Below are 56,089 nucleotides of genomic sequence, written 5' to 3'. Positions count from 1 at the left end.
GAACCCGACGAGCAACGGCGCGTCGGTTTGACTTTCGATCTCGAGTCGGGCTCGACCGTCCGGGAGGGGCTCGACCCCGTTCACGTACGCGTGGACCGGCCCTCCCACCCTCAGTCGAGCCTCTCCGTCGGACGTTTCGGCTGCGACGCGCAACGAATAAGAGAGATACGTCTCCCGTCGTTCCGGGAAGACGACCGGGAATCGAACGGTCGAACCGGGCCGTTCGACCGTCTCGTACTCCTCGTCGGTCCCGAGTTCGGTCAGGACTGCGCGTTCGGCGTCGACGTTCTCGCGGAACTGGACGACCAGTTCCGTCTCCTCGTACCGGTACTCCTCGAACACGTCCTCCGACTCGAGTCGTGTCGCCGTGGACGGAACCAGTTCCATACAGCCGGCCGAGAGGAGGGCACCTCCGGTCGCAATCACCTGAAGGAACGGGCGGCGTTTCATACACGTGACGGCTCGAGGCACCCGTATAGTCGTTTCGCTGACTCGACTGCTCGACCCTGGTCGCGTTCGTGTATAATACGGACTCGGAGAAAGAGCAACGTTTACAGGTTCGTGCGTTCCGCTATCGACCATGACAGAGACGGTGCTCCTGATCGGTGGCGGTGGCCGCGAACACGCCATTGCGCGTGCGCTCGAAGAAAGCGACGCCGACCTCTACGCCTGTGCCGGGAACCGGAACCCGGGCATCGCCCGGATCGCGACCGAGTTCGAGACGCTCGAGACGACAAACCCCAAGGCCGTCGCCGAGTACGCCGAGACGGTCGACGCGACGATCGCCGTCATCGGTCCCGAGGCACCGCTCGAGGCCGGCGTCGCGGACGAACTCGAGGCCGCGGGAATCTACGCCTTCGGCCCGAAGGAAGAGGACGCCCGAATCGAGACGGATAAAGCCTTCCAGCGGCGGTTCATGGCCGAACACGACATTCCCGGCTGTCCGGACTTCGAAACCTTCGACGACATGGAGGCCGCCTGTGACTTCATTGACGAGTACGACGGCGACCTCGCGATCAAGCCCGCGGGGCTGACCGGCGGCAAGGGCGTGAAGGTCATCGGAGATCAGGTGACGGCGGAGGAGGGCAAGGAGTATATCCGCGACTCCGACTACGACCGGATCGTCCTCGAGGAGCGACTGATCGGCGAGGAGTTCACCGTCCAGGCGTTCGTCGCCAACGACGAGGTCCGGACCGCTCCCGCGGTCCAGGACCACAAGCGCGCCTACGAGGGCGACGAGGGACCGAACACCGGGGGCATGGGGAGCTACTCCGACGCCACCTTCGAACTCCCATTTATGACCGAGGAGGACTACGCCGAGGCCGTCTCGATCATCAAGGGGACCGTCGACGCCCTCGAGGACTACCGCGGTATCCTCTACGGCCAGTTCATGCTCACCGCCGAGGGACCGAAGGTCATCGAATTCAACGCCCGGTTCGGTGACCCCGAGGCGATGAACACACTCCCCGTGCTCGAGACCGACTTCCTCGAGATCCTGACCGCCGCGCGGGACGGCGAGCGGCTGCCGGAGCTCGACTTCGCCGAGCAGGCGACGGTCTGCAAGTACGCCGTGCCGGAAGGGTATCCGACGGACCCCGAGGCGGGTGCGAAAGTAGAAGTGGATGAGGAGAGCGCAGGAGACGCGCTGTTGTACTACGCCAGCGTGGACGAGCGGGACGACGGCATCTACACGACCACCTCGCGGTCGTTTGCCGTCGTCGGCCTCGCTGACTCGATCACCGACGCCGAGGAAATCGCGGAGGATGCCCTCGCCGTCGCCGGCGAGGAGGGGCTTCACATGCGCCACGACATCGGGAAACCCGAACTCGTCCAGCAGCGCATCGATCACGTGAACGAGCTTCGCGGCGAGTAGCGGGCTGCGGGCTCAGAGGAGTCGAGCTACGGGGCACTCGCGCTCGAGTCCGGGCGACCGCGGCTCTCGAACGACGGCTTAGTCGTCGCTCGAGTCCGGATCGTCCTGCAGGTCGTCGGGAGAGAACTCGTCGATTCCATCCGACTCGAGGTCGTCCATCGCGATCGACGACCCCTGCCCCTCGGGCTCGATCGCCTCGCTCAGGACGTCCGGATCGCCGATCGCGTCTATTCCGTCGTCTTCGACGGCTGACTGGATCGTCTCCACGTCGACCACTTCGTTGATCCTGTCGGAGTCCGCGGCTGTTTTCAGTGCTCGTCGGACGGCGACGTATCCCACCAGCACGGCTCCACCGGCGGCGATCGCGCCCGGAACGCCGTATCGTTTGTACCCGAACTTCACTGCTTTCTGCCCCACGGTGAGTGCGCCGATCATAGTGGCTACTGTAGTGTCGGCGGTAGCAAGAACCTGCGGCCTTCGTTGGGAAGGGGGCGAACGCGGTCGAACGCGAACTTACGAGGAGGGCGCCTGGATCTCCGTGGCGACGTCGTCGATCGCCTCGAGGAAGAGGTCCGCGCCGAGGTCGATCTCCCGCTCGGTGACGTCGAGCGGCGGGAGTAGTCGAAGCGTCTTGTAGCCACAGCCGAGCGTGAGCAGCCCGCGGTTGAACGCGGCTTCGACGACGGCTTCTCGCCGGTCTTTGCTGTCGAACTCGACGGCGAGCATCAGCCCGCGACCGCGGACGTCGATCATCCCCGGCGCTTCGGACTCCTCGAGTCGATTCCGGAGTTGCTCGCCCCGTTCGCGGACGTTCTCGAGGAGGTTCGCCTCGTGGATGGCGTCGATCGTCAGCACGCCCTGCATCGCGGCCATCATGTCGCCGGCACCCCAGGTCGAGGAGATCCGCCCCGTCTCTTCAGGGAAGACGTCCGACCGGGAGATGGTCGCGCCGACGCGCAGTCCCTTGGCACTGGTGATGACGTCGGGGGTGAGATCGAGGTGGTCGACGCCCCAGAGTTCGCCCGTTCGGCCGAGCCCGGTCTGGATCTCGTCGGCGATGATCTGCAGGTCGTAGCGCTGGCGCAGCTCCTCGAGGTCCCGAGCGAACTCGGAGTGAGCGACGCGGTAGCCGCCTTCGCCCTGGATCGGCTCGAGGATGAGGTAGGCGACCTCCGCGGGATCGATGACGCCGCGCTCGGGGTGGAGCTTGTCGGCGACGACGTTCCCGCCGGCGCCGTCGGTCAGCCAGTCGTTCTCGTAGGCTTCCTGCGTCGAGGGATACGGGACGCTGACGACGCCAGGTACCTCGGGGTAGCCCGTCCGGTGGACGGCCTTCGAGCGGTTGAGCGAGAGCGCACCCAGGGAGCGGCCGTGGAACGCGCCGTCGAAAGTGAACGCCCGGTGGCCGCCGGAGGCGTAACAGATCTTGATGGCGTTCTCGACGGCTTCGGCGCCGGAGTTCGAGAGGAAGACCCGATCCATGTCGTAGTGATCGGTCATCGCGATCAGCCGATCCTGAAGCTGGGTCGGGCCGGGGAACTCGGGATCCTCCGGCGGCCCACCGCCGCTGACGTAGAAGTCCTGGCCGGCGATCTTCAACGGGTCGACGAGGTCGAACTCCTCGAGTTTCTCGCGAACGAGCGGGTTGTTGTAGCCGAGCGGGGCGGCGGCGACGTGGCTCGTGAAATCGAGCAGGACGTTGCCGTCGACGTCCGTACAGAACGGACCGATCGCTTCGGCCTGGGTGTCCCAGACGAACTCGTAGACGTACGTACTCGGGGCGGCGTACTGATGGTGGTACTCGGCCCACCGTTTCGCTCGCTCGCCGGGAATCGTCTCCACCTCTGGTTCGACCGTATCGCGGTCCATGCTGCCCTGTTTGTCTCCATCAATTAAAGATGTCCGACCTGTCCGTCGCGTTTATACTGTCGAACAGAAGTCAGTGAGAGTTCAGGCGACCGATCTTCGAATAGTTCTGTCCGACAGTATTAGATGACGACGAGTAACGTCGCCAGCGCGCCGCCGATCAGTAATAACACGCTGTACGCCGCGACCTGGTTGCGGAAGCTGTGGTTCGAGGATGTCGCCGCCAGCGCCGTCTTGACCAGGATGCTCGAGACCGTCGCCAGCAGGATCGCGATCGTCGCCTCCGGGGCGCCGAGCTGTCCCCCGCGGTAGAGGACGACGGCCGACGTGGTCGCACCCGCACTCGAGACGAAGCCGCTCGCAACCGCGGTCGCGTAGAAGCCGAGCGTCCCGAACCAGGTCTCCGCGAGCGACCCGAACACGAGTACGACGAGGAAGACGGCGCCGAACCCGAGCGCGTTCTTCATCGAGAAGGGGCTCTCGAGCTCCATCGCGCCGGACTCGCTCCAGTCGGCAGTGAGTCCGGCGATGGCGAACGCGACCAGAATGACGGCGCCGAGCGGGATGATGGCCTCGACGAGCACGGCGCTCCCGCTGCCGATCGTGAAGCCGACCGCGATCGCGAGGTTCCGCGCGGCCATCGCCGCGTTCGCCAGCAGGATCGCGGCGACGGCGTACGAGGCGGCCTCCGGTCGCTGGCGGACGTGATCGAGCATGGTCCCGACGACGGCCGTCGAGGAGGCGAGTCCGCCGAAGAAGCCGGTGACGGCGATGCCGCGACCGCCGTACGTCGAGACGATCGCGTAGTTGACGATCCCGATCCCGGCGACCGCGACGACCATCAGCCAGATAACCTGCGGCTCGAGCGGGATCGTCAGGACGCCGAGATCGAGGGTCGTCTCGGCCGGAAGCAGTGGATAGATGACGAACGCGAGGATGGCAAACTCGACCGTCGAGCGCATCTCCTCGCGGGAGAGTCCCCACGCGAACTCGTGGAGTTCGCGCTTCAACACGAGCAGCAGCGACGAGAGGACGGCGACGGTGACGCCCTCGATGATGAATCCCGCGGCGACGAGCGCACCGACGCCGTACGCGACGAGCATCGAGACCGATGTCGTCAGCGAGAGTCCAGCGTCTTCGTCGCCCGTGAGGCCTTGCACGGCGAGCAACACGCCCTGGACGATCACGAGCAGTCCGCCGAGGATCAGCAAACTCTCTCCGACGGCCGTTTCGAGGACGAGAATCGTGAAGACGGCGGCGAGGAGACTGATCAGTGAGAAGGTCCGGATCCCGGCGGACTTCTGTGACCACTCGCGCTCGAGACCCAGGAACATCCCGAGCGCACCGGCGAGCGCGATCCGAACGACGGTTTCGTCGAGCGGCCCCTCTGCGACCTGCAACGTGACCTCGTACACTCCATGTAATTCATTGTGGATATATATAAACGACGTGCCGGCCGGCGAGCGGAATCGGCATCGAAGGCAGCCACCAGCGACTTCACGTGATCCGCCTCGAACGTGACGTCATACGGACTGTTGTAAGCCATTGCCGGCGAAACCGAGACGGGTCTGCGGTTTCACCGGTAAATCGTTACAACAGACCGTATCAGGTTCCGCCGGACCGATCGCTCGCTCCCTGCCGGAGTCGCGAACCATCCCGGGGACAGTACTCGTACTCCGGGGTCGCCGTTTCAAAGCCGCAGCGCTGACAATGTCGGCGCTCGGGTTCGGGTCGCGCTGACCCACCCCGGCCCAGGAAGAGAAACGGAACGAACGGCAGGAACACGAAGAGCAGGAGTGTCTCGAGGTAGACCCAGGCAGCGACGCTCACCACGAGCCCGGCAGCCAGCCCGACGAGCGCCGAAACCGACCGTGTAGAGACCACCCCTTACAGATCGACGTACTGGGCTTCCCACTCTCTACGCGCCTCGAGTTCCCGGCGGCCGCGACGAGTCAGCGTGTAGAAGTTGGTTCGCCGGTCTCGGCTCCCCTTCTCGACGAGGCCCTTATCCACGAGCGTATCGAGGTTCGGATAGAGGCGGCCGTGGTGGATCTCCTTCTCGTAGTACTGTTCGAGTTCCTCCTTGATCGCCAGTCCGTGGGGCTCCTCCTCGCCAGCGATGACGTAGAGCAGATCACGCTGGAATCCTGTCAGGTCGTACATTGGGAAAGTACCACCTGTTCTTACTGTCGAATTTTAATAAGGCTATCGGGTTGTTTCGACCGAAACAGGGATATTACCATCGAAGATAGCTATTTCGGCCAGTTTCAAATGGTAACAACGGTGATGAATCGGCCGTCGGTGTATACATAACTCCAGATTCATGTTTACAGTTCGTCTCGTTCGCGCCGGTATTCGTACCACTGTTGTGTGACGTTAGTCGGAACTCTGTGAACGAGTCGCTAATCGCTCGAACGTGAATCAGCAACAGGAAACAGGAAAGCGAGTCGTGCGACGGAAAAATGTCGCACGACCGCTTGCCGCCCTGAATTGGTCCCCGCTGACGCTTCGGCCCTCCAAGCGAAGCGTCACTTGAAAGATTTCGCTCCCCATACTTAAATGTGTCGCAACCGGCTGACCTGATGATACGTCGCGCCGGACTGAGAGTCACTCAGATGTGCTCTTCCTCGAGCACCCAGCCGAGTGCACGTTTATAATAAGTGAACATCTCTTTGACACCGTCGTGTCGCATCTCCTCGCTCTCGAGTTGCTCCTCGAGGAACTCGTACTGCTCGCGGATTTCCTCCTCGTCGCGCATACTCGCCACTACCTCGGTGACACGCAAAAAAGCTCGCCGTGATCGATTGCTAGTGGGTCATTAGCACACCCTCGTTCGACTCGTGATCACCACTCGAGTTCGTTTCACGGGTAAGTGACATCTTTCGTTTTTATAAAAGGCCCCTTGCGACCGGCTCGCAAGGAGTGTCTGCGATGGCGCGACCTCGAGTTCGCCGACCTGCCCGATTCGATCTCGGCGCGACAGCGACGACTCTCGCTCTCGGTTCGACGAAAAAACGAGTGGGACACGTCGGCAACGTTGATTCGAAGTCGATTCGGGTGTGGCCGGCCGATCAGATACCGTCGTCGTCCTCCTCCTCGTCGTCCATCATCTCGTCGTCTTCTTCGTCGTCCATCATCTCGTCGTCTTCTTCGCCGAGCGTCAGCGTAACCTCTTCGTCGTCGCCGTCGATCTCGACGTCCTCTTCGGCTTCTTCGCCCTCGTGTTCGGCGGTCACGGTGTAGTCGCCGTCCTCGAGGTCCTCGAACTCGACTTCGCCGTCCTCGTCGGTTTCGTCTTCCCAATCGTCCTCTTCGTCGTCTTCCATCTCGTCGTCATCTTCGCCCATTTCGTCGTCGTCTTCACCCATTTCGTCGTCGTCTTCCATCTCGTCGTCGTCTTCGCCCATCTCCTCGTCATCTTCGCCCATCTCTTCATCATCTTCACCCATTTCGTCGTCTTCACCCATCTCCTCGTCGTCTTCCATCTCGTCGTCATCGTCCATCTCGTCGTCATCGTCCAGCATGTCCGCTTCCTCGAGGGTGACGGTCGCGCCCTCGGCGGGTTCGCCTTCCTCGTCTTCGACAGTTACCGTCAGCGTGTAGGTTTCGTCCTCGTCGTCTCCGTTCATCTCGTCGTCTTCTTCGTCGTCCATCATCTCGTCGTCTTCTTCGTCGTCCATCATCTCGTCGTCTTCTTCGTCGTCACCGGGGCCCTCGTCGGCACAGCCAGCGAGAACGAGTGCACTTGCGGTACCTGCTGCGGCAACGAACTTTCGTCGGTTGAGTTCTGGGCGGGACATATCTCCAGGTAGAACGCTCACATTGGTTTCGATGTGGCCTGCACCTGCCGTACGTTAATGACCTATTGAAAAGTAGACAAAATCCCATGACCCTCATCAGACTCGTATCGTTCGCCGAGTGAGAACGTCACGGAACGGGAATCGATCCGCGGAACGCTCGTCTCAGTGAACGGTGGATCGACAACAGACTGTTGATCGACGACATCCGTACTGCGCGAGCGAGCACGACACAGCGGGGAGTCTTCTCGGGCGACGGTCGTACGGAGATGACAACATAGTTGAACACCTAGCACGACGTTAGCGCCGTGAAACGACGGATCGCAGTCGGATTCACGTTCGCCGTTCTCCTCCTCGTGGTCCTGATAAGTGCCGTCGGCGGCCAGGACTTGCTTGCGGAACTCTCACAGGCGGATTACCGTATCCTCACACTCGGCGTTCTCTCCGGACTCCTCGCGCTAACGTTTCGCGGACTGGTCTGGGAGCAGTTTCTCTCGTTGATCGATGACGGCCTCTCCCGCGCCCAGATCGCGGGACTGTTTCTGACCGCGATGTTCGTCAAGTACGTCACGCCGTACGGCCAAATCGCGACGGAGCCGTTCGTCGCCTACCTGGTCTCTCGGGAGGAGGAGATGGCCTACGAGGACGGACTCGCAAGCGTTCTCTCCGCGGACCTCCTGAACTACGTTCCCTACTACACGTTCGGCTTCGCCGCGCTCGGGCTGATCGTCGCCGACGACGCGCTCGGTGATGGTCTGATCAACCAGTTCGTGGCCTTCGGCGTGCTGTTTCTGGTTATCGCCACCGTCGTCGTCCTCGTCGTGCGGCGACCCGAACTCGTCTACTCACTCGTGATCGGCGCGACGAGCGTCGTTCGCCGTCTCGTGGGACGGTTTACCACCCGGTTCGACGATCGTCTCGCCGCGGAATCCGTTCGGAGCCGTCTCGAGGGGTTCTACACCACCGTCGATACGATCACGGCCGATAGACGAACGGTAGTCGTCGCGGCCGCGTACGCTCACCTCGGGATGGTCTTTCTCATGCTCCCGGTGTATATCGGAGCGACGTCGCTCGGCTACCAGCTCCCGCTTTCGGTCGTCGCCCTCGCCGTCGCGTTCGGAAAGCTCGGCTCGGTCGTCCCCGCACCGGGCGGCACCGGCGGCGTCGAGGCGATGGTTACGGCCGTCCTCACGACCCTCGGGGGTCTCAGCCCGGCAGCCGCCCTGACCGTCGCACTCATCTACCGCGCCTGTACGTACTGGCTCACGATCGGTATCGGCGGGGCGGCCGGCGGTGTCCTGTTGCTCCGCGAGCAGTAGCGCGGGTCGATGGGTCTTTTGGGCGTTCCGACCGTAGCGTCGCACATGAAGATCCGGGGCGAGCGCGAGTGTCAGGACTGTGGGACGCGCTGGTCGTACTACGAGACCGGCAGCGTCGGCTGTCCGGCCTGTGGCAGTCTCCGCAGCGTTGGGCTCGACGACCGAACCGAACACACCGACCTCTCGGTCGAATTCGATCTTACAGAGGTACGAAACGCCATCGACGACGTCTCGACCGACGACCTCGCGAATCGTGCGCGCGAGCACGCGAAAGAGTACGTTCGCCGTCGCGGTTTCATCAGCGCCGGCGACCTCCGAGAGCTCGACGACACCTACCTGGCGGCGACCGAACTGCTTCACGTCGCCGACGTCGTCGGCCGCGAGATCCACCTCGAGGAGCGCGAGGAACTGTACTTCCTCTCGCTGTTGCGCGGCGCCGACGAGGGCGAACGGCCGTCGATCGCCGAGGTTCCGCCGACGCTCCAGGGCGCTCGCGGACTCGCGTACGCGAACGCAGTTCGCGAGTACCGCCGGGACGTCAGGACCTGGGTCGAGGACCGAGAGCTGACGCCGGCCGAACGCGGTGCCGTAGAGACCCTCGGCGAACACGTCAAGCGCGTCCGGATGCTCGACGGAGACGTCGAGTCGCGGACGGCCGAGCGGCTGGTCGAGGCGACCCGCGATCTCGCAAACGGGCTTCGCGGCGACGACCTCGCGTTCACGCAGGCGCAGGATCGACTCGAGGGCCTCGAGTTCGGCGTCGAGTAAGGAGAACGAGGACGAACTATGGAAGGTCGACGTCGACGTCTTCCTGCTGGCTCGCGGCTTTGACCGTATTGTAGAGCAACATCGCGCGGGTCATCGGGCCGACGCCGCCGGGGACCGGCGTGATCGCGCTCGCCCGCTCCTTCGCGCTCTCGAACTCGACGTCGCCGACGAGTTCGTACCCTTTCTCGGTGTCGGCGTCCACGCGATTGACGCCGACGTCGATCACGACCGCACCCTCGCCGATCATCGAGCCGTCGATCAGTTCGGGAGCGCCCGCGGCCGCGACGACGATATCTGCCCGCCGGGTCTTTTCGGCGAGATCCTCCGTCCGGGAGTGACAGACGGTGACCGTCGCGTTGCCGTCGTCGGCCTTCTGGATCAGCAGGTTCGCCAGCGGCTTGCCGACGATATCCGAACGGCCGACGATCGTGACGTCCGCGCCCTCGAGTTCGACCCCGGCGGACTCGAGCAGCTTCTGGACGCCGTGGGGGGTACACGGTCGGAACCGGGCGTCGCCGGCGACGAGTCGCCCGACGTTCTCGGGGTGGAAGCCGTCGACGTCCTTGCGGGGATCGACCCGGCGGATCACGTTGCGGTAGTCGACGTGGTCCGGAACGGGTGCCTGGACGATGTAGCCGTGGACGTCCGGATCCTCGTTGAGGTCGGCGATCGCGTCGTACAGCTCCTCGGGCGGGGCGTCGCCGTCGACGTCGACGTGGATGCTCTCGATCCCGACCTCCTCGCAGTCGCGTTGCTTCATGTTGACGTAGGTCTGGCTCGCGGGATCGTCACCCATCAACACCGTCGCCAGACCTGGCCGTGCGCCGGCGTCGGCCAGCGTCTCGATCGCGTCGGTCAGGTCGTCACGGATCTCGCTCGCGACGGCCTTGCCGTCGATGATCTCGGTCATCACTCGAGTGGGCGGCTGCGAGGCTAATTAACCCTCGGATCCGTGCCTATATACCCTCCTAGAGACTACAAAGTGTGCACGTTCGTGCAGTGGTAGTGTGTTCACCGTTCCACCCGATGACCCTCGAATTCAGCGTGGAAGCCGCTGATCCGTCTGGCGGACGAATCGGTACGGGAACGACGACAAACCCGAACTGTTTACGGCTCCGGGATGCCATTCTGCTCGTATGAATTCCTCGACGCTCAGGGACGTCCTCGAACGCTCCGGTCTCACACAGTACGAGGCCGACGCGTACCTGACGCTCGTCGAGCGCGGCTCCGCAACCGCCGTCGAAATCGCCGAGCGGTCCGACGTCCCGCAGGCGCGCATTTACGACATCCTCCGAGAGCTCGAGTCACGCGACTACGTCGAGCTCTACCAGGAAGGCACGCTCCGCGCGGAGGCGAGCGATCCTTCGGACGTCGTCGACGAAATCACCGAACAGGCGAAACTCATGACCGCGGCCGCCGATGAACTCGAGGAGCGCTGGCAGGAACCGAACGACCACGACCGTACCGTCGGCGTCGTCACGCGGTTCCGGACGGTTCTCGATCATGCCCGCGAAGCCATCGAGAGTGCCGAGTACGAGGTGGAGATCGCGACGCCGCTCGAACAGTACGAGCAGCTCCGCGACGTCCTCACAGCGGCGTTCGAACGTGGCGTCGTCGTGAAAGTGACGATTACGCCGGCGTCGTCGAACGCCTCCATCGACGATCTGGAAGAACACTTTGCAGGTACCACGACCGAAGTCAGGCACTGTCGACTCCCGACGCCCTTTCTCGTTCTCGCCGACCGGTCCGAGGTCTGTTTCGCACCCATGGAACGGCGTCCCAATGGACGCGAGTACGGCGTTCTCGTCGACGACTACTCCCTTTCGCAGATCTTCGACTGGTACTACCAGACGGCCATCTGGGAATCCTGGGAGGTGCTGTACTCCGCCCGCGAGGAAGGGTGGCCGGCGACGTACACCGATATGCGGAGCTGTCTCGTCGACATCGCGCCTCACGTCGACGCCGGTCGCGACGTCCGCGTGTACGTCGAGGGACGGGACCGGACGACCGGGTCGACCGTGACGCTCGCCGGCCGCGCTACCGACGTCACGTCCATCGATGTCGAGGATGGTCCGTCGCTCGCCGCCTTCGCACAGGAGGCCAACTTCGTGCTCGAGACCGACGACGACCGCTACGAGATCGGCGGTTGGGGCGCGCTGCTCGAGGACGTCGAGGCCTACCGAATCGTCGTCGAAGACGTTCGCGAGAACTGAACGACCGAGGATCGCCTGCGGTCGTCTTGTTACCCCGGTACTCGATTGTCGACACTCGACCGTCGTGACTTCGATGCGTCTCGTCGCTTCGTCGAAGTCCGGTTACCTTCACCGACTCGTTCCCGTCTCCGAAACCTCCCACTCGGCGGTGTCGCGCTCCCCCGTGACCGCGACATCGTACTCCGGCGCGGCGTCCCGGTACTCGGGCTCGTCCGCCGCCTCGATCAACTGCTCCGCCTGTCGTTCGTGTCCCTGGCGAGCGACCTCGAGCGCAGCCTCGCCGACGTCCACGCCGACTGCCTCGAGTCGGGGCGCGATCTCGCTCGTCCAGAACCCCTCCTCGAGGAGACAGAGAACCCGACTCTCGACGGCAAGCGGCGGATGCGCCGAGACGATGTCGTCCGGACCGACGACGTCGTGACGCTCGATCCCCTCGAGGATCCCGGCGACGTCCGACGCTAATTCCTCAGCGTCGGCGTCGATGTCGGCAAGGGCCGACTCGAGCAGGTCGGCGTCGATCGGCGCGGAGACCGTCTCTGGCCGCGGCGTCGGATCGCCGCCTCCCTCGCGCGCTATGGTCTCCTCCGCGACGGGGTCGCTGTCCTCGGCGACGTCCGGCAACGGGTCCGCTGCGAACGGCTCCCCGTCGCTGAACCGGACCGGAACGAACCCGATCGTCTCGTCGATCGTGATGACGTCGAACAGGAGCGCCCGGTTCTCGTCGTACGTGGAGAGATCGAGACCGAAGCCGTCTGGCGGGTCGGCCTCGAGGAGCGTGTCTGGTACAGGCGCGACGACGGCTTCGTCTTCCTCGCGAAGCTGGCGCGCGTACGGGGCCTCACCCGTCGCCTCCTCGTCGATCGCGCTGACGACGAGCATCGGCAGTTCCTCGCGCTCGTCGTCGACGGTCCAGTCGATCGGATCCCCGGGAGTCGCTCGCATTCGGTCGGCGAGCGCCGAGACGTCGATCGCGAGCGCCGATGCCGTCGTCTCGTCGGTTTCTCTAAGCTCGTGTAATCGATCGTCGTCCATCGTCGTGCCGGTCGGACGCTTCGACATGGGCGATCGTACAGCGAGCGATCAGATAAGGCGGGTGCCAGCGACTGACAGGCTTGGCGAGCGCGAGCAAAAAACGGTCGGAGAGACTCCCTACTCGTAGAGTGGGTTCTCGTCGCAGAGTTCCGAGACCTCGTCGCGAACCTCGGCGATGACGTCCTCGTCGTCGGGTGCGTCGACGACGCGGGCAATCAGGTCGGCGACGGTGCGACAGTCGTCCTCGTCGAAGCCGCGCGTCGTCAGCGCCGGGGTGCCGGCGCGGATGCCGGACGGGTCGAACGGCGAGCGGGTCTCGCCGGGGACCGTGTTCCCGTTGAGGACGATGCCGGCCTCCTCGAGGGCCTCCTCGGCGTCGCCGCCGCTGGTGTCCGGATGACTGTCGCGGAGGTCCACGAGCACGAGGTGGTTGTCGGTGCCGCCCGAAACCAGCGAGAAGCCGTGTTCGGAGAGCTGGTCGCCCAGGGCCTTCGCGTTCGCGACGGTCTGGGAGGCGTACGCTTCGAACTCCGGCTGGAGCGCCTCCTCGAAGCCGACGGCCTTGCCGGCGACGTTGTGCATGAGGGGACCGCCCTGACCGCCGGGGAAGACGGCCGCGTCGATATCGTCGGCGTGTTCCTCGTCACACATGACGATGCCGCCGCGTCCGGCCCGAATGGTCTTGTGTGTGCTCCCGGTGACGAAGTCGGCGACGCCGACCGGCGACTCGTGAGCGCCGGCGGCGACGAGCCCCGTGATGTGGGCGATGTCCGCGAGGTGGAGCGCACCGACGTCGTCGGCTGCCTCCTGGATACGTTCCCACTCGACCTCACGCGGATACGCCGAGTAGCCCGAGACGATGATATCGGGTTCGAACTCGGCGGCCTGCTCGGCGAGTCCCTCGTAGTCGAGGTAGCCCGTCTCGGGGTCGACCTCGTACTGTTCGACCTCGTACAGCTGTCCGACGAAGTTCGCGGGGTGGCCGTGGCTCAGGTGTCCGCCGTGGGTCAGATCGAGCGAGAGGATCTTGTCGCCGGGCTCGAGCATCGCGAAGTAGACGGCCTGGTTGGCTTGCGTGCCCGAGTGGGGCTGGACGTTGACGTGCTCGGCGCCGAACAGCTCCGTCGCGCGGTCGATCGCGAACTGTTCGACCTCGTCGGCGTGCTCACAGCCACCGTAGTACCGGGCGCCGGGGTAGCCCTCGGCGTACTTGTTCGTCAGCACGCTTCCCTGGGCGTCGACGACGGCGCGACTGACGTGGTTCTCGCTGGCGATCATCTGGAGCGAGTCTCGCTGACGGTCGACCTCCGCTTCGAGAGCATCGGCGACGGCGGGATCGACCTCCCGGACGTGCTCGTGTTCCATGTCTGGTGTGCGGTCTGGTGAGCGTATAAGTGTACCCGTCTTCGGCAAGTCGAGCCAGTATACGCACGGTCCGTTCCTCGAGAACCGATTCGAGGATATCGTCAATTTGGTCCGTCGACGCCGCGGAGCGGTTCCGTCCGATACACCTAACTTATCGGACGAACATTCAGCATACCGAATGATCGAGTGGGCGTCAGTAGGGGATACGCTCCACGTCATGGATACGGACAACGCGGAACTCTCGGTAGAGGGATCTCCGCTCGAGGTCTCCGGATCCGGTCGAGAGATTTCCCGTCCCGTCGACGAGACGGTCACCGTCACGACGGACGAACTCCGATTCCCGCACGCGGTCGTCTACGCCTTCGCGCTCGGCTCGGGCACTCGATACGAACTCGACCACAGCGGTGAACCGCTCTCCCTGCCGCCCAGCGAGTACGTCGTCGACGTCGACACGGAGATCAAGAGCTACCTCCGCTTTTCCGGGCCGGCCACTATCGAGAAGACCGACGACTTCGAGTCGATCGTGGTCTCGTTCCCGGAACGCACACGCGTCATCGTCGGCTTCCGAAGCCGCCACGAGTTCCCCGCAGGGACGATAACCGTCCCCGACTCGCCGGCCGACGTCGCGACCGCGATCACCCATCTCGCGTCCTCACACAAGACCGACCGGCCGGATCGAACCTACCCGACGCTTCGCGGACATCCGCCGCTGATCGAGTTCGGTGACGAACTCGAGATTCCCGACGAGATCCGGTCCGACAGAGACGACACCGGGATCGAACTCGTGGTTCCGCCAAGCTACGAGTCGCTGTACGTCACCGCACCGCTCGCGTACTACCTCCAGGCGACGGTGCGAACGATCGACGAAGGCCACAGAAGCGGTGGAACCGACGGCGGCCGTACGCGACCCCGGCTTCGCATTCCTGATCGGGGGATCGAAACACCGCTCACGTCCATGCCTGGCCTCGAGCGATCCGTCGAACGCCTCCTTCGGAAGACGTTCTTCCTCGACTGTCTGGTTCGCAACGCCGGCCCTCACGGGACGGCCCTCGCGGAGTCGAGCCTCCTCGAGGTGCTGGAACTGGACAGCACCAGGCTCTACGGGACGTCTGCAGCCGATCGACTCGCGGCGTACCTCGACGTGCCGTACGAGGCAGTCGAACACCGCCTTCCCGAGTGGCACCTCGCGACCTACGTGAGCCCAGACTACGAACTCGCCGAGGCGCTCCCCTTCCTGCTCGACCGCATGAGCATGCTCTACACGCCGCGAACGTCCGAACTCGAGGGACGGGAGCTGATCGAACGTTCCCTGGCCGACTTCTACCGCGGCGGCGACGACTCGTCCGGACCCCGTGCTCACTCCGGACAGGTCGCCTCGGTGGATATCGTCAAGCCGGATCTCAGGGACGCACGGGTCCACGGCTGGCTCGCGGACGGGGTTCCGATCGACGTCTTCAAATCCACGCCCGCAGCCTACCACAACCGTCTCGAGTACCTCGAGCGCTCGAGCGAGTCGACCTCGATCTGTGTCGTCCTGAACGATCCCGAGATGGCCGGCGAGCACGACGACGTCGCGACCATCTACCGCCGCCGATCGAAGGAGGTGACGATGGACGTCACCGTCGAGGAGGGGCTCACGACGGCCGAACTCGCCCGCGTGTTCGAGAACGATTACGACTTCGTCCACTACATCGGCCACTGCGAAACCGATGGGCTCCGCTGTACCGACGGCTATCTCTCGACAGCGAGCCTCGAGCAGTGTTCCGCACAGACGTTTTTCCTCAACGCCTGTGGCTCCTTCTACGAGGGGACAACCCTCGTCGAGAAGGGCAGCGTCGCGGGCGCGGTGACGTTCAGGACGGTCCTGAACGACCACGCCGTCAAGGTCGGATCGACGTTTGCAAAACTCCTCGTCCACGGGTTCAGCATCGAACGGGCACTGCGTCTCGCACGCAGGCGCATCATGATGGGGAAAGACTACGCCGTCGTCGGCGACGGCACCCACTCGCTCACCCAGAGCGACAGTCGACTCCCGGCGACGGCGACGCTCGAGGAACTCGAGGACGACCGCTACCTGCTGAACTTCGACTGCTACTCGACGCGTGCGACCGGCTCGTACTACGTTCCACACACCGTAGACCAGGAGTGCGCCTACCTCTGTGGCAACGAATCCAGCTTCACGGTGACCGAATCGGAGCTCTCGTCGCTGCTCAGGGACACCGAGGCGTCCGTCATCTACGACGGCGACGTCTACTGGTCCGAAGAACTCTGGCCGCAGTTTGCCTGAGAGTGCCGGACGTACCAACTGACGTGGTTCGACGCTCGCTCGACCAAAACTCGACGGCCGGTGTCAGGCAGTACGGCTGAGTTACGGGCCGCTATAGGTGCTTATGCCGCCGGCGCGGATGAGTCCCTGTTTCGCCTGCCGATCCATCAACTGACGTTTGACGAAGTCACACACCGTTCGGAGCCGATAGTCAATGACTCTCATACAACCTTACAATAACAGATGGGGACTATATATTTATTGTAATATTCGATACAAATACAGATCGAGGCGGAAATCCCCTGCGGTAATAAACAGTTTTAACCAGTACGAAATCATATATTTATATAGCTATCGGTGGCGACAGATCGCTAACGCGTTCCGGATCAAAAGTTCCTGTTCAGACGTCGTTGACGGGTTCTGGCGGTAGAACGGCCACCAAAATTAAGTAATTGTATCTCGTTTACTTCTGTACTGGCATGACCTCGAATTTACTCAATCACCAAATTGACGATATCCTCGAATCGGTTCTCGAGGATGCGTCCGGGGACGTCTACATGGTCAATCCCTCCTGGGATGCCATCGAAGAGTTCGTCTCCGTTGCAACGTCGTTCGACGGGACGCTCCCGTCGGTACACATGCTCGCCGACGAGCGCACGCTCAAGGACGTCATGGACGACTTCATCGTCGCCTCGAACGCCGCCGACCTCATCACCGAGGACGCGCTCGCGCTTCGAACCCTCGAGGAGACCCCCGAGAACTCGCTGCTGATCACCGAGGACCGCGTCGTGGCCCTCGTCCACGCCGGCGACCGCGTCGGCGGCCTCGTCACCGACGACGAGAGCTTCGTCGAGGACACCCGCGACGCCTATGCGGCCCGCTGGGAGGACGCGCCGACGTTCAACCTCCGGACGCCGCCGATCACGAACGTCCGCGAGACGCTCTCCGACGAGATCAGCCCCGACGCCGAGGAGGACTTCACTGCGATCCTCAACTCGCTCGAGACCGCCCGCGGCGACGGCGACGGCCTCGACGAAGTCACCATCTCGCTGCTCGTGGCCGCGAAGAACGAAGCGCTGCTCTACGACATCAGCAAGTGGGGCGAAGACGTCGGCATCGCCTCGAAGGCGACCTTCAGCCGGACGAAGACCAAACTCGAGGATATGGGCCTGATCGACACCGAGAAGGTCCCCATCGACGTCGGTCGGCCGCGCCTGCGCCTGAAGATCGGCGACGAGCGCCTCAACGAGGCCGACAACGGCCAGCTCGCGACCGTCGCCCAGAGCATTCTCAACTGAACCAAACTTTTGCTCTGCGGGCGCGGCGAAGCCGCGCCCTCGGCAAAACTTTGATGAAAAGCACTCCTCCTTCCGTTCTCTCACTCTTTCAGTCGTTCGTTCACATCAGTCGTCGGCCCGCTCGCTCACCCTTCGGGTTCGCTCGCGGCCGGTATACCGGTTGAGAGCCTGCCCTCCCCCGGGTCGCGCGTTCGCCGAAATCGGCGACCGCGCTCCCGGCCAGTGGGGGCCCGCTCCATCTCGTGGCGCAACGCCCAAGTTACCGCCGTGAGTCGGTTCGAGTATGTACGAGGCCGTCCACGCCCACCCCGACGGACAGAGCACGGTCGCCAGGCTCGCGAAAACGGCGGCCGACTACGGCTACGAGGGCGTGGTCGTGCGCAATCACTCGAGCGCGCGAGCGGAGTACGAGCCCGACGAAATTTCTGCGGAGTACGGGATCGACGTCGTCGAGGGCGTCGAGATCCGAGCCGACAATCCCGAGCAGGCCAGCGGCTCCGTCGGGAACTACCGGCCGTCGCACACGATCGTCGCGCTCGAGGGGGGCTCGAACGCCCTGAACCGGTTCGCCGTCGAGCAGCCGAAGATCGACGTCCTCGCCGGGCCGATGGCCGGCAGCGGCGACGTCAACCACGTCCTCGCGAAAGCCGCCGTCGAGAACGGTGTTCGAATCGAGTTCGACCTTTCCGGCGTGCTCCGGACGAGCGGCGGTCGCCGTGTCCGGACCATCCAGTCGCTGCGTAAACTGGGCGAGATCGTCGACTACTACGACGCGCCGCACGTCGTGAGCGCGGATCCGACGTCACACCTCGAACTCCGCGCGCCGCGGGAGCTGAAGGCGCTGGGCGAGGAAATCGGATTCTCGAGCGAGTTCGTCGAAGACGGCCTCGCCGAGTGGGGCCGACTGGCCGAGCGCAATCGGCACGTCCAGTCCGAGTCGTTCATTGAGCCGGGGGTCGAACGGGGCAGGTATGAAGAAGAGTCTTGAGGATCACGCCGCCCGCTTCGACGAGAAAGCCAACGAGTACGACGACTCGAACTCCGAGGAGTACCGCGCCTGTGCGAACCTGGTGATCGAACACGCCGCACCCGCCGAGGACGACGTCGTGCTCGACCTGGGGACCGGAACCGGTGCTATCGCACTCGCGCTCGCTCCCGACGCGGACCGCGTCGTCGGCCGCGATATCAGCGAAGGGATGATGGAGGAGGCCAGCGCAAAAGCCGAGGACGAAGGGATCGAAAACGTCGAGTTCGGTCACGGAACCTTCCGCGAGCCCGAGTACGACGGACCGGTCGACGTCGTGACCTCGAACTTCGCGATGCACCACCTCTCGGACGAGCAAAAGCGCGAGGCGATCGAAGTGATCGCCGACCTCGAGCCCCGCAAGTTCGTCCTCGGGGACGTGATGTTCTTCGGCGAGCCGGATCCCAGCGAGCCGTTCTACTCGCCGGACGTCGACGACCCTGCAACCGTCGGTACTCTCGCGGACGCCTTCACGAACGCAGGGTTCTCGCTAACCGCCGTCGAACGCGTCCACGATCAGGTCGGCGTGCTGGTCGCCGAACGCGGACCGATGGCAGACGCGGAGACGCCCGAGACGCAGGCGCGCGAATGAAACACCTTCCGAAACATCTCCAGCCCCGATGGCGATATCTTGCTATCGAACTCGAGGGGTGGCCCGATGCGTCGATCGACAGGCGAGCGTTCCAGCGGGAGTGCTGGTACGCAGGCCAGAATCTGCTCGGCGATCCGGGCAGTGCCGCGGCCGATCTGACGGTCGTCAGGTTCGAGTTCGAGGAGGGAGTCGGGTCGGCGATCGTCAGAGTCCACCGCGGCGAGACGGAGCCGGCTCGAGCGGCGATCGCCTGTATCGACGAGATAGATGGCTCTCCGGTCGGAATTCGGATCTGCGGTATCAGTGGCACGATCCGTGCCGGTGAAGAAAACTATTTAGGACGCCGGCGGCAAGAATTCGAAGAGAGAAACGTCGTGTTCGGGAACGAGGAGCGAGTCGCCGTCGTGCGCGACGGGTCTGCAGACGTGCGACTCGATGATGCGTTTGCGGGTGCGACAGACCTCGATTACAATTTAGCGTGATACTATGCAGGGACAACAACAACAGCAGGCGTACGACCGAGGCATCACGATCTTCTCGCCCGACGGCCGACTCTACCAGGTCGAGTACGCTCGCGAGGCGGTCAAGCGAGGAACAGCAAGCATCGGTGTTCGGACGAGTGACGGTGTCGTGCTCGCCGTCGACAAGCGAGTACCATCGCCGCTGCTCGAGGACTCGAGCGTCGAGAAGATTCACAAGGCCGACAGCCACGTCGGTATCGCAAGCGCCGGCCACGTCGCCGACGCTCGTCAGCTGATCGACTTCGCCCGCCGTCAGGCGCAGGTCAACCAGCTGCGATACGGCGAACCGGTCGGCGTCGAGACGCTGACGAAGGAGGTCACCGACCACATCCAGCAGTACACGCAGGTCGGCGGCGCCCGTCCGTTCGGCGTCGCGCTGATCGTCGGCGGCGTCGAGAACGGCGAGGCACGCCTGTTCGAGACCGACCCCTCGGGAACGCCCTACGAGTGGAAGGCCCTGGCCGTCGGCTCCGACCGCGGCGAACTCCAGGAGTACCTGGAGGAGAACTACGACGACGAGGCCGACCTCGACGGCGGCATCTCGCTCGCGCTCGACGCACTCGCGTCAGTCAACGACGGCTCCTTGCTCCCGAACGAAGTCGGACTCGCGACGATCGACGTCGAGACGGAGCGCTTCGAACAGTTCGACTACGACCGTATCGAGAGTCACCTCGACGAGAACGACCTGCTCGACGACGGCGAAGCCGAGACCGACGAGTAATCGAGCGTCATACGGGCTGCTGTACGTCAGTTCCGGGGCGACCGCGACCCGTCCTGCGGTCGCTCCAGTAACTCGTTACAGCAGACCGTATCACGACGTCGGCGACACCCTGTCGACAGCGCCTCGGCAGGAAAAGCTCTTTTAACCGGCCGGAGGTATGCTCCGGTATGATATCACTCGACGAGGCGGTAACTGCGCGACTCGAGTCACACGGGGCACGCTTCGAAGTGCTGGTCGACCCGGACGCAGCACTCGAGATCAAGCGCGGCGAGTTCGAGGGCGACCTCGAGGAGGTCATCGCCGCCGAGGACGTGTTCGAAAACGCCGCCCGCGGCGACCGTCCGGCCGAAGACGACCTCGAGAAGGTCTTCGACACGACCGATCCCCTCGAAATCATCCCCGAGGTGATCAAGGAGGGGGAGATCCAGATCACGGCCGAACAGCGCCGCGAGATGCAAGAACAGAAGCGAAAACAGCTGATCGACACGATCACGCGCAACGCCGTCAACCCGCAGATGGACAACGCGCCCCATCCCCCGGAGCGGATCGACAACGCGCTCGAGGAAGCCGGGTTCACGGTCGATCCGATGGAACCCGTCCAGCAGCAGGTCGACGACGCGCTGGACGCGCTCCGCCCGGTGATCCCGATCCGGTTCGAGGAGGTGACGATGGCAGTCCAGATCCCCGCGGAGCACGCCGGCAGCGCTCAGGCGAAGATCCGCGGATTCGGAGACCTCGAGCGCGAGGAGTGGCAGGCCGACGGCTCGTGGATCGGCGTGCTGACGTTCCCGGCGGGACTCCAGAACGACTTCTACGACACCGTCAACGAACACTCGAGCGGCGAGGCCGAAACCGAACTCATCAAGGATAAAGACGACCTCAACACCCGATAGCGCCGTTCTGACGAGCTATCCTCTGTAAAACCCGACCAGGAAGCCGCTGGTGAAGCCGGCGCCGAGCGAGAGCGTCGAGAGGACCGATTCGATCCAGTGGATCTCCGCCCCCTCCGCGTGTTCCTGTGCACCGACGAGACCGGCAGAGAGGCGATTCCAGTCGACGACGACGATCTCCTGGGACTCGAGGTACCGAAAGAGCATCAGCTGTACGCCGACGATGACTGCGAGCAGCTTTGCGATCTTCTTCGTCGCGAAGCCGATGAGCCCACCGATCACCGCACCAGCACCGAACTCGAGCCCGAGCGCCGTCGGATCGACGTCGATCATCACGGCAGGCATTCGCGTCACAGATAATGACTGTTGTGGCTCCGATCCGCGTTCGACGTTCGCCGTGCGACACCGTATCGTGCACGGGATTCAAGACGGTCCGACGCGTAGCCCGACGTATGTACTACGGCAGTCGAACGGAGGTGTTCGGCCGGCATCAGTAGCGTGACCGGGCACGCGCGCCGTTGCGCGAGCGGCGACCGCGCCACGACGACGTTCGAACGTACCGGCGACGAGCGATCCGTCTCGAGTACGCACGCACGCCCGATCCACGCAGGACCCCCCGCATGAACGCGATCATTGCCAAACGCGTCGACTCCGGTATCGCAGATACGACCGAGATCCGAGACCTCGCTCAGGCGGCGGGATACACCGTCGTCGGCGAACTCACGCAGTCGCGAACGGCGGACCCAGCCCTCCAGTTCGGCGAAGGGAAGGCCGAAGAGCTAGCCGAGATAGCCGACCGGACCGAAGCGACGACGGTCATCTTCGACAACCGACTCGGTCCGTACCAGATGTACAACCTCGGCCAGCTGCTGCCCGAAGGGGTGGAAATCATCGACCGGTTCACGCTGATCCTCGAGATCTTCGGTCAGCGCGCCCAGACCCGAAAGGCACAGCTCCAGGTCGAACTTGCCGAACTTCGCTACGAACTGCCCCGCGCGGAGGCCAAGACGAGCCTCGCTAAACGGGAAGAACACCCCGGGTTCATGGGCCTCGGCGAGTACGACGAGAGCCGCGAGCAGGACATCAAGTCCCAGATCAGCCGGATCAAGGACGAACTCGAGCAGATCGAGCAGACCGAGGAACACCGCCGGGAGCGACGGCGGGATTCGGGCTTCGATCTGGTCGCGCTCGCGGGCTACACCAACGCCGGCAAATCGACGCTACTGCGCCGTCTCGCATCCGATCTCGACGTGGAGGAGAACGAGGACCTCCACCCGGACCTCGACGCGACCGCCGAATCACAGGACAAGCTATTCACGACGCTCGGGACGACGACCCGCCGCGCGGATATCGAGCCGCGGGACGTGCTGGTGACCGACACCGTCGGCTTCATCAGCGATCTCCCCCACTGGCTGGTCGAGTCGTTCAAGTCGACGCTCGATTCGGTCTATCGGGCGGACCTGGTCCTGCTCGTCGTCGACGTCAGCGAGGCCGTCGACGAGATCCACGAGAAGCTCGTCACCTGTCACGACACCCTCTACGAGCGCAACGAGGCGCCGATCGTCACGGTTCTCAACAAGGTCGACAAGGTCGACGACGAGGAACTCACCGAAAAGCGCGAGGCGCTCTCGGCGCTCGCACCGAACCCCGTCGTCGTCAGCGCCAGGGACGGGACGAACGTCGACGGCCTGCTCGAGCGCGTCGACCGCGAACTGCCCGACTGGGAGGAGGAGCGACTCGTCCTCCCGATGACCGACGACACGATGAGCGTCGTCTCCTGGCTCCACGACAACGCCCACGTCGAGGACGTCACCTACGGCGACGACGACGTCCTCGTCGCCTTCGAGGCCCGACCCGCGGTGATCTCACAGGCGCGATCTCGAGCGAGCGAACTGCAGACGGCCGCGGCGGAATCGGCGTAGTTCGCCGTCGGCGCGACTTCATCCGGGTTCTCACTCCGTTCCGACTCCGCTCGGGGATCCCTCACTGTCGATGTTTTCGGCGTCCTCGACGTCGTCGATGAGGACGAAATCGGTCGAACCGCAACTGCAACTGCCGCTGCCGATCGTCTGAATGTCGCCGTTGGGCCAGCGCCTGGCTGCGTAAACGGAACCGCACTCGGTGCACTCCGCTAACTCTCGAGTTACGTCGTCCCTATTCGCCATTCCTCAGCGGTTCGAACGGGCTATTCCCCTAATGAGCGTTTCTATTCACAAATTATTCATAGATATCGTGTTGGAGAGAAACGATTCCTTCGATTCGTTGAGAACAGTACCCCCCGAGGTCGTTTCGAGGCTATCGCCAGTTTTCGAACACTGCCGCGACCCCCTCCATATAAATCGCTGACTCGAGTCCCGTAGAATATGGAACGTGTTGCAATCATCGGCTGCTCGATGACCCAGTTCGGGCAACGCGAGGGCTGGATCCAGGACCTCCTCGCGGAGGCCGGACTCGAGTGTCTCGAGGACGCCGGCGTCGACGCGGACGACGTCGAGCACCTGTACGTCTCGAACATGGCCAGCGGCGAGTTTGAGGGACAGACCGGGGTGATGAACGGGTTGGCACACGACATCGGTGCGATACCCGCGTACACCCAACGGATCGACCAGACGAGTTCCAGCGGCGGCGCGGGCATCTACGCGGCCTGGCAGTCGGTCGCGAGCGGCGCCAGTGAGATGACGCTGCTCGTCGGCGGCGAGAAGATGACCCACCGGACGACCGGCGAGTCGACCGACGTCATCGCGTCGATCACCCACCCGGCCGAGTACAAGACGGGTGTCACGCTTCCCTCGTTCGCGGGGATGACCGCGCGTCACTACCTCGAGCGCTTCGACGCGCCCCGCGAGAGCCTCGCGAAGGTGGCCGTCAAGAATCACAGGAACGGCGTCGACAATCCACACGCGCAGTTCCAGAAGGAGGTCGACCTCGAGACGGTACTCGAGTCACCGATCGTCGCGGATCCGCTACGGCTGTACGACTTCTGTCCGATCACCGACGGCTCGGCAGCCCTCATGCTCTGTCCCGAATCGGTCGCGGAGGAGTACGCCGACGACTACGTCGTGATTTCGGGGATCGATGGTGCGACCGACACGCACGTCGTCCACGAGCGGGAGGATCCGACCGTCATGGGCGGTGTCGTCGAGAGCGGCAAGGGTGCTTACGAGATGAGCGGCCGCGACCCCGAGGATATCGACGTGGCAGAGCTCCACGACATGTTCACGATCCTCGAGTTCCTCCAGATGGAGGGGCTCGGCTTCGCCGAGCAGGGCGAGGCCTGGAAACTGGTCGAGGAGGGGTACACGGAGCGAGACTCCGGCGAACTGCCGATCAACACCTCCGGTGGCCTCAAGTCGAAGGGTCACCCGCTCGGAGCCAGCGGCGTCGCACAGGGCGTCGAAATCTACGAACAGCTCGTCGGCGAGGCCGGCCAGAGACAGGTCGAGGCCGACGTCGGTCTCTGCTGTAACGTCGGCGGCTTCGGGAACTGCGTTATCACCACGATCATGGAGGCAGCACAATGACGATGGAAGCGACCCGCTACGACGACGGCACGATCAGCTACCCCGGACATCCGCGCAGCCGAAACGGCGCGGAGCCGGTCGAGACGATCGATCTGAGCGAGCATACCGCGGAGGTCGTCACCTGGACGACCAGCATGGCAACCCCGCCCGGCGTTCGCGAACCGAACCATCTCGCGATCGTCGAGTTCGACATCGGCGACGCCGTCGACGACGGCGAGGAGTCGGTCCGAGCGCTCGTTCAGCTCACCACCGGCGACGTCGAAACGGGTGACGACGTTCGGCCGGTCTACGCCGAGGAGCTTCGTGAACCCGGCGCCGGGATCAGGGAACCCGAGAGTCAGGACTGGGGCGGCTACCGGTTCGAGCCGGTCTGATCGCCGTTCTCGTCTTCGTCCGCCGCGTCTTCAGTGTCTTCTGTGTCTCCAGCGTCCGCCGCGTCTTTAGCGTCTGCCACATCCTTCGCGTCGCTGCCATCCTCGTCGCGTTCGTCCGGCTGTTCGTCCGAGGTGTACCGATCTTTGAGCGTCTCGAGTTCTGCATCGACGTCGACGCCCGGATCGCGCTCGTCTGTGGGCTCCTCGGCGTCGTCGTCGTCGGAATCCGCGTCGTCGGGCTGTTCGATATCGATCTGAATCGGTCCCCCCGTTCCCGTCTCCGGATTCCGGTCCTCCACGTCGCCCACGGCGCGCTGTAGCCGACTGTCGACCTCGTCACGGAGTTCGCGCGCCTCCGTCAGGAGATCACGCGCGTCCTCGTCCGCAGGCAGCGATCCGTCGGATGCCGCCCGCTGGAGTTCGGCCAGCACGGTGTCCAGTTGCGAGAGGGTCGTCCGGCGAAGGTCACTCGCGCGCGTCCTCGTCCGATCGGTCGTCTCGTCGACCTGCTCGCGGACCTCCCGTTCCGTCCGCACGATCTCGAGGCCGCGCTGGACGGCCTCGAGCGTTCGGACGCTCGACTCGAGGGCCGCGAGCAGCGTCGGGATCGCGACCTCGTCGGCCAGGCGAAGGAGTTCGCGAGGAGTCGGCGGACGAGGCGCTAGCGGTCGGCGCGGCGTCCGGCTTCGCGAGTCCTCGAGTTCGGTTCGAAGCTCGTCGATCGTTCGCGTGAGCTCCCGGATGGCGTCGGCGAGGTCGTCGTCGGGCTCGGCCATACCTGCTCTACGGCTGCCGGGATGAAAAGCCGGGTGATCGCACGGCTCCCGTTTCGAGCATCTCACCCGATCTGCTGGCACGGAACCAAGCGCTTTTGCCCCGCTGGATCCCCTACACGGGTGTGCGAATCGAGAACAGTTTCATTCCCGTCCGGGGCGTCGGGGAAGTCACCGAACGCCGGCTCTGGGAGAACGGAATCACCCACTGGGAGGAGTTCGACGGCAGCGTCGTCGGCGAGACGGTCGCCGACCGAATCGAGACGTTCATCGAGGAGGGATGGGACCACCTCGAGCGCGGCGACGTCTCCGTCTTCGCCGACGCGCTGCCGGCCGCGAGCCGATGGCGCCTCTACGAGAACGTTCGCGAGGAGACCTGCTTTCTGGACATCGAGACGACCGGCCTCGACGCGTCGTGCAACGACGTAACGACGGTCAGCCTGCACCGCGACGGCGAGACGAAAACGTTCGTCAACGGTCGCGACCTGACCGCCCGGCGGCTGGCGTCGGAACTCGAGCAGTCCTCGCTGCTCGTCACGTTCAACGGACAGCGCTTCGACGTGCCGTTTCTCGAGACGTGTTACGATCTGGACGTCACGGTACCCCACGTCGATCTCATGTATCCGTGCAAGAAGGTCGGCCTCGACGGCGGACTGAAGGCGATCGAACAGGACCTCGGCATCGGCCGCGACATGCCCGATCTCAGCGGCCGTGACGCCGTTCGACTCTGGAACGAGTACGAGCGCGGGGACGACAGCGCGCTCGAGACGCTCGTCGAGTACAACCGTGCGGACACGAAGAACATGGAACCGCTGCTGGAGATCGTCGCAGATCGCCTCCACGAGTCGGTGTTCGAGACAGCGTGTCAGGGCGAGTAACTGCGAGCGGCTCGGAACCGATGGACGTCCGCTCGAAATATAGTACCGACTGAAACGGTTTCCACACCGTTCGCGTTCCGCGGTTCTCACTCACTTCGTGCTCACGGGTCGCGTTCGCTCCCCGTTCGCGTTCCGCGGTTCTCACTCACTTCGTGCTCACGGGTCGCGTTCGCTCCCCGTTCGCGTTCCGCGGTTCTCACTCACTTCGTGCTCACGGGTCGCGTTCGCTCCCCGTTCGCGTTCCGCGGTTCTCACTCACTTCGCTCACGGGTCGTCCCTCCCCGTTCGCGTTCCGCGGTTCTCACTCACTTCGTTCGTTCCGAACCGCGTTCGTTCCGAACCGCGCTCGTTCCGAACCGCGCTCGTTCCGAACCGCGCTCCCGTCGTGCGATTAGGTGTACACCGACTTTCAGTGGCTACTATGGCCGGTGCTCACCAGGTTCGGATTGGGCGAAGTAGATCCGACAGATCGGCAGCGATTGCAAACCTAGTCGTGCTGCTGTTCGCGATCGGTAATCTCGATCCCGCCATCGCTAGTAACAACGATGTGGTAGCCACAGTAGTCGAATTCGACGTATCCGGTCGCTCGGTGGGCGCCGTTCTCGCGTGGTGCAAACAAGGAATCGAGGGCCTCCGGGTTGACGACTTCGTAGAGTGCGTCGTACTCTGGTGGCTCGATCTCGGTCGGTTCGACACCCTCTCGTTCAGCGACAGCGGTGATCACCTCGTAACTTAGCGAGTTCGTAGTAGCCGTGTCCGAACGATCGACTGAGAGTAGCATTGACCGGAATCTTTCTGTCGGTGTATATAAATCCTCTGTCCTCAGCACGGCCCCGTTGAACAGAATCGCCCACTAAGGTACAACTATGCGCTATGGAGAAGTACTTTCCCCGGCCATCGTTGTTGTGATTACAAAAATCGTTTTTCCCGAACCGACTCGAGTGGGAATGTTCTCCAGAACGAGCGGGCCGGGAATTATCGACGCTAAAACGGTACCCCTCGAACACGATGGCTTTCGTCAGTAGCAACCGCTGCTGAGTTCAGCTACTCACCAGCAGCCGACGTTGATCCGGTGTACGGCCGGTTTCGACGAACTGGTTCCAGTTCGCCGCTTGACGCCGTTACCGGAAGTCCCGTACGCCACCGGGGAAGTCGTTGTTCTCGAAGGAGACGGAGCCGGAGTCGTCGGTGATCTGGAAGGAGTGGCGTCCTTCGTACGATCGACTGTAGTTGTTCTCGACTCGGACGTTGTCCGACCCGTTGACTGTGATCGGAACGTGGGTCGTCTCGAACTCGCTGTCGGCGATGACGTAATCGTCGCCGAAGAGTTCGAGGGCGGCCCGGTTGTTACCACCCGGCTGGTCGACGGAGATCCCATGGAACCGGCAGCCGTTGCGCTCGCAGTAGATTGCGTGGCGGATCGGCGAACCATCCGCGTCGCCGGTAATGTCCACGTCTCGAAGTTCGACCGTTCCGTCATCCTCGCCGAGAATGCGGAACGCGTAGGCGTCGCCGTCGATCTCGACCTCCGAGTTTTCGACGTCGACCGCGCCCGTTCCGGAGTCGATCCGGACCGCCGAACTGTTGCCCTCGCCGACGGAAATCCGGGTGTTCGTGATCTCGGTCGCGTCGACGTTGCGCATGATTCTGACGGCCTCGCCGTTCGGATTCGGCGCGTCGACGGTCACGTTCTCGATCTCGTACCGGTCGCCACGGTCGAGTCGGATCGCGTGCTGTCCGTTCACCCACTCGGGATTCTCGTCGACGACGGCGATGGCCTCCTTAATCGAGCCTCGAGCCCCGCTGAGGCGGATCGACGCCGTACCGCTGTTTTCGTACCACCCTCCCTCGACGTCGATTTCACCGTTACTTCCCGACGCGTACAGTCCGTTGTCCGGGAATCCACCGAGGACACAGCTCTCGAAGGTGAGCTGTCCGCGGTGGTTCTCGTTGAGAATGATCCCGGTCGCTCCGCGCCAGCGTCCGTCGTTCGGCGTCTCGTCGATGTGGATGCCGCCATCGAACGCGCGGAAGCAGTAGACGTGGCCGGACCCGTCTGGATCGGTTATATTGAACAGTCCGGGACCCCAGGTTCCGCTATCGTGCACGCCGTGGATATAGACGTTTCTGACGCTGAGTCCGTCTTCAACCTCGGCACTGATGACGCGGATACCCGTGTTCGACGCGGTCTGATCGACGGTGAACCCGCCGAACTGGAGGTCGCGGCCGGGTCTGTTGCTGGTCCCCAGTCGGAACAGTCGGTACTGGGGTCCATCGAACTCGTCATAGTTCGCAGGTACGAGCGTCGCGTTGTCACCGACAATACCAACGTTCTCGAAGTTGGTAAGTCGGACCTGCGAGTCCATGTAGTACTCCCCCTCAGGGAATTTGAGAAGCGTGTCGTCACCGATGTGTTCCTGGACAACAGAGGAAACCGATTCGTTCCCCTCCGGATCCGCACCGGCGTCGACCATGTCGACGACAGTGCTGTATCGCTCCTCTTGTCCGCTTGCAGCCGCGACACCAGTGACCGAAAGTGCTGTCCCGATCCCAGCGAGACACCCCTTCAGATACGATCGTCTACCTGTCAGCCAATTTCGTGAGTCGTTCGACGTCACGTCCCTCCGTAGAAACGGGTAACTAATACATATACTCGAAGTAATCTGAGGGGAATGTATCTCAGTTCGCGAACGGCCGCTCCTCAACTGTTTCTGGACGGATAGCGGTCGTCTGTGCCGCATCTGAACGAACTGGTATTGTGATTTATTAAATTGTATATAAGGTGCCTGCAGTTGACGGGTCCGTGAATAGAACCGTTTTCTCTCCAGCTAGTCTAGATTCGCCTGAATTAGCTCGGATGGGGACACTCTCCGCACTGTTTCAGAGTTTGAACAGAGTGTTGCAGGAGCTGAATCCGTTCTCGAATTCGGTTGCAGAACTAAGCATGACCATTGTTCGAATGGTATCGGATTAGTGGCGGATGAAACGCCCTCCAAGACGGATTCAGCGAGATACTCACCGAGGCGGCATAAATTATCGAACCAGTCTGGAAAATATTACGTCATACACGTTGAGGGATCGGATTCGTCAGTCGAACAGTCGAGGATAAACTGGCCCGCGAGAGTCAGACGTTTCACCGGCTGGTCCGGCTGCTTCGTATTTCGGCCGAGAACGCATCATCCGCCGGCGGAAGTTCGATTCCGACCGGAGCGAAGCCGCACCGATTTACGTTTCGGTCGCGTCGTAGGCAGAACAGGAGTTGGATTTGAACCATGATCGCAGCGAACCTGCTCTCTGATTCAAATCCCAGTCGCACTTGCTGTCGCGAACACACTCGTGAGCGACAGCAAGCCAGGGGTGGGATTTGAACCCACGAAGTCTCGATTACAAGTCGAGTGCATGAACCGCCCATGCTCCCCTGGCGCAGTCCGTTGGTTAGCCGTCCTCCTTTGAATGTGTATCGTTTTCAGATGGGTTCTCGAGCGACCGCTTCATCGCGACCCGGTACGTCTCGTACTCCCGCTGTTCGTAGAACCGTCTCGCCGCCTCGTTGTCCGCCATCACCTCGAGGATCACGGTCTCCGCGCCCTGTTCGCGAAGCGCTTTCTCGGCAGCCTCGAGCAGCGCCGTTCCGACGCCGCGGCCGCGGGACGCGGGTTCGACGTAGATGTTCGAGAGGACTCCCCGCGTCGCGTCCAGTGACAGCGTGCCGCGTTCGAGGGAGAACGACGTAAATCCGACGACGGTGTCGTTGTCGCGTGCGACGAGCAGCCCGTCGGTGTGTACGTGTGCTGCGAGCGTCTCTCGCATCGTCTCACGGTTGGCGTCGGCGTGAACGAACGAATCGTGGTCGCGCTGGTCGCGAGCCAACCGGACCCACAGCTCCGTGATCCGCTCGACGTCGTCTTGCGTCGCCGGTTCGATAACCGGCTGTGCGTCCGCGGTCATGTGCGGGACCGATGTCCGGAACTGTCGCTGGTGTCTCGCGACCCGTCGTTCCCGCGGTCGTCAAATCCGGCGCTAATCGTCCACCGATCGGCCACAGCGGCCGAAAGTCCTTGCTATCGAAGGCGAGCGACGCACGATCAGACCGATCGACAGTCCGAACAGACCAGTTGCCCGTTGGCGTCCCACAGCGAGTCCGCGAGCGAGCCACACGCCTCGCAGACGCCCTGAGTCGAGAACTCGTCGCCACCGTTCGGAAGCAGTTGGGTGTCGACGTCCTCGTTGGAGCGAGCCGTGTCGTCGATCGGCCGCGCGGATTCGAGCAGGGAGTCGTTCGAGCCACCCGCCGGGGACGTCGTGCCCTGGAAGGAACCTGCGGCGGCGATGACGTCCCGCTGCGTAAGCACGCCGACGACCTCGTCGTCATTCTCGACGACCAGATTGCGGATATTCTGCCGGCCCATCGTCGTCGCGGCGTCGGCGAGCGACCAGTCGGCTCCGATCGAGATGACGGGACTCGTCATGATCTCCTCGACGGCCGTCTCGGCGGGATCGCCCTCGTCGGCGACGAGTCCGAGCACGTCCCACTCGGTCATGATTCCGACCGGCTCCGACCCGCGGACGATGAGCACACAGCCCGCTCGCTCCTCGCGCATCAGTCGAACGGCACCCAGGACGGAGTCAGACTCGCTGACACCGACGTATTCGGTCGTCAGGACGTCCCTGACTGACAGTTCCGATTCCATATGTGAACAAAGCCCACGGACGGGCTAAAAACTACCTCCGGCACCGTTAAGTGAACACGTAGCGAATATCAGCGGTTCGTGGGACCAATTACCAGCCGAGTTCGACCCTCGTCCCGTCGGCGCGACAGTCTTCCAGCGCGTGTTTTGCAGCGATACCTGCGTCGTGGGGCGATTTACCCCGACCGACGCCGACCTGAAGTTCCACGTCGACGTCCTCCTGGACGTGGTAGATCGCATCCTCGTACTCTCCTTCCCCGAGGTCCGGACAGACGACGATGACGTTGTCGCCGCCGACGAAGAAGGCGAGGCTGTCGTGGGCCTCGCGCATGTAGCGCATGAGCGAGGCATACCCCTGTTCGATCTCGATGAACGTATCGAACGCGTTGAGTTCGTCGGTGTACTCCCCGGTCGCGTCGATGACGTCGAAGTGGGCGATCTGGACGTCGTCGTCGGTTCGATGCTCGTCGTCGATGACGCGACCCTCGAGACACTCGCGGCGGTTCTTGTCCTGGGCGCTGCCGGCGTCCTGGACCAGTGTGGTCGCGTCCGAAAGCGCCTGGACGGGCGTCTTCCCGGTTGCAACGCCGAGACTGAGCGTGACAGGGTAGCGGTTGCCGACTGATTCCTGGAGGAGGGCGTGGTCCTCGAAGGTGAGCCCGTTCGTGACGGCGATCATGTTGTCGAAGCGAGTGAAGAAGACGTAGCCGTCGCGGTTGCCGACGAACTGAGAGATGTCGGCGTACAGCCGTGATTGGAGCGTCTGGAGGTCGGCTTCCCGTCGTGGCTCGGGCGTTACCGTCCACGGCCCGTAGTTGTCGATCTGACAGAGCGTAACCTGCGTATTAGTCACGGTGATCGAAGGTTTCGAACGCCGTCGTATAAGTGATACGTAATCCAGATCCGTGATGGCGCCTCAAGCGCGTTTCTTCTCGGGATCTGCGCCCTGCGGGTGATACTCCCAGAAGTCACCGGCACGCATCGCCGCGCCGACGGCCTTGTGCATGTCGACCATCGTCTCGAACTCCTCGGGTTCGACGTACTCGAAGATCTCGCGCAGCGGGACCACTCGCTCGTAGTTGATCCGGATCGGGTCGTCGCCGTACTCCGCGACGAGTTCGTCGCGCTCGAGGGGGAAGTCCTCGTCCTCGTCGACCTTCTTGGCGATGATCGCCATATCGTACTTCCGTTTGCCCTCGCTTCCCTCCTCGCCGTCCGGGTCGTGTGGCCAGTCCATACTCCGAGGTGTGTGTGGGGGGCGCAAAAGGATTACTCCTTCCCAGCGACGACGTCGACGCTCGTCAGTTCGAACTGCGACCCTCCCGTCGATCCTCCTGTACCGTCGTACCCCTCGTCGATTCCGTCCGTAACGTCACGTCTCTCCCGTCGCTGCCGTCGCTGCCGTCGATTCCTTCGCGGTGTCGCCTGTCCAGCCGTATCTCTGCGATCCCACAGACGAGGGCGCACCGACCGAACTCCACCGGATCACTACGATGGCTGGTGCTCTCCTGTATCGGATCGCGGTCCGCAAAACTCGATTCGATCGCGTCGGAAGTCGTGACCGCCGACTCAGTCGTCAGCCGCCGTCTCGACGTCCGTTTCGGATCCGAGGATCTCCTCTCGGTGCTCGTCGAGCAGCGGTGCTCGGCCGTGTGGCTCCGGCGGCGTCTCGGTCATCTTGATCGGTGAGCCGGCGATCTCGACCGTCTCGTTCGAACCGGGCTGTTCGACCGGCACGAGCATCTCCCGGTCCTTGACGTGCGGGTCGTCGAAGATATCGTCCGTGTTCTGGACCGGCGCGACGGGAACGCGCCCTTCGAGCGTCTCGACGAGTTCCTCGGTCTCGAGGTCGGCCGCCCAGGCGGCGATCTCCTCGCGGAGCGCTTCGCGGTGCTCGAGGCGGTCGGCGGCGGTCGGGTAGTCGTCGGCGAGATCCTCCCGGTCCATCGCTGCACAGACCTCGTTCCAGTGGTTGGTCCCGAAGGCGGCGACGACGGCGTACCCGTCCCGGGTCTCGAAGGCGTCGTAGGGGAACAGCGTCGGGTGGGAGTTCCCGCGGCGCGAGGGGGGATCGCCGGTGTAGGAGTGCTGGTAGATGGCGCGTTCGGTCATGCTGAGCATCGCGTCGTACATCGCGGTGTCGACGTACTGTCCCTCGCCGGTCTGTTCGCGGTGGTTGACGGCGGCGAGGATACCGATACAGTTCAGCGTCGCCGTGAACAGGTCGCCGATCCCGGGGCCGACCTTCGTCGGCGGGCCCTCGGCCTGTCCGGTGATCTCCATCACGCCGCCCAGCGCCTGCGCGATGAGGTCGAACGACGGCTGGCCCTGTCGGTGGGTCTCGCCCGTACGCGGGTCGCCGAAGCCACGGATCGAGGAGTAGATCAGCTGTGGGTTGCGCTCTTTGAGCGTCTCGTATCCCAGATCGTACTTCTCCATCGTGCCCGAACGGTAGTTCTCGACGACGATGTCGGCCTCCTCGACGAGCGAGAGGAAATCCTCGCGGTCCTCGTCGTCGTTGAAGTCGAGTTCGAGACTTCGCTTGCCGCGGTTGACGCTCTGGAAGTAGCCGCCGTACGCCTCCTCCTCGGCGTCGTCCACGAACGGCGGGTTCGATCGAATCAGGTCACCGCCGGGGCGTTCGATCTTCACGACGTCCGCGCCCATATCCGCGAGCAACATCGTACAGTACGGGCCGGCGAGAACCTGCGTCAGGTCGATCACTCGCAGATTCGAGAGTGCACCCATGGAGCCGACTGTCTGCGGACAGGCGCAAAAACCTTTGCAATAGATCATGAAGGTGTGGTTGTGTGCCAAAGGGGGCCTGTAAGGGTGTTTAAGGAGTATTATCATGATCGACCATTAACTTTATACGGCAATTCCTCATGGTTGTGAACACGATGTCCCGAACAGTCGTCCTCGGCGTGATCGGCTCAGACGCTCACGTCGTTGGGATCACAATCTTAGAGCAGGCTCTCAGTGCAGCTGGCTTCGACGTCGTCAACCTCGGCGTCCAGTCCTCCCAGAAGGAGTTCGCCGACGCCGCAGTAGAACACTCTGCGGAGGCTGTACTCGTCTCCTCGCTCTACGGCCACGCCGAGCAGGACTGCCAGGGGTTCCACGAGGTCCTCGAGGAGGCCAACGTCGACGCGCTCACCTACATCGGCGGTAATCTCGCCGTCGGGCAGGACGACTTCGATCAGACGCGTGCGACCTTCGAGGAACTCGGCTTCGACCGCGTCTTCGACTCGGAGACCGACCCCGAGGAGGCGATCGCTGCCCTCGAGCGCGACCTCAACATCACGACCACCGAGTCGGAGCAGGTTACCGTTACCTCATAGCTACCATCTCGATGATACGAGACGAACGCATACCATCCGAAGAGCTACGGCGTATCGACGAAGAGATTCGGTCCGGCTGGACCACCGGTGGGGCTGTCGACTTCGAGGAGGCTATCGCCTACCACGAATCACTGCCGGCGCGCAAGCAGTTCGCGGACGTACTCGAGTCCGCGGACAAGCCCCTCCTGCAACCGCGCGCCGGCGTTCCGCGACTCGACGACCAGATCGAGTTGCTCGAGTACCTCCACGAGGAGGGGAAAGCGGATCTCCTGCCGACGACGATCGACTCGTACACGCGCGACAACGAGTACGGGAAAGCCGAGGAGGGACTCGAGAAGGCCCGCAAGACGGGCGACGACACCCTCAACGGCTTCCCCGCCGTGAACCACGGAATCGAGGGCTGTCGCGAGCTGATCGAGGCCATCGACGCCCCGATCGAGGTTCGCCACGGCACGCCCGACGCCCGGTTGCTGGCGGCCATCACGTTCGCCGGCGGCTTCCAGAGCTTCGAGGGCGGGCCGATCTCCTACAACATCCCCTACACCAAGCGCCACGGTCTCGAGGAGACGATCGAGAAGTGGCAGTTCGTCGACCGACTGGCGGGCGCCTACACCGAACGCGGCGTGCGAATCAACCGCGAGCCGTTCGGCCCGCTGACCGGCACGCTGGTGCCGCCTTCGATCGCGATCGCGATCATGATCGTCGAGGGGCAACTCGCCGCGACGCAGGGTGTGCGCTCGATCACCCTCGGCTACGGTCAGGTCGGCAACGTCGTCCAGGACGTCGCCGCGCTGAACGCCCTCCAGAAACTCGGCGACGAGTACCTCCCCGACGAGGTGTGCGTGACGACAGTTTTCCACGAGTGGATGGGCGGCTTCCCACCGGACGAGGCCCGCGCCAACGGCGTCATCGGACTCGGCGGGATGACCGCTGCGATCGCCAAACCCGACAAGGTCATCACCAAGTCCCCACAGGAGTTCCAGGGGGTTCCGACCAAGGAGGCGAACTCGGCCGGCCTGCGGACGACACGGCAGGTCATCGACATGGCGATCGAGCAGAAGATCGATATCGACGGTATCGCGGAGGAACAGGACCTGATCGAGCGCGAGACCCGGTGTCTCATGGACTCGATCTTCGAGCACGGCGACGGCGACATCGTCCGCGGAACGCTCGAAGCCTTCGACTCGGGGGCGCTCGACGTCCCCTTCGCCCCCAGCGACAGCGCGCGCGGCGCCGTGTTGCCGGCCCGCGACGACGACGGCCGCGTGCGGATCTTCGAGTGGGCGGACCTCGAGATGGACGACGAAATCAAGGAGATCCACAGAGCCCGGCTCTCACAGCGCGCCGACACCGAAGGCCGCGACCAGTCGTTTCGCATGGTCGCGGACGACGTCGACGCGATCAGCGACGGCAAACTCATCGGCCGCCCGCAGGGTGATGCCTGATGCAGATCGAAGCGATCCACGCGACGCCCGGCTACTCGGGGTTCTTCTTCGACGACCAGCGCGCGATCAAGCAGGGCGCGACCCAGGACGGGTTCACCTACGACGGCGATCCCGTCACCGACGGCTTCGACGAGATCCGCCAGGCCGGTGAGACGCTCATCGTCGACGTCGAACTCGCAGACGGCAGCGTCCACCGCGGCGACTGTGCCGCGGTCCAGTACTCCGGCGCCGGCGGGCGCGACCCGCTGTTCCGGGCCGAGGCCTACGCCCCGGTGATCGAGGGGAGTGTCGCCGAGGAACTGGTCGGTCGTGACGCGAGGGACTTCCTCGCAAACGCCGAACTGCTCGAGGAACTCGAGGTCGACGGGAGCCGACTGCATACGGCGATTCGGTACGGCGTCTCGCAGGCGCTACTCGACGCGGCCGCACGAGCCGAAGGGAGGACGAAGACCGACGTTCTGGCCGACGAACTCGACACGGAGCCGGCGAACGAGCCGGTTCCCGTCTTCGGGCAGTCCGGTGACGCCCGCTACGCGAACGCCGAGAAGATGTTCATCAAGGGCGTCCCGGTTCTCCCGCACGCGCTGATCAACAGCGTCGAGAAGATCGGTCCGGACGGCGAGGCCCTGCTCGAGTACGTCGACTGGCTCGCCGACCGCTCCCTGGAACTCGGTCCTGAGGGCTACGACCCCAGATTCCACATCGACGTCTACGGAATGATCGGGGAGATTTTCGGTGCCCCGTACGACCGCGACGAAGTGATCGACTACTTCGCCGCGCTCGAGGAGGCCGCAGCGCCGTATCCGATCCAGATCGAAGGCCCGATGGACGTCGGCGACCGCGCGGATCAGATCGAAGCGATGGTCGAACTGCGCGACGGGCTCCGGGATGGCTCCGTCGGCGTCGATATCGTTGCCGACGAGTGGTGTAACACCTTCGAGGACGTCCGGGCGTTCGTTGACGCCGGCGCGGCCGACGTCGTTCAGATCAAGACCCCCGATCTCGGGGGCATCCACCGCAGCGGACAGGCTGTCCGCTACTGCCGGGGAACCGACACCCGCGCGTACCTCGGGGGGACCTGCAACGAGACGGAAACCTCGGCACGCGCCTGCGCACACGTCGCGCTCGCGACCGACGCCGCGCAGGTGCTCGCAAAGCCCGGGATGGGCTTCGACGAGGGGTACATGATCGTCGAAAACGAGATGCGGCGAACCGTTGCTCGACGCGAGCGAGCACAGCGACTCGCGAACACCGACGAGGTGACTGCGGATGACTGAGGACGAACCCAAATCGATCGACTGGACCGACTCCGACACGTTTGCACGGGCGCTCGAGCGGGCCGACACCCGCGAGAAGGGCAACTACTTCGAGGCGTTCGAGGAGGGGGACCTCATCGAGCACGATCCAGGCCTGACGCTCACGCGGTGGGGCAACGAGGCGTGGATGAGCCAGACGCTCAACCACGATCCGGCCTACTGGCGGACCGACGCCGCGCGCGAGCGGGGGTTCGACGAACCACCGATTCACCCGGACTACCTCACCGCCGCAACGCTCGGTATCACCGTCGAGGAGCTGAGCGAGAAAGGCGGCTACTTCCTCGGCCGCACCGACGTTCGGTTCCCCGGCGCGCCCGTCTACGCCGGCACCGAACTGCACGTCGAGAGCGAGGTCGTCAGTACGGCGACCTCGAGTTCCCGCCCCGAGTACGGCATCGTCACCTGGCGAACCCGGGGAAGGGATGCCGAGACTGACGAGGTGGTGTGCTCCTACGAGCGGACGAACATGATTCCGCGGCGGGAGCCCGTTGCGACGGACGGAGGCGGCGCGGCTGCCGCCGAGGAACCCGAGAACGGGCCTTCCCTTCCGGACGAGTTCGTCACACCCGACGGCGGCTACTTCGAAGACTTCCTCGCTGCGCTCGAGCGGGCGGACGACCGGGACGCAGCGGTCGCGTATCGGCACGAGCGCGGCCGAACCCAGGGCGACCTGACCGTCGCCGGGCTGCCGCTGTCGACGCTCAACACGGCCAAACAGCACCACAACGCCGACGTCATGGCCGACTCCCCGTCCGGCGATATCGTCACCTACGGCGACGTCACCCGATCGACGGCGCTCGGCCACGCGCGATCCGACGAGCGCACCTACCGCGAGGTGGGCTTCGACGACGAGCAGTTCCACACGTTCGTCACCCCCGGAGATACCGTCTACGCGTTCACGCGCGTGCTCGAAGCTGAAAACACTGGCCGCGAGGAGGCCGGTACCGTCCGCTTCGAGCACATCGCGTTCAACCAGGACGACGAGCCGGTGTACTCCGGCACCCGGATCGCGGAGATCCAAAAGCGCCCGAGCTGAATCGTCTACGACCGATCCCTATACAGATACACGCACACGCATGACCGACGATATCCGACTCTGTCGCACGTTCCAGACCGCACCGGCCGCCGTCCCGAAAGACGACACGGCGAAGTACCTCGTCTCCGCCCTCGAGGCGGAGGGCTTCCAGGCACCCGACTGGCTCGTTCCCGACCTGGAGGACGGCACCGCGCCCGACATGAAAGCGGAGGGGCTCGAGAACACCGTCGAAAAGGTCCCGAAGTACGATTTCCCCGGCGAGATCTGGCCCCGCGTCGAGTGGAGTTACGAGGACGAGGAGTACCGGGAGAAGGGCCGCGAGCAGATCGATCGGCTGGTCGACGAGGTCGGCGACGAGATCGACGGCGTGGTCGTCCCGAAGGTCGGCCGCCTCGAGGACGTCGAGCGCGCCGCCGCGGCGGTCGCGGAAGCCGAGCGCGAGCACGGCCATCCCGACGGCTCGATCGGGCTCTCGATCATCGTCGAGACCGGCCGCGCCCGTTCGGACCTGCGCGAGATTTCGAAGTTCGGCGAGGACTCCCGACTCACCGCGCTGATCTTCGGCCCGGTCGACTACGCCGCCGAACTCGGCGGTCGCGACCTCGGCGACGGGATGCCCCGCTGGGACGGCCTGCTCGAGGCGCTCTCGAACGAGGCCAGCGCCGGCGGCCTGCTCTCGATCGGCGGTCCGTTCGACGACCTGTTCAAGGAGCGCGCCGGGCTGACGTTCTACAACGCAGACGAGTACGCGGAGCAGGTCGAACACGAGGCACAACTCGGGCTCGACGGCTCCTGGTCGCTGTACCCCAAGCAGACGATCCAGGCGAACACGATTCACATGCCGACGCCCGACGAACTCGAGCGCGACGTCCACAAGATCGAGCGCTTCAACGAGGCCAAACGCGAGGGGACCGGTGCGGTCACCATCGACGGCCAGATGGTCGACGAGGCGACGTTCAAGAACTTCCGGAACACGATTCAGACGGTGCGAGTGATCCACGACCGCCGACCTGACCAGACCGAGGAGCGCTACGACGGCGACCTGTTAGGGCGAGCGCTCGAACTCGAACTGTCGTACCGGTAACGCGCGATCGGTTTTTCGTTCTTCTGACCGGTTTCGAACACTTCGAGCCGGCGGCCCGCCGACCCGTAAATAGCGGTCCCATGTTCAGCCGTGTTCCTTTCCGCCGTGCGGTCAATCTCGATACAGGGTTGGCATGACTCGTTCGAGAGACCACGCAGGCGATATGCGGTGGGGATGGACGTGTCCGCGGTGCGGAACGGACGTCTCGGTCGGACGCGATTCCGAAACGGAGACGTTCTGGTGGAAGTGTACAGAAGACGGGTGCCTCGCGGTCGGCTTCGGGTTTGCCTCGAGACGCCGTGCTCGGATCGCAGTACGCGACTACCGAGAGCGGTATCAGCGCATCTACCGGTAGTTCGGCTCACACAGACACGGTCGAGGGACGATTTTGATCCGCGGTTTTAGCCGATTAGCGGGTCAGTGTCCCTCACGACGCATCGTCCAGAGGTCGTCGAAGTCGATGACCTCGACGTCGTTGCCCTTGCTCTGGATATGCTCGAGCAGCTGTTCGTACTCGTCTTCGTCCACCGTGTTGTCCTGATCGAAGGCGTGGAAGTTCAGGACCGTACACTGTCGGTGTGCCGCCGCGAGGTCGACACACCGCATCGCGATGTCGAGGTCGTGGCCGATCGTTCGCGGCAGTACCAGCGGATCAAAGCCGTGAACGCCGGTGAGATTGACGTTTCCGGACTGGTTGAACCCGCCTGCGTAGTAGTACTCCGAGGCGATGTCGAGGACCGTCTGGTCGAAGCTATTGTGTGGATAGACGATGTAGTGTCCGCCCTGGAATTCGTTCTGGACGGCCCAGTTCTTGTCCCGCCGCAGCGCGTCCTCGAGACGCTCCTCGTCCATCTCCGCGAACTGGGTGTGGGTTCCGTGGGCGACGATCTGGTCGCCGGCCTCCTGACGTTCTTTGAGCTGCGCAACCGTCATGACCCCGTCGCGCTGGCCTCGCGTCCACTGCCGGACGGCCGCCTGGACCGCGTTGACGCCGTACTCGTCGTGGAGCGGACCTGCCGGGTCGTAGAAGTCTTCGAGGCCGTCGTCCCAGCAGAGCACGACGTACCCTTTCTCGGGTTTCTCGTGGATGCGCATATCGTCGACCCACACCTCGGCGTCGTCGGTGTTGTAGACGATAATCTGGATCTCTTCGACCACGTCTCGCTCGAGAGGCATCGAACTCTCCTCGAAGACGCCCGGGTTCGTTCGGAACCAGCCGATATCGGAGGTCCGATAGGTGACGTCCCGGAGCTGATGGTGGGCGTAGCCGCCGTAGATGTCGATGAGCCGAATGTCGATGGCGACGTTGGACGGTGTGGCGGTGCGGACGGCCATCGAGAGCTCGAGATCGCTCATGTCCGTCGTGTCGATCCGCCGTTCGACGATGGCGTTTTCACCGTCCTCGGCGGTGAGTTTGAGGCTCTGGGAGCCGTCGAACGCGACGTCTTCGTCCGCCTCCGCAGATCCCTGAACGACCTCCCACGAATCGAGGTCCTCGAAGTCGTCGAACTGCTCGCCGGGCTGTCCGAACTCCTCGCGGCTGTCGTACTCGGTTTCGACCTGGAGTTCCGGCGGTCCGTAGCTGGTCGACTCGCTTTCGCCGTTGGTTTCGGATCCGTTCCCGTCTGCGGAGTCGTCCCCGCCGTCGTCCGACGCGCTCGAGTCGTCCCCCATGCAGCCGGCAAGACCTGCAACCGTTGCTGCTCCGGAGAGTGCGAGAAATCGCCTCCGGGTATGTGGTTGGTTCGCCATTCTTGTCGACGACTACTGACAACGAGGATATTACTATGATGTTGATAATCAGTTTCATATGAGAATCTGGAACTTTGATTGGCGCGAAACAGTTCGTACGCTGTGAGATTCGCAACGAGACGATCACCTCACACAGACGGTGCCGAAACTGTCAATCGGGACGGTGAAACTGTCCGTCGTCCCGGTCTCGAGGAGAGAATAACCTCGGCTCGACAGAACGGAAAAGATAGATCGGGTTTTGGCAGGAGCGTCCCAGTCCCTACGCGAGGTTCTCGGCGATATCGCGGAACTCGTCTTCGGTGAACGCTTTCAGCGTCTCGGTCTGGGCGTTGCCCCCTTTCCCGATGGTCAGGGCATACTCCGCGGCGGTTTCGTCGTCGGGGAACTCGACGATAGCGACGCCGTCGTACTGACCGAACGTGAGGTAAAACGCCTTGAATTCCCCATCGAGGTCTGCGGCGAGTTCCTTTGCGGACTCGATACGGTTCGGGCTGGATTCGACTGTCGAGATTCCCTGTTCCGTGTAGTTCAACAGTGTGACGTACGTTGGCATTGTCGGTCACCTCCGGACGGTTGCGGGTGCGCCCGCTACAGAACGCTGGACGCCGGTCTGCTTCCTCTCGAAAGGCGCAATTGACTACTACACGGCCAGAGCGCTTAAAATTATATCAGCTGTACCAGTTTCGCTGAGGAGCACGCGCCTTCTCTATCTGGAGTCACTGGAGCGGTTGTTTGAGAGTGATGGGATGGGATTTGAACCACGCGAAGACGGTCCTGCTCGCTCACTTCGTTCGCTTCGCAGGCTGCGTCTTCTCTATTTCAAATCCCAACGTGACGTTTTTTCACGAGCATCACACGACGAGCGGAGCGAGGAGTACCGCGAGTGAGAAAACGGTGGGGATGGGATTTGAACCACGCCCGAGAACCTGCGCTCCGCGCAGAACCTCGGTCTGATTCAAACTCCACCGTCTCGTTTTTCCGCGCACGTGCTCCTCGCTACGCTCGTCGCAGTTGGTCGCGGAAAAACGGTGGGGATGGGATTTGAACCCATGAGGCTTGACAGCCACCTGCTCTCAAGGCAGGCGCGTTGGGCCGCTCTGCCACCCCACCTCACCTACGTCTTCTGCACCCGTTCAAAAAGTGTTATCGGTCTACTCGCGCTCGAGCGACTCGTCGTCCGAAACACCGAGCCCCAGGTCGTCGACGACGGTCGCCGTCGCCGCCGCGCCGGGACGGTTCCCGACCGCTCGAGCCCGAATGCCTGCGATCGTGGCACACAGCCCCGACTCGGTCGCTATCGTCGGAAGCATCGGTGCGAAGCCCACGTCGAGTCCGGCGTCGTCGCCCCGCTCGGCGAGGGTCGCCAGTTCGGGCACTGCGTAGGCGTCGGTGAAGTCGACCGACTCGCCGAAGCCGGCGAAGTAGGTGCGGCCGGCCGAGGACGGACCGAGGACGACGTCGTGGCGACGGAGCGACATCGCCGCGCCGTCGATCTCGGTCCGAGCGACCAGCGGCGCCGTTGGCTCGAGGATCCCGACGTTCCCTGCATCCTCCTGCTCGAGCAGGTGCGTGACCGTGTTGCCGACGCGGGCGGCGCGCGTCGAGCCAACCTGCCGTTCGAACCGGACGTCCTCGAGGTCCTCGAGGGCTGCGTCCGCCAGATCACGAATGTTCGCCTCCGGATCGCCGGTGGCTGCCGACTCCGGTAGCGTCTCCGCGTCGCGGTAGTTCACCAGCAGTTCGCCGCCGCTGGCGGCGACGGCCCGGAGCACGTCGACGACGGCCGCCTCGTAGAGCGTGGCCGCCTCGGATTCCGTCAGCGACGTTCGGTCGACGAGCGACGACAGGACGAGACCCTCGCGTGGCGGGTCGACGGGGACGACGACGATCATACGCATCCGTCGGGTGCCGCGCCCTTGAACGCGACGGGTTCCTCCGCGGATCGAACTGTCCGTCCGTCCGACTAGAATTATGTGACTCGCGACCGTCGTTCCGGTATGGATACTCGCTCGAGTACGGGACTGCTCGGAACGCTCGTGATCGCTACGCTGGTCGCTCTCGGTCTCTTCGGATTTCTCAACGGCTACGTGATCGACTCTCCGGGGGAGTGGCTCGCACCGACGATCGGATCGCTCGCCGTCGCCGTCGCCGTCGTCGGCGTGTTGATCGTCGCCGGTGCACGGTCGAGGCGCTGGCGACAGAACCCGTACTGGTGAGCGTCTCGCGCCGTTCGATCCGTTACCGTTCCTGTCGTCCCTTCGTCTGCCGGTAATCCGACGCCATCAGTTCGACGAAGTGCTCGAGCCACGCCTGTGTCTGTTCGTCGGTCTGCTCGCGCGGTTCGATCATCGGAACGAGTTCGAAGCCGCGACCCCGGATCGTCGTCGCGTGGTCCGAGTCGAGAGACAGTTCCTCGACCGGCGTCGTCGTGTACTCGACGCCGATCTCCGACAGCGCGCGCTCGCCGACGGGGACGATGATCTCGGGGTTGATCATCCGGATCTCGGCGTTGAGGTAGGGTTCGCAGTTGCCGATCTCCTCGTCCGTCGGCTTCCGGTCGGGATCGCGACACCGAGTAAGGTTCGTCAGGTAGACGTTCTCGAGTTCGGGTCGATCGGCGAGCGAGGTGGCGTCACAGAGGCCGAGGCGCTCGAGCATTCGTCGAAGCGACGTTCCGCCGTCCGACTCGTCCTCGCCGACGAGAAACGGAATTCCGACCTCGTCGGCGCGGGGGGTCGGTCGTTCGCCGACGAAGAGGAAGTCGGCCCCGACGTCGCCGTAGCCGTGGACGACCTGCGTGCGCGTCTCACAGAGCGCCGGACAGTTCCGACACTCCTCGTCCATACCGTACGGGTTCGCTCGAGATCGCTGATTCGCGTCCACAGTTGTGCCTCGGGGCAGGGAACCAAAAGCGGCCCGCCTGGCGACGGGAGAATCGGCCGCGGTTACTCAGCGACCGAGGCCGCCGCGTTCCGTGACCTCGAGGATGAACTTCACGTTGCGAACGATCTCCTCGGGCGAGGTGTCCTCGTCCTCGTCGTAGAGGTCGCTCGTCCGGTAGAGGATGTTCGCCAGCTGTTTGCGTTCGCTACTCTCGCCGCGGATCTCGTCGGCGATCTCGCGGAGGGCCGCGACCCGCTCGGGATCCGGATCGAACTCCGTCGGCTGGTCGGCGCCGTCGCTCATCGGTCCGGCGCGGGCGTCTGGCGCTGGGTCGTCTCCGAGACGCCGCGTCGGTGGACGATCCCCGTGTTGTTCGCGACGTTCTCGGTGATCGTCCGGAACGAATCGCCCGTCTCGCCTTCGTCCTCGACGACGGTCGGCTCCCCGCCGTCGCCACCTTCGCGGACGGTCGGGTCAAGCGGGATCGTTCCCAGGAACGGCATGTTGTGGGCCTCGGCGAACTCCCTGCCACCGCCGGAGCCGAAGATGTCGTGCTCGCCGCCGCAGTCGGGACAGGCGAACGTCGACATGTTCTCGGCGATCCCGAGCACGACGGTGTCGTGTTTGGCGAACATCTCGAGACCCTTCCGGGCGTCGTCCAGCGCGACGTCCTGCGGGGTCGTGACGATGACGGCGCCCGTCACGGGCATCGTCTGGAGCATCGTCAGCTGGGTGTCGCCGGTCCCCGGCGGCAGGTCGATGACGAGGTAGTCGAGGCTCCCCCACTCGACGTCCTCGGTAAGCTGGGTGATGACCTTGTGGACCATCGGACCGCGCCAGATGACGGGGTCGTCCTCGCCGGTGAGGAAGGCCATGCTCATCAGCTTCACGCCGTACTTTTCGGGCGGGACGAGGGTCTCCTCCTCGGTGGCCATCGGCGGCTCGTCGGCGTCGAACATCCGCGGCACGTTCGGGCCGTAGACGTCGGCGTCGAAGAGGCCGACGCGGGCGCCGAGCTTCGAGAGCCCCGCGGCGAGGTTGACGGCGACGGTCGATTTGCCGACGCCGCCCTTCCCAGAGGCGACGGCGATGACGTTCTTGACGCCCGGCAGCACCTGTTCTTCCTCCTGACCCCCGACGTCGCGGTCCGGGATGCTCGCGGAGAGGTTCGGCTCGAGACCCTCCTCGACGAGCAGTTCGCGGACCTCGCCGGCGATATCTGTCTCGGTCGGCGAGTAGGGCGCTCCGAGCGCGAGGTCGATGTCGACCTCGTCGCCCTCCACCGAGAGCTCGTTGACGAGCCCCAGCGAGACGATGTCATCCCCCAGTTCCGGATCTTCGACCGTCCGGAGACGGTCGCGAACGGCGGCTTCGTCCATGTCCGAAGGGTGTGCCCCGCCGTCGAAAAGGGTTGTGTTCGGATATCAGATATCGACGGCGTCCGGCGGATACGGAGATTCTGCGTCGCCGATCTGAGCAGAACGCTCGAATTTGCAGTACCTCTTCGATACAGACGGAGTTCAATCGGGTTGACTCGAGGAGACACCGCGTTACGTAGAGCGTGTCCCTAACGCTGTTACTGCTATCAGATATGAGTCCTGACCTTACCCCCCTGTAACATCAGTTGTCACGTAAACGCACGGGTGGAAGCTCGGGCTCATCTTCTGTCGCGGGTTAAATCATCGAGTAACGGCGCGTATAACTCTCACCAACGCCTAAACGTCGGCCTCTCTCGCTGTAGAAGGTAGTCGCCCGACGGCTGCTACTCGACTACTCTTCGACCGCTACGAGACCGGATAGACCAGCTGTTTCCGTTCGTCCATCCAGTAAAACCGACCGTCGTAGAAGACCGGCCGATCGATGACCGTCAGGAACTCGTTGAGTTCGTCCGGCGAAACCTCGAGCGTGATCGGCGTCGAAGTCAGGTGTTTACCGTCCGACCAGTCCGGTAGCCAGTGAGTCCCGACCGGGTCGACCGGGAACGGGACGACCGTCACCCGTACGCTCCCATCTTCGACCGCCTGAAGCACGTACACTGCGGAAGGGTTCCACTTCGCGACGAACCGGTGGGTTCCGTCACCGACGACGAGGCCCTTCTCGTTTTCCCCACAGACGGCACACGTGTGTGCGGCGGCCAGGGACTGTCCGCTCAACACCAGTTTTCCGATCGTCGTGGAGACCGCCGTCGGCGACGCCGGCGCGGCGGATTCCGACTCTCTTCGCACGACGCCTGCGATGCTCCCGGACTCGATCAGTCCGACGCCGGCCGCCCGAGAGTCCGGGGCGTCGAGCTGGAACAGTTGGACGTCGTTCTCGCGCAGGTTCGCGGGCTCGAGCGTCCCGTCCTGACACACCAACTCGCCGTCCTCACAGCGACCGACGTAGTGGAGGAAGTCGCCGCCGCTTCGGAACGCGGCGGCGAGTTCGTCACGCGTCGGAGCGTCGAGCCGGCGGACCGTCGTCGAGGTGGGAACGTACTGTTCGGCGATTGCGCGCCGGTCGACGTCGCACTCTGCGCCGAAGACGACGATGACGGTTCGGCCGGCACGGTTCTGCTCGAGATGGGTCATCCGGTTCTCGTAGCCCCGTTGTAGCGCCGAGAAGCCCCTGGCGTCCTCGATATCTCCGAGGACGCCTCGAGTCGTCCGACACTGACTCAGCTCGGTGACCGGGGTCGACTCGGGATCGGGAGTTCGTCGTGTGTCGCTCTCGGGAGCGAACGTGTGTTCCGACGGCAGTACGATCGCAGCCAGGTCGTAGAGCAGGTGGGGGATCGAGGCCACGTTCGAGACCGTGGGTTCGACGGTCATCACGTACGGCCACTCCGGCAGGATGTCGTCGATGGGTGCCGCGGGGAACTCCAGATAGGCCGCCAGACGCTCGGCGGCCGTCCCATCTGCACAGTGGTCGAGATCGACGCCGGCGTCCTCGAGCCGATCGAATTCGCGGGTGTTCAGACTATCGGGATCGTGCCAGGAGGCCATCTGGTCGAGAAAGAACACCCGACGAAGGAGGGCCGGTGCATCCCGTTCGAACTGTGTCAGCCCGTCGAACTCGTAATGAATACCGACCGACGGAGCACGGAGGAGCGGCGCAGTTACGTCGGTCGGGCGCAGGCGCGCTCCCAGATAGTACGCGAGTGGAGCGGCGAGAAAGAGCGCTTCCAGCCGATCCGGAACGAGCAGTTCGATTCCGGTTTCCGGCGTTTGCTCCGCGACCGGGTCCGGAACGTGGGTTTCCTCGCCGAGGGTGAGCAACGGCGGGTGGCCGCGATAGTTTCGGTGGACGCGATCCGCCGTCGTCGTCTCGATCGTCGCCGAAAGGTGTGAGATCCCCGTGGCGATACCCTCGGTCGTCGGCTCGACAGTCACCTCGTGTCGCGGGTAATCGACAGGCGACTTGAAACCGAACGTCACCGGCGTTGGCTGCGGAAACGAGATCTTTAGGCACTCTCCGGGACGGTTCGAGACCGTTGCTGCACCGTCGAACCGGAGGCGAACGAAAAGCGTCGTGTCGAACTGGAGGAAGTACTCCCCCTCCGGAAGCGTCAGTCGTTTGTCTTCGAACGCCGCCAGGACGCAGTCCGCGTGATCCGACGTCTCCGCAGAATCGGTATCGGCCAACTGCTCGTCGAGTCGGTCGATATTGACCATGTTCCGGAAGTCGTAGCTGATCGCCGAAACCCGGCCCACGGCGACGGCGTCGATCGGTTCGTCGAAGCCGTGCGGATCCGAGAGGCGATCCCATCCGGTCAGGTCGAACGTGATCGAGTTTCCGCCGATATCGGTAGCCCGAAGCGACGTTCCGGTCACCTCGAGCGAGACGGGATCTGCGTCGTTCGGGACCGTCATCGACGACCCTCCGTCACTCCGTCGTTGCCCTCGAGGGTCTCCTCTCCGGAGGAGCGATCGATAAACTCGAATCGAGCGCCGCCTGTCTCTCCCGTCGTCAGATTGACCGTCCATCCGTGTGCCTCGCTGATCTGACTGACGATGACGAGTCCGAGACCAGTGTTCTCCCCTTCGGACGTGTAACCGGGCTCGAAGACGGCCTCACGCTCGCCGGGTGGAATCCCCGGCCCGTCGTCGGCGACCGCGAACCCGTTCGGGAGCGACTCGACGCGGAGGTGGATGTCCGAACCAGCGTGCTCGAGGGCGTCGTCGGTCTGTGACCGACTGCTCGTGGAACCGTGTTCGACAGAGTTCCGAAAGAGGTTCTCGAAGAGCTGAAGCAGCCGCCCTCGATCGGCCTCGATCGAGCGGTCGGCGTCGACCTCGAGGGTCGCGCGTTCGGTCGAGACGTTCTGCCACGCCTCGCGTGCGGTCGCGTCGACCGAGACGCGTTCGAATCCGTCGGTCTCGCCTTCACGCGCCAGCGCGAGGACGTCGTCGATGAGCCGGTCCATCCGATCGTGTGCACGTTCGATCTTCTCGAGTTCCGTCGACGACCGGTGATCCATCGCGAGTTCGAGGTAGCCGTTCGCGACGTTCAACGGATTCCGGAGATCGTGACTGACGATGCTCGCGAACCGGTCGAGGCGCTCGTTCTTGCGCTCGAGTTCCCGCTCGCGCTCTTTCAGTTCGGTCAGGTCGGTGTAGATCAGATACCCACGGGTCGTCCCGTCACCGGTTGCGACCGGAACGTTTCGCAGCAGGAACGGGCGCGGGCCGGACGCCGTCTCGCGAACGACCTCGACGTCGGTCTGCCGTCCTGCATCCGTCGTGTACCTGAGTTCAGGCATGGTGTCTTCGTCGTCGGGGACGAACAGCTTCTCGATGGGTTCGTCCACGACCTCGGTCGCGCCGTACCCGAAGGTCCGGATGAACGACGAGTTAACGGCGTCGACGAGTTGCGTCCCGTCCTCGATACGATACTGCAACGCTGCGTCGGGAACGTTTTCGAACAGTGCCGCGAACCGATCTCGCTGGCGCCCCAGTTCCTCCTCGTAGGTGATCCGACCACGCACGTTCGTCACGATCGACGCGAGCAGCTCACCGAGCTGGCGGTCGACCGCCGAGAACGCGCCACGCTCCCGCGAGTGAAGCTGTATGACTCCGTCGTGGCCGAACGGAATCGAAAGTACCGAACGGAAGCTCTCGCTTGCAGGGACGGCCGCGGGCTCGGTTTCGAGATCGTCGACGACGATCGTTCGTTCTTCTTCGAGTGTCTTGCCGGCGATACCGTCGCCTGTGGCTAGCGGGTCCGCGGGTACGAGCTGGTCGACGTTCGCTGCCCTGGGCTCGAGCTGTCCGTTTTCGGCAGTACAGATGATCGCGGTGTCGAACTCGATGAGGTCCTCGACAGCTACCACAGCGTGATCGTAGACGTCGTCGATACTGTCGCAGGTGTCGAGGCTGGAGACGAGGTTTCCAACCTGATCGACAGTGTTCCGGAATCGGTTCGATGGCATCGTTTACTCGTTCTTCGGAGATAGTACCGGAGTCTCTTCTAATAGATGCAACTGGGACATAAAGATTCACCGGCTGTTGACTGTCAGCTCGAGAAGAACCCTCCGCCGACTGGTCGCCCGGTGGCTCCGTTCGCAGAGTCGTTCCCGAAGCCTTTTGCTGGATGCGTCCACCCGTAGTACTATGAAGGAGTCGTTGCTGGAGATCCTCTGCTGTCCACTCGACAAACACGATCTGGAACTCGAAGACGCCGAATACGACGGCGACGAGGTCGTCGATGGAGTTCTCGTCTGCACCGAGTGCGGCGAGCGATACCCAATCGAGGACGGGATCCCGAACCTGCTGCCGCCGGACATGCGCGAAGAATCACCCGCCTGACTACCGACGCGACTACGCTACCGATCCGTGCCCAAGCCAACGGTCACCGTCCACGTCAACCGACACTCTCCGGAGCGGCTCGAGCCAGCCGTCGGTACGTTCGAAACCGCCGAGTCGTTCACGCTGCTTCTCGAGGGCCACGACTCGCCGGCGCACGTCCACTGTCGGCTCGGCGGGTCGCTCGATCGCGTAGCGTCGCTCTCCGGGTCCAACTACTACGTCGAACCCGACGCGCAGACGCCCGTGGCGATCGACGTCAACGCGGAGGCGATCGAGGAACCGGTCCGGGGAACGCTCGAGGTTCTGACCGGGTACGGCGCCGAGTCGGTATCGATCGAGATCACCGTCGAACCCGCACCGCCGAGCGTGGAGGTCGACGAGTCGCTCTCGAAGCCGAATCAGTCGCCGTCCGAGCCGTCCCCGCCGCCGCTACTCGAGCGACTCGAGGGCGTGAGTGGCGGTCAGCCGTCGACGATCGCGGTGCTCGCGCTCGGACTCGTCGCGATCGCCATCGCAACGATGGCGGCCACGATCGTCGGCGGGCCGATCGCGACGGCCGGGCTCACGGTCGTCGTCCTCGGCTTCGTCGCCGCACTCGGCTTGCTGTTCCGGTGAGACTGGAATCGCTCACTCGCCGTCTCGTTCGGTCGCCTCGAGATTCCCGTCCTCGTCGAAGCGCTTCGCACGGAGGTATCGCGCCCGATAGCGGTTGGCGCCGTCGTAGACGTCCGCCTCGCGCACCTCGTCGGTTCGTCCCTCCGCGACGGCGTCGATCAGATCCGTGAGCTGATTCAGTTCGCTGGTCGTCAACTCGAGTTCGTACGTTCGTTCCTCCTCGGACTCGAGAACCGTCCACTTGCGAGCGGCGGCGACCACGAGCGAACACGGCTCTCGGCAGGGAAACGCGCCGTCGCCGCCGTCGACCTCGAGGTCGTCTCCCTCCTCGTACTGCCACTCCCGCCGGCGGAGACACTGCGAGTCGACACAGCAGGCCTCGGCCATCCAGTCGACGGCCTCGCGGGGCAACTCGTCGATCACGTCGTAGATGCCGGTCTGGCGCTCGGCGGTCTCGAGCCAGTGATCGACGTCGAGTTCACCGTGCAGTTCGCGATGCCAGTTGGCGACCGTCGCCGGGTAGAAGAACTCGACTGCGTCGACGAGTTCCTGGCCGGAGAGTCCCGTGAAGGCCCAGCCCGATCGCAGCGTCGGCGCCGTCTTCAGCGGTCGGTACCGACCGTCCTCGTCCTCGGTCGCCAGCGCACGCGCGTCGCGCGGATCGTCGTAGACCTCGAGGTCTGCGAGGTCGTTCCCGGCGTCGTCGACGTGCCAGAGGTCGTAGACGCGCTCGCCGTCCGGATTCTCGACGTCGACGAACCGGACGGTGATACACAGCTGTCCCCACTCCCGGTCGATGCCGTTCGCGAGCGCGTCGTACCGTTCCGGGACGGAAAGCGCCACGTCGTCGGCCACCGGCTGGTGGTCGGCCGACTCGTCGTCCGCGAGCGGCGCTCGTTCACACCGTCGGAGGAACGCCCGACGCGCGGTTCCGTCGCCGCGGATCTCCCGTTGCCAGTACTGCCAGTTCGAGACGTACGCCGGGACGGTCTCGAGGGCGTCGCGCAGTGCCCCCTCGTCGAGTCCGGTCCGTTCTATATCGGGTGTCTCGAGGGCGTACCCGTCGCCCTCGTGCTCGAGTCGAAGTCCGTCGAACGCGACGCCATCGTCTGCAGCGGCGAGCAGGGCCTCGAGATCGCTCGTCGATTCCGACACGATCAGTCACCCGCTCCGGCGCCCGGCTCCGGTTCGCTCCGGGGCTCGTCGCCGGTCCCGGCGGCGGTCGCCGCCCTGACCCGTTCGATCGCGTCACCGAGGTCCGCACCGGCGTCGGCCGCCCGCTCGAGGATGACGTCGGCCATCAGGTCCTCGGTGCCGACGGCGCCGGCGTACCAGATCCGGTGGCCGTCGACGTCCGCGGGGACGTTCCACCCCAGTCGGTAGTCCTCGGTCAGTCCCATGTCCTCGGGGATGTCCTCCTGGGTGTGGTAGCCGTCGGCGATGAACAGCGGGACGACGACGACGTCCTCGCTCTCGAAGAACTCCGTGACGTCGTCGACCTCCGGCTCTTCGTCCATGAACAGCGCCTCCACCTCGTCGAACCGGTCCTGCTCGCGGATGCGCTCGGTGTGGTATTCGACCGCCTTCGCGGAGTTCTCGTTGCGCTCGGTGCCGTGGCCGACGACAGCGAGTCCGACTCCCTCGCCCACGTTGGGGTCCTCGGTGACGCTCTCCGCTCGCTGAACGATGACGTCGGTCATCGCGTCGTGGGTGCCGACCGGCCCGCAGTAGTGGATCGTCTTCCCGACGTCGGTCGCCTCGAGGGTCGCCTGGGAGGCGTCGGTCCCGTCGGAGTCCCACTTTTCGGGGTCCCACTCTTCGAGACGCAGTTCCCGGGGGATCACCTGCTCGGTGAAGTAGCCCTCGCTGATGAACAGCGGAACGACGAACACCTCGTCGGACTCGAGGGTGCGGATTACCTCGCGGAAGTGCGGTTCCTCCTTCCAGAACGCCTCGCGGACCTCGTCGAACGCGCCCGTCTCGCGGACGGTGTCCGCGTGGGCGTAGGTCGGATCCGAGGCGTCCGGATTCAGGTGCGATCCGTGTGCCGCGATGACCAGCGCTTGCATACGCGGCCGTTAGGAGGGGGACGGTTTAGGGACTTCGCTGGCGGCGCGCGTCGCCGCCAGTCCGTCTCTCAGTGAATCGCGACTCGAGAGACGGATGGACTCGTCGTTCAGAGTGAAATCGCTGCTACGGATGGCAGCGGTCGCCCACGTATCGAATCGGTTGACTGAACCACGCTGCGGTGGCGCGCGCTGAGCGACGGCGAACGGAGCGCGGCGAGCGGTGACCATAGGGAACCGCGAGCCACGAGTGAGCCGTCGGTCACAACTGTGCGAGGGACGAACGAACGGAGTGAGTGAGTCGGTTGGGGAGGGTGTGGCAATCCCGTGTCGTCGTGCAAGACGGAACGCTATCGGGAGGACTCGCTTCGCAGGCCCTCGACCTCTTTCGGTCTCACCCGATGGTAGTCGATCGGCGCTGCAGTTCCGACGCCGGCCGTCCAGGTCGCGCACGCTACGTGACGACCCGACCCACAACGGCCCGCTCGAATGCGGAATCAGAACCGAATACCGACTTCGTACCTCCCTACTGCTACCAGTAGCTGGGAATACGGTTTCTTCATTCAGTCCTGATAGTAAAGCTGGATAGCCGGGTTCGTTACGTGAAGATGCGAACCTAACGCGCTTACTTTCATCAGCTAATGGAGGTGTTGAGAGAGCCGTGCTGACTCGATGGAAATTCTGCTATCCCATGAGAGCGTGAAACAAGGATGGGACGCAAGAGACCGAGCTGTATTCCGTGCCCGAGAGCACGTGGTGCTGACTGGTCCGAGTGCGTAGGAAGCCGAGTCCTGGGCATCACAGCCCGACTGCCGCCAGGAGCGGCAGTCGGGAAAGCCCGTATAGGTGAATCTCCGTTTCACGCACCATCGTCCCGAGGTGAACCCAATGTTCATCGGAATCGACGTACACAAACGGTACTCACAAATCGCAGTATTGGACGAAAACGGTGAGATCGTCGAAGAGGTTCGCGTCGAAAACGCGAACCTCGACGACTTCGCCCAGCAGTACGCTGGCTCAAAAGCCGCGCTTGAAGCGACCACCAATTACTACCACATCCACGATACTCTTTCAGAGTATCTGGATGTGACCGTCGCCAACCCCGGCGCATTGAAGTTGATCGCCGGTTCGGACAAGAAAACTGACCGCGTTGACGCGAAACAACTCGCTCGGCTGGTTCGGTTAGGCTCACTTCCTGAAAGCTACGTTCCAACCGACGAGGTTCGGCAAGCCCGCGCACTTGTGCGCGGGCGCCAGAAGCTCGTTGAGAACCGGACCGAGTACGCGAACAAGATCCATGGCTTGTTGAGTGACCACGGAATCACCCGGGAGGTGAAGCCGTTGAGTGTGGAGGGACGAGAGTTCCTGGCGGAACTCTCGCTCCCGGCGCCGTGGGACGCGTTGTTGGAGTCGTATCTGGAACTGATTCAGGTGCTCACCGAACAGATTGAGTCGTTGGAAGCGGAGATTGAGGAACGGGCTGGGTCTCTGAAGGAGACCCAGCTCCTGATGACGATTCCTGGTGTGAGTTACTTTACGGCGTTGACGATTTACGCGGAGTTGGGAGAGATCGCCCGGTTTGATCGGGCTAAGGAGGTCGTAAGCTACGTCGGGTTGAACCCGATAATCCGCGAGTCTGGCGACTCGCGGTTTGAGGGGAGTATCTCGAAGCGAGGGTCAGGACGAGTCCGGTGGCTACTCGTTCAAGCGTCGTACACGGCGGTTCATACGTGCGAAGACGAGTACCTCAGCCGGTTTTACAACCGGTTAGCACGGAAAAAGAACTCGAAAACAGCGATTGTAGCAACCGCCCGAAAGCTGCTGGTTTCAATGTATCACATGCTGGACCGTGAGGAGGTGTACGATCCACCAGGGGTGAGTGCCTGAGCGCCGCCCCGGCGGCGCTCATTGGCCGGTTGGTGGCAGCGTGAGCGACTGCTCTCGCAAACAAGAAGTCCCCCGCCTGATGGCTGTTTCAGTAGCTATCGGTTCGCCGGTTGTCGATTCTACGCTCGAAAACTACAGCAAGTCCTCATCGCCCGAAGAATTATTTTGGCAAACGTGGTTTGGTCAGCCAGCAGAATTTCCATAGGTGAATACACAGCGCGAATCTTGCGCTGATACGAGTCCGTTAGGTTCGGCTTCATCGACTGCCGAATTGGACGGTACAGATAAGGTGACAAGAATGACATTTCACTCCGCCAGTCGGTTGTAAAGTCTCCCAAACAGGTACCCGAGGATGTATGCATCGATGAAGCCCAGAACTGTTCCCCAAACGAGATCCCCAGGCTCGTGGCTGTATCCCGGGTAGAGGTCCGCAAGCAACAGTCGCCAGCGTTCTCCGTATTTCGTCCCAGCTGCCAGTTCCAGGAAAGCAACCACTGCACCCCAGATGATACCTGCCGAGAGGCCGAGCGCATCGGCATCTACCTTCCCTGTGGTCTCCATGGCTTCGGCTGAGGGAGCACGGGTCTGTTCTTGGACCGAGGACTGTGAGTCGCTCATCCTACCGAGAGGTCGTCTCCTTCAACAAAAATACACTAGGGTAGTCCCAGTGCTGTGAGAATTACTACACGTAGAACGGGTCACCGGCGCCCGTAACACTCGATACGCCGATCTTCCCATAATCCTGCCAGTATGAATCGAACGACTCATTCGATAGCTATAGAGACGAATCTTCATTCCCTGTACGGAGATTTACCGATGGATTCACCCCCTGTCTGGTGAACGAAACAAAGTCGCTCTGCTGCACTCATCCTCTATATCTTGCACGCGATTTCTTCCAGCTATTGGAGAGATTGAGCAAGGCGTGCTGAATAGAGAGCGCGAATGTCGCACGAAGCCTATCTACACCTCTCGACCGTCGACCATTACGAAGATTGGACGGCGAGGGATCGTGTCACAGGTTGGGCCGACATTTCTATACCGTTTGTAGAGGTAGTACGGTGCGGCGATCGGCCACATGGCGGCGACGCCGGCGATCCAA

General features: G+C 63.6%; 57 protein-coding genes and 2 tRNA genes (1 of these 59 cut by a window edge). 24 read left to right on the top strand and 35 right to left on the bottom strand.

What is annotated here, in order from left to right; translation table 11 throughout:
- Positions 1–450 carry the 5' portion of a hypothetical protein gene (locus tag CV102_RS21305; RefSeq protein WP_148860041.1) on the bottom strand. The gene continues 366 nt to the left of window position 1, outside the view, so 450 of the gene's 816 nt are visible here — the first part of the coding sequence; the start codon lies at positions 448–450; its stop codon lies off the left edge, out of view.
- 130 nt (positions 451–580) lie between these two features.
- Between CV102_RS21305 and purD the strand changes: the two genes are divergently transcribed.
- On the top strand, positions 581–1,873 hold the full coding sequence (gene purD, locus CV102_RS21300) for a phosphoribosylamine--glycine ligase (protein ID WP_148860040.1): 1,293 nt from the start codon (positions 581–583) through the stop codon (positions 1,871–1,873).
- A 78-nt stretch (positions 1,874–1,951) separates the two neighbouring features.
- On the opposite strand, the gene CV102_RS21295 is transcribed toward purD, so the two are convergent.
- From CV102_RS21295 to CV102_RS21270, 7 genes are all read right to left on the bottom strand, one after another.
- Positions 1,952–2,308: a hypothetical protein gene (locus tag CV102_RS21295; RefSeq protein WP_148860039.1), complete on the bottom strand. Its 357-nt coding sequence runs from the start codon at positions 2,306–2,308 to the stop codon at positions 1,952–1,954.
- Between the two features lie 78 nt (positions 2,309–2,386).
- Positions 2,387–3,742, bottom strand: coding sequence for an aminotransferase class III-fold pyridoxal phosphate-dependent enzyme (locus CV102_RS21290; protein WP_148860038.1), 1,356 nt, complete (start codon positions 3,740–3,742; stop codon positions 2,387–2,389).
- 119 nt (positions 3,743–3,861) lie between these two features.
- The gene (locus CV102_RS21285) at positions 3,862–5,154 is read right to left on the bottom strand and encodes an MgtC/SapB family protein (protein WP_148860037.1); all 1,293 of its coding nucleotides are present in this window, start codon (positions 5,152–5,154) and stop codon (positions 3,862–3,864) included.
- A 190-nt stretch (positions 5,155–5,344) separates the two neighbouring features.
- Positions 5,345–5,623, bottom strand: a complete 279-nt coding sequence (locus tag CV102_RS21280) for a hypothetical protein (RefSeq protein ID WP_148860036.1) — start codon at positions 5,621–5,623, stop codon at positions 5,345–5,347.
- A 3-nt stretch (positions 5,624–5,626) separates the two neighbouring features.
- Positions 5,627–5,902, bottom strand: coding sequence for a PadR family transcriptional regulator (locus CV102_RS21275; RefSeq protein WP_148860035.1), 276 nt, complete (start codon positions 5,900–5,902; stop codon positions 5,627–5,629).
- A gap of 448 nt (positions 5,903–6,350) precedes the next feature.
- Positions 6,351–6,497: a hypothetical protein gene (locus CV102_RS26215; protein ID WP_187433066.1), complete on the bottom strand. Its 147-nt coding sequence runs from the start codon at positions 6,495–6,497 to the stop codon at positions 6,351–6,353.
- A gap of 313 nt (positions 6,498–6,810) precedes the next feature.
- Positions 6,811–7,539 carry a hypothetical protein gene (locus CV102_RS21270; RefSeq protein WP_148860034.1) on the bottom strand — a complete coding sequence of 243 codons (729 nt, stop codon included), beginning with the start codon at positions 7,537–7,539 and terminating at the stop codon, positions 6,811–6,813.
- 305 nt (positions 7,540–7,844) lie between these two features.
- Here CV102_RS21270 and CV102_RS21265 point away from each other — a divergent pair, with 305 nt between their 5' ends.
- On the top strand, positions 7,845–8,855 hold the full coding sequence (locus CV102_RS21265) for a lysylphosphatidylglycerol synthase transmembrane domain-containing protein (protein ID WP_148860033.1): 1,011 nt from the start codon (positions 7,845–7,847) through the stop codon (positions 8,853–8,855).
- 45 nt (positions 8,856–8,900) lie between these two features.
- A complete protein-coding gene (locus CV102_RS21260) occupies positions 8,901–9,623 on the top strand; it encodes a DUF7117 family protein (RefSeq protein WP_148860032.1) in 723 nt (240 codons plus the stop codon).
- Positions 9,624–9,639: 16 nt separating this feature from the next.
- On the opposite strand, the gene folD is transcribed toward CV102_RS21260, so the two are convergent.
- Positions 9,640–10,533, bottom strand: a complete 894-nt coding sequence (gene folD / locus CV102_RS21255) for a bifunctional methylenetetrahydrofolate dehydrogenase/methenyltetrahydrofolate cyclohydrolase FolD (protein WP_148860031.1) — start codon at positions 10,531–10,533, stop codon at positions 9,640–9,642.
- Between the two features lie 226 nt (positions 10,534–10,759).
- On the opposite strand from folD, the gene CV102_RS21250 reads away from it, so the two are divergent.
- Complete coding sequence (locus CV102_RS21250) at positions 10,760–11,836, top strand: TrmB family transcriptional regulator (protein ID WP_148860030.1); 1,077 nt, start codon at positions 10,760–10,762, stop codon at positions 11,834–11,836.
- Between the two features lie 108 nt (positions 11,837–11,944).
- On the opposite strand, the gene CV102_RS21245 is transcribed toward CV102_RS21250, so the two are convergent.
- Together CV102_RS21245 and glyA are read right to left on the bottom strand one after the other, a co-directional pair.
- Entirely contained in the window at positions 11,945–12,895 is a 951-nt protein-coding gene (locus tag CV102_RS21245) for a hypothetical protein (RefSeq protein ID WP_148860029.1), read from the bottom strand.
- 90 nt (positions 12,896–12,985) lie between these two features.
- On the bottom strand, positions 12,986–14,233 hold the full coding sequence (glyA, locus tag CV102_RS21240; RefSeq protein WP_148860028.1) for a serine hydroxymethyltransferase: 1,248 nt from the start codon (positions 14,231–14,233) through the stop codon (positions 12,986–12,988).
- Between the two features lie 178 nt (positions 14,234–14,411).
- On the opposite strand from glyA, the gene CV102_RS21235 reads away from it, so the two are divergent.
- Positions 14,412–16,520 (top strand): hypothetical protein, encoded by a 2,109-nt coding sequence (locus CV102_RS21235; protein WP_148860027.1) that lies wholly within the window; start codon positions 14,412–14,414, stop codon positions 16,518–16,520.
- An 81-nt stretch (positions 16,521–16,601) separates the two neighbouring features.
- On the opposite strand, the gene CV102_RS27080 is transcribed toward CV102_RS21235, so the two are convergent.
- On the bottom strand, positions 16,602–16,724 hold the full coding sequence (locus CV102_RS27080; RefSeq protein WP_267903138.1) for a hypothetical protein: 123 nt from the start codon (positions 16,722–16,724) through the stop codon (positions 16,602–16,604).
- 254 nt (positions 16,725–16,978) lie between these two features.
- Here CV102_RS27080 and tbsP point away from each other — a divergent pair, with 254 nt between their 5' ends.
- The 6 genes from tbsP to CV102_RS21205 all read left to right on the top strand — a co-directional run bounded on the left by tbsP (position 16,979) and on the right by CV102_RS21205 (position 21,548).
- Positions 16,979–17,797 (top strand): transcriptional regulator TbsP, encoded by an 819-nt coding sequence (tbsP, locus tag CV102_RS21230; RefSeq protein ID WP_148860026.1) that lies wholly within the window; start codon positions 16,979–16,981, stop codon positions 17,795–17,797.
- A gap of 283 nt (positions 17,798–18,080) precedes the next feature.
- On the top strand, positions 18,081–18,785 hold the full coding sequence (locus tag CV102_RS21225; protein ID WP_148860025.1) for an RNase P subunit p30 family protein: 705 nt from the start codon (positions 18,081–18,083) through the stop codon (positions 18,783–18,785).
- Complete coding sequence (locus CV102_RS21220) at positions 18,769–19,413, top strand: class I SAM-dependent methyltransferase (RefSeq protein ID WP_148860024.1); 645 nt, start codon at positions 18,769–18,771, stop codon at positions 19,411–19,413. The genes CV102_RS21225 and CV102_RS21220 overlap by 17 nt, the downstream gene beginning before the upstream one ends.
- Positions 19,410–19,895: an Rpp14/Pop5 family protein gene (locus tag CV102_RS21215; RefSeq protein ID WP_148860023.1), complete on the top strand. Its 486-nt coding sequence runs from the start codon at positions 19,410–19,412 to the stop codon at positions 19,893–19,895. Before CV102_RS21220 ends, CV102_RS21215 begins: the two co-directional genes overlap by 4 nt.
- A 4-nt stretch (positions 19,896–19,899) precedes the next feature.
- Positions 19,900–20,655, top strand: coding sequence for an archaeal proteasome endopeptidase complex subunit alpha (psmA, locus tag CV102_RS21210; protein WP_148860022.1), 756 nt, complete (start codon positions 19,900–19,902; stop codon positions 20,653–20,655).
- Between the two features lie 167 nt (positions 20,656–20,822).
- Positions 20,823–21,548, top strand: coding sequence for a ribosome assembly factor SBDS (locus tag CV102_RS21205; RefSeq protein ID WP_148860021.1), 726 nt, complete (start codon positions 20,823–20,825; stop codon positions 21,546–21,548).
- A 15-nt stretch (positions 21,549–21,563) separates the two neighbouring features.
- On the opposite strand, the gene CV102_RS21200 is transcribed toward CV102_RS21205, so the two are convergent.
- Positions 21,564–21,878 (bottom strand): FUN14 domain-containing protein, encoded by a 315-nt coding sequence (locus tag CV102_RS21200; protein WP_148860020.1) that lies wholly within the window; start codon positions 21,876–21,878, stop codon positions 21,564–21,566.
- Positions 21,879–22,165: 287 nt separating this feature from the next.
- On the opposite strand from CV102_RS21200, the gene hflX reads away from it, so the two are divergent.
- Entirely contained in the window at positions 22,166–23,467 is a 1,302-nt protein-coding gene (gene hflX / locus CV102_RS21195) for a GTPase HflX (protein ID WP_148860019.1), read from the top strand.
- Between the two features lie 30 nt (positions 23,468–23,497).
- On the opposite strand, the gene CV102_RS21190 is transcribed toward hflX, so the two are convergent.
- A complete protein-coding gene (locus tag CV102_RS21190) occupies positions 23,498–23,710 on the bottom strand; it encodes a hypothetical protein (protein ID WP_148860018.1) in 213 nt (70 codons plus the stop codon).
- Positions 23,711–23,908: 198 nt separating this feature from the next.
- On the opposite strand from CV102_RS21190, the gene CV102_RS21185 reads away from it, so the two are divergent.
- Entirely contained in the window at positions 23,909–25,066 is a 1,158-nt protein-coding gene (locus tag CV102_RS21185; RefSeq protein ID WP_148860017.1) for a thiolase family protein, read from the top strand.
- Complete coding sequence (locus CV102_RS21180; protein ID WP_148860016.1) at positions 25,063–25,440, top strand: nucleic acid-binding protein; 378 nt, start codon at positions 25,063–25,065, stop codon at positions 25,438–25,440. The genes CV102_RS21185 and CV102_RS21180 overlap by 4 nt, the downstream gene beginning before the upstream one ends.
- Here the strand turns inward: CV102_RS21180 and CV102_RS21175 are convergent.
- Positions 25,419–26,216, bottom strand: coding sequence for a DUF7547 family protein (locus CV102_RS21175; protein WP_148860015.1), 798 nt, complete (start codon positions 26,214–26,216; stop codon positions 25,419–25,421). The two genes, CV102_RS21180 and CV102_RS21175, sit on opposite strands and share 22 nt — an antisense overlap.
- A gap of 122 nt (positions 26,217–26,338) precedes the next feature.
- Between CV102_RS21175 and CV102_RS21170 the strand changes: the two genes are divergently transcribed.
- Positions 26,339–27,091, top strand: coding sequence for a ribonuclease H-like domain-containing protein (locus CV102_RS21170; protein ID WP_148860014.1), 753 nt, complete (start codon positions 26,339–26,341; stop codon positions 27,089–27,091).
- A gap of 487 nt (positions 27,092–27,578) precedes the next feature.
- Here the strand turns inward: CV102_RS21170 and CV102_RS21165 are convergent, their stop codons facing one another.
- From CV102_RS21165 to mct, 8 genes are all read right to left on the bottom strand, one after another.
- Positions 27,579–27,872 (bottom strand): HalOD1 output domain-containing protein, encoded by a 294-nt coding sequence (locus CV102_RS21165; protein WP_148860013.1) that lies wholly within the window; start codon positions 27,870–27,872, stop codon positions 27,579–27,581.
- 340 nt (positions 27,873–28,212) lie between these two features.
- On the bottom strand, positions 28,213–29,565 hold the full coding sequence (locus CV102_RS21160; RefSeq protein WP_233710769.1) for a hypothetical protein: 1,353 nt from the start codon (positions 29,563–29,565) through the stop codon (positions 28,213–28,215).
- 875 nt (positions 29,566–30,440) lie between these two features.
- Positions 30,441–30,514, bottom strand: a tRNA-Thr gene (locus CV102_RS21155).
- Between the two features lie 12 nt (positions 30,515–30,526).
- Entirely contained in the window at positions 30,527–31,039 is a 513-nt protein-coding gene (locus tag CV102_RS21150; protein ID WP_148860012.1) for a GNAT family N-acetyltransferase, read from the bottom strand.
- Between the two features lie 137 nt (positions 31,040–31,176).
- A complete protein-coding gene (locus CV102_RS21145) occupies positions 31,177–31,782 on the bottom strand; it encodes a CBS domain-containing protein (protein WP_148860011.1) in 606 nt (201 codons plus the stop codon).
- Between the two features lie 88 nt (positions 31,783–31,870).
- Positions 31,871–32,632, bottom strand: a complete 762-nt coding sequence (locus CV102_RS21140) for a GTP cyclohydrolase III (RefSeq protein ID WP_148860010.1) — start codon at positions 32,630–32,632, stop codon at positions 31,871–31,873.
- 63 nt (positions 32,633–32,695) lie between these two features.
- The gene (locus tag CV102_RS21135) at positions 32,696–33,016 is read right to left on the bottom strand and encodes a DUF5785 family protein (RefSeq protein WP_148860009.1); all 321 of its coding nucleotides are present in this window, start codon (positions 33,014–33,016) and stop codon (positions 32,696–32,698) included.
- Positions 33,017–33,348: 332 nt separating this feature from the next.
- On the bottom strand, positions 33,349–34,527 hold the full coding sequence (gene mct / locus CV102_RS21130; RefSeq protein WP_148860008.1) for a succinyl-CoA:mesaconate CoA-transferase: 1,179 nt from the start codon (positions 34,525–34,527) through the stop codon (positions 33,349–33,351).
- Positions 34,528–34,664: 137 nt separating this feature from the next.
- Here mct and glmS point away from each other — a divergent pair, with 137 nt between their 5' ends.
- From glmS to citE, 5 genes are read left to right on the top strand one after another with little or no spacing between them, the layout of a single operon-like run.
- Positions 34,665–35,120, top strand: coding sequence for a methylaspartate mutase subunit S (glmS, locus tag CV102_RS21125; RefSeq protein ID WP_148860007.1), 456 nt, complete (start codon positions 34,665–34,667; stop codon positions 35,118–35,120).
- Between the two features lie 11 nt (positions 35,121–35,131).
- A complete protein-coding gene (locus tag CV102_RS21120) occupies positions 35,132–36,565 on the top strand; it encodes a methylaspartate mutase subunit E (RefSeq protein ID WP_148860006.1) in 1,434 nt (477 codons plus the stop codon).
- The gene (locus tag CV102_RS21115) at positions 36,565–37,842 is read left to right on the top strand and encodes a methylaspartate ammonia-lyase (RefSeq protein WP_148860005.1); all 1,278 of its coding nucleotides are present in this window, start codon (positions 36,565–36,567) and stop codon (positions 37,840–37,842) included. The genes CV102_RS21120 and CV102_RS21115 overlap by 1 nt, the downstream gene beginning before the upstream one ends.
- Positions 37,835–38,917, top strand: coding sequence for a 2-methylfumaryl-CoA hydratase (gene mch / locus CV102_RS21110; protein ID WP_148860004.1), 1,083 nt, complete (start codon positions 37,835–37,837; stop codon positions 38,915–38,917). The genes CV102_RS21115 and mch overlap by 8 nt, the downstream gene beginning before the upstream one ends.
- A 40-nt stretch (positions 38,918–38,957) precedes the next feature.
- Positions 38,958–40,001 (top strand): L-malyl-CoA/beta-methylmalyl-CoA lyase, encoded by a 1,044-nt coding sequence (citE, locus tag CV102_RS21105; protein ID WP_148860003.1) that lies wholly within the window; start codon positions 38,958–38,960, stop codon positions 39,999–40,001.
- A gap of 417 nt (positions 40,002–40,418) precedes the next feature.
- On the opposite strand, the gene CV102_RS21095 is transcribed toward citE, so the two are convergent.
- The 4 genes from CV102_RS21095 to CV102_RS21080 all read right to left on the bottom strand — a co-directional run bounded on the left by CV102_RS21095 (position 40,419) and on the right by CV102_RS21080 (position 43,645).
- The gene (locus CV102_RS21095; RefSeq protein ID WP_148860001.1) at positions 40,419–41,753 is read right to left on the bottom strand and encodes a polysaccharide deacetylase family protein; all 1,335 of its coding nucleotides are present in this window, start codon (positions 41,751–41,753) and stop codon (positions 40,419–40,421) included.
- 259 nt (positions 41,754–42,012) lie between these two features.
- A complete protein-coding gene (locus CV102_RS21090) occupies positions 42,013–42,306 on the bottom strand; it encodes a GYD domain-containing protein (protein WP_148860000.1) in 294 nt (97 codons plus the stop codon).
- A gap of 473 nt (positions 42,307–42,779) precedes the next feature.
- Positions 42,780–42,863, bottom strand: a tRNA-Ser gene (locus CV102_RS21085).
- Positions 42,864–42,904: 41 nt separating this feature from the next.
- Positions 42,905–43,645 carry a hypothetical protein gene (locus tag CV102_RS21080; RefSeq protein ID WP_148859999.1) on the bottom strand — a complete coding sequence of 247 codons (741 nt, stop codon included), beginning with the start codon at positions 43,643–43,645 and terminating at the stop codon, positions 42,905–42,907.
- Positions 43,646–43,750: 105 nt separating this feature from the next.
- Between CV102_RS21080 and CV102_RS21075 the strand changes: the two genes are divergently transcribed.
- Positions 43,751–43,969, top strand: coding sequence for a hypothetical protein (locus CV102_RS21075; protein ID WP_148859998.1), 219 nt, complete (start codon positions 43,751–43,753; stop codon positions 43,967–43,969).
- Between the two features lie 22 nt (positions 43,970–43,991).
- Here the strand turns inward: CV102_RS21075 and CV102_RS21070 are convergent, their stop codons facing one another.
- From CV102_RS21070 to CV102_RS21050, 5 genes are all read right to left on the bottom strand, one after another.
- Positions 43,992–44,636 carry a uracil-DNA glycosylase gene (locus CV102_RS21070; protein ID WP_148859997.1) on the bottom strand — a complete coding sequence of 215 codons (645 nt, stop codon included), beginning with the start codon at positions 44,634–44,636 and terminating at the stop codon, positions 43,992–43,994.
- A gap of 66 nt (positions 44,637–44,702) precedes the next feature.
- Positions 44,703–44,939 carry a hypothetical protein gene (locus tag CV102_RS21065; RefSeq protein WP_148859996.1) on the bottom strand — a complete coding sequence of 79 codons (237 nt, stop codon included), beginning with the start codon at positions 44,937–44,939 and terminating at the stop codon, positions 44,703–44,705.
- Complete coding sequence (locus tag CV102_RS21060; protein ID WP_148859995.1) at positions 44,936–46,015, bottom strand: Mrp/NBP35 family ATP-binding protein; 1,080 nt, start codon at positions 46,013–46,015, stop codon at positions 44,936–44,938. The genes CV102_RS21065 and CV102_RS21060 overlap by 4 nt, the downstream gene beginning before the upstream one ends.
- A gap of 405 nt (positions 46,016–46,420) precedes the next feature.
- The gene (locus CV102_RS21055) at positions 46,421–48,487 is read right to left on the bottom strand and encodes a hypothetical protein (protein ID WP_148859994.1); all 2,067 of its coding nucleotides are present in this window, start codon (positions 48,485–48,487) and stop codon (positions 46,421–46,423) included.
- Complete coding sequence (locus CV102_RS21050; RefSeq protein ID WP_148859993.1) at positions 48,484–50,046, bottom strand: sensor histidine kinase; 1,563 nt, start codon at positions 50,044–50,046, stop codon at positions 48,484–48,486. Before CV102_RS21050 ends, CV102_RS21055 begins: the two co-directional genes overlap by 4 nt.
- A 181-nt stretch (positions 50,047–50,227) precedes the next feature.
- On the opposite strand from CV102_RS21050, the gene CV102_RS21045 reads away from it, so the two are divergent.
- Positions 50,228–50,422 carry a methytransferase partner Trm112 gene (locus tag CV102_RS21045; RefSeq protein WP_148859992.1) on the top strand — a complete coding sequence of 65 codons (195 nt, stop codon included), beginning with the start codon at positions 50,228–50,230 and terminating at the stop codon, positions 50,420–50,422.
- Positions 50,423–50,449: 27 nt separating this feature from the next.
- Positions 50,450–51,037, top strand: a complete 588-nt coding sequence (locus CV102_RS21040; RefSeq protein ID WP_148859991.1) for a DUF7524 family protein — start codon at positions 50,450–50,452, stop codon at positions 51,035–51,037.
- Between the two features lie 12 nt (positions 51,038–51,049).
- On the opposite strand, the gene CV102_RS21035 is transcribed toward CV102_RS21040, so the two are convergent.
- Both CV102_RS21035 and CV102_RS21030 read right to left on the bottom strand, forming a co-directional pair.
- Entirely contained in the window at positions 51,050–52,192 is a 1,143-nt protein-coding gene (locus CV102_RS21035) for a DR2241 family protein (RefSeq protein WP_148859990.1), read from the bottom strand.
- Positions 52,193–52,194: 2 nt separating this feature from the next.
- Positions 52,195–53,106: a CbiX/SirB N-terminal domain-containing protein gene (locus tag CV102_RS21030; protein WP_148859989.1), complete on the bottom strand. Its 912-nt coding sequence runs from the start codon at positions 53,104–53,106 to the stop codon at positions 52,195–52,197.
- 885 nt (positions 53,107–53,991) lie between these two features.
- On the opposite strand from CV102_RS21030, the gene CV102_RS21025 reads away from it, so the two are divergent.
- Positions 53,992–54,990, top strand: coding sequence for an IS110 family transposase (locus CV102_RS21025; protein WP_148859988.1), 999 nt, complete (start codon positions 53,992–53,994; stop codon positions 54,988–54,990).
- Positions 54,991–55,296: 306 nt separating this feature from the next.
- Here CV102_RS21025 and CV102_RS21020 read toward each other — a convergent pair whose 3' ends face one another.
- On the bottom strand, positions 55,297–55,608 hold the full coding sequence (locus tag CV102_RS21020; protein WP_148859987.1) for a bacteriophage holin: 312 nt from the start codon (positions 55,606–55,608) through the stop codon (positions 55,297–55,299).
- Positions 55,609–56,089 lie beyond the last annotated feature (481 nt).

It is taken from the genome of Natronococcus pandeyae (assembly GCF_008122205.1).
GTDB classification, from domain to species: domain Archaea; phylum Halobacteriota; class Halobacteria; order Halobacteriales; family Natrialbaceae; genus Natronococcus; species Natronococcus pandeyae.
This window is presented reverse-complemented; position numbering and strand designations above follow the sequence as displayed.

Coding starts and splice junctions, on each gene's coding strand:
- purD (WP_148860040.1), top strand. CDS start 581: ATGACAGAGACGGTGCTCCTGATCGGTGGCGGTGGCCGCGAACACGCC.
- CV102_RS21295 (WP_148860039.1), bottom strand. CDS start 2,308: ATGATCGGCGCACTCACCGTGGGGCAGAAAGCAGTGAAGTTCGGGTAC.
- CV102_RS21290 (WP_148860038.1), bottom strand. CDS start 3,742: ATGGACCGCGATACGGTCGAACCAGAGGTGGAGACGATTCCCGGCGAG.
- CV102_RS21275 (WP_148860035.1), bottom strand. CDS start 5,902: ATGTACGACCTGACAGGATTCCAGCGTGATCTGCTCTACGTCATCGCT.
- CV102_RS26215 (WP_187433066.1), bottom strand. CDS start 6,497: ATGCGCGACGAGGAGGAAATCCGCGAGCAGTACGAGTTCCTCGAGGAG.
- CV102_RS21270 (WP_148860034.1), bottom strand. CDS start 7,539: ATGTCCCGCCCAGAACTCAACCGACGAAAGTTCGTTGCCGCAGCAGGT.
- CV102_RS21260 (WP_148860032.1), top strand. CDS start 8,901: ATGAAGATCCGGGGCGAGCGCGAGTGTCAGGACTGTGGGACGCGCTGG.
- folD (WP_148860031.1), bottom strand. CDS start 10,533: ATGACCGAGATCATCGACGGCAAGGCCGTCGCGAGCGAGATCCGTGAC.
- CV102_RS21250 (WP_148860030.1), top strand. CDS start 10,760: ATGAATTCCTCGACGCTCAGGGACGTCCTCGAACGCTCCGGTCTCACA.
- CV102_RS21245 (WP_148860029.1), bottom strand. CDS start 12,895: ATGTCGAAGCGTCCGACCGGCACGACGATGGACGACGATCGATTACAC.
- glyA (WP_148860028.1), bottom strand. CDS start 14,233: ATGGAACACGAGCACGTCCGGGAGGTCGATCCCGCCGTCGCCGATGCT.
- CV102_RS21235 (WP_148860027.1), top strand. CDS start 14,412: ATGATCGAGTGGGCGTCAGTAGGGGATACGCTCCACGTCATGGATACG.
- CV102_RS27080 (WP_267903138.1), bottom strand. CDS start 16,724: ATGAGAGTCATTGACTATCGGCTCCGAACGGTGTGTGACTTCGTCAAA.
- tbsP (WP_148860026.1), top strand. CDS start 16,979: ATGACCTCGAATTTACTCAATCACCAAATTGACGATATCCTCGAATCG.
- CV102_RS21225 (WP_148860025.1), top strand. CDS start 18,081: ATGTACGAGGCCGTCCACGCCCACCCCGACGGACAGAGCACGGTCGCC.
- CV102_RS21220 (WP_148860024.1), top strand. CDS start 18,769: ATGAAGAAGAGTCTTGAGGATCACGCCGCCCGCTTCGACGAGAAAGCC.
- CV102_RS21215 (WP_148860023.1), top strand. CDS start 19,410: ATGAAACACCTTCCGAAACATCTCCAGCCCCGATGGCGATATCTTGCT.
- psmA (WP_148860022.1), top strand. CDS start 19,900: ATGCAGGGACAACAACAACAGCAGGCGTACGACCGAGGCATCACGATC.
- CV102_RS21205 (WP_148860021.1), top strand. CDS start 20,823: ATGATATCACTCGACGAGGCGGTAACTGCGCGACTCGAGTCACACGGG.
- CV102_RS21200 (WP_148860020.1), bottom strand. CDS start 21,878: ATGATCGACGTCGATCCGACGGCGCTCGGGCTCGAGTTCGGTGCTGGT.
- hflX (WP_148860019.1), top strand. CDS start 22,166: ATGAACGCGATCATTGCCAAACGCGTCGACTCCGGTATCGCAGATACG.
- CV102_RS21190 (WP_148860018.1), bottom strand. CDS start 23,710: ATGGCGAATAGGGACGACGTAACTCGAGAGTTAGCGGAGTGCACCGAG.
- CV102_RS21185 (WP_148860017.1), top strand. CDS start 23,909: ATGGAACGTGTTGCAATCATCGGCTGCTCGATGACCCAGTTCGGGCAA.
- CV102_RS21180 (WP_148860016.1), top strand. CDS start 25,063: ATGACGATGGAAGCGACCCGCTACGACGACGGCACGATCAGCTACCCC.
- CV102_RS21175 (WP_148860015.1), bottom strand. CDS start 26,216: ATGGCCGAGCCCGACGACGACCTCGCCGACGCCATCCGGGAGCTCACG.
- CV102_RS21165 (WP_148860013.1), bottom strand. CDS start 27,872: ATGCTACTCTCAGTCGATCGTTCGGACACGGCTACTACGAACTCGCTA.
- CV102_RS21160 (WP_233710769.1), bottom strand. CDS start 29,565: ATGGTCGACGCCGGTGCGGATCCGGAGGGGAACGAATCGGTTTCCTCT.
- CV102_RS21150 (WP_148860012.1), bottom strand. CDS start 31,039: ATGACCGCGGACGCACAGCCGGTTATCGAACCGGCGACGCAAGACGAC.
- CV102_RS21145 (WP_148860011.1), bottom strand. CDS start 31,782: ATGGAATCGGAACTGTCAGTCAGGGACGTCCTGACGACCGAATACGTC.
- CV102_RS21135 (WP_148860009.1), bottom strand. CDS start 33,016: ATGGACTGGCCACACGACCCGGACGGCGAGGAGGGAAGCGAGGGCAAA.
- mct (WP_148860008.1), bottom strand. CDS start 34,527: ATGGGTGCACTCTCGAATCTGCGAGTGATCGACCTGACGCAGGTTCTC.
- glmS (WP_148860007.1), top strand. CDS start 34,665: ATGGTTGTGAACACGATGTCCCGAACAGTCGTCCTCGGCGTGATCGGC.
- CV102_RS21120 (WP_148860006.1), top strand. CDS start 35,132: ATGATACGAGACGAACGCATACCATCCGAAGAGCTACGGCGTATCGAC.
- CV102_RS21115 (WP_148860005.1), top strand. CDS start 36,565: ATGCAGATCGAAGCGATCCACGCGACGCCCGGCTACTCGGGGTTCTTC.
- mch (WP_148860004.1), top strand. CDS start 37,835: ATGACTGAGGACGAACCCAAATCGATCGACTGGACCGACTCCGACACG.
- citE (WP_148860003.1), top strand. CDS start 38,958: ATGACCGACGATATCCGACTCTGTCGCACGTTCCAGACCGCACCGGCC.
- CV102_RS21095 (WP_148860001.1), bottom strand. CDS start 41,753: ATGGCGAACCAACCACATACCCGGAGGCGATTTCTCGCACTCTCCGGA.
- CV102_RS21090 (WP_148860000.1), bottom strand. CDS start 42,306: ATGCCAACGTACGTCACACTGTTGAACTACACGGAACAGGGAATCTCG.
- CV102_RS21080 (WP_148859999.1), bottom strand. CDS start 43,645: ATGATCGTCGTCGTCCCCGTCGACCCGCCACGCGAGGGTCTCGTCCTG.
- CV102_RS21075 (WP_148859998.1), top strand. CDS start 43,751: ATGGATACTCGCTCGAGTACGGGACTGCTCGGAACGCTCGTGATCGCT.
- CV102_RS21065 (WP_148859996.1), bottom strand. CDS start 44,939: ATGAGCGACGGCGCCGACCAGCCGACGGAGTTCGATCCGGATCCCGAG.
- CV102_RS21060 (WP_148859995.1), bottom strand. CDS start 46,015: ATGGACGAAGCCGCCGTTCGCGACCGTCTCCGGACGGTCGAAGATCCG.
- CV102_RS21055 (WP_148859994.1), bottom strand. CDS start 48,487: ATGACGGTCCCGAACGACGCAGATCCCGTCTCGCTCGAGGTGACCGGA.
- CV102_RS21050 (WP_148859993.1), bottom strand. CDS start 50,046: ATGCCATCGAACCGATTCCGGAACACTGTCGATCAGGTTGGAAACCTC.
- CV102_RS21045 (WP_148859992.1), top strand. CDS start 50,228: ATGAAGGAGTCGTTGCTGGAGATCCTCTGCTGTCCACTCGACAAACAC.
- CV102_RS21030 (WP_148859989.1), bottom strand. CDS start 53,106: ATGCAAGCGCTGGTCATCGCGGCACACGGATCGCACCTGAATCCGGAC.
- CV102_RS21025 (WP_148859988.1), top strand. CDS start 53,992: ATGTTCATCGGAATCGACGTACACAAACGGTACTCACAAATCGCAGTA.
- CV102_RS21020 (WP_148859987.1), bottom strand. CDS start 55,608: ATGAGCGACTCACAGTCCTCGGTCCAAGAACAGACCCGTGCTCCCTCA.